General features: G+C 50.4%; 69 protein-coding genes (2 of these 69 running past the window's edge). 36 read left to right on the top strand and 33 right to left on the bottom strand.

The window, feature by feature from the left end:
- The 6 genes from H9X86_RS00630 to H9X86_RS00605 form a co-directional block, all read right to left on the bottom strand.
- A protein-coding gene (locus tag H9X86_RS00630; protein ID WP_204899668.1) for a bacteriocin-associated integral membrane family protein crosses the window boundary here: on the bottom strand, positions 1-841 show its start. The gene continues 1124 nt to the left of window position 1, outside the view; 841 of the gene's 1965 nt are visible here — the first part of the coding sequence; it begins with the start codon at positions 839-841; its stop codon lies beyond the left edge, outside the window.
- Positions 842-1386: 545 nt separating this feature from the next.
- Positions 1387-1728: a winged helix-turn-helix domain-containing protein gene (locus H9X86_RS12655; protein ID WP_204899743.1), complete on the bottom strand. Its 342-nt coding sequence runs from the start codon at positions 1726-1728 to the stop codon at positions 1387-1389.
- 73 nt (positions 1729-1801) lie between these two features.
- Positions 1802-2512 (bottom strand): ATP-binding cassette domain-containing protein, encoded by a 711-nt coding sequence (locus H9X86_RS00620; RefSeq protein ID WP_204899667.1) that lies wholly within the window; start codon positions 2510-2512, stop codon positions 1802-1804.
- On the bottom strand, positions 2505-3923 hold the full coding sequence (locus H9X86_RS00615) for a hypothetical protein (RefSeq protein ID WP_204899666.1): 1419 nt from the start codon (positions 3921-3923) through the stop codon (positions 2505-2507). Before H9X86_RS00615 ends, H9X86_RS00620 begins: the two co-directional genes overlap by 8 nt.
- Before the next feature lie 12 nt (positions 3924-3935).
- The gene (locus tag H9X86_RS00610; protein WP_087180074.1) at positions 3936-4262 is read right to left on the bottom strand and encodes a hypothetical protein; all 327 of its coding nucleotides are present in this window, start codon (positions 4260-4262) and stop codon (positions 3936-3938) included.
- A 27-nt stretch (positions 4263-4289) separates the two neighbouring features.
- The gene (locus H9X86_RS00605; RefSeq protein WP_204899665.1) at positions 4290-5408 is read right to left on the bottom strand and encodes a helix-turn-helix domain-containing protein; all 1119 of its coding nucleotides are present in this window, start codon (positions 5406-5408) and stop codon (positions 4290-4292) included.
- Positions 5409-5632: 224 nt separating this feature from the next.
- Here H9X86_RS00605 and H9X86_RS00600 point away from each other — a divergent pair, with 224 nt between their 5' ends.
- The 29 genes from H9X86_RS00600 to H9X86_RS00460 all read left to right on the top strand — a co-directional run bounded on the left by H9X86_RS00600 (position 5633) and on the right by H9X86_RS00460 (position 26253).
- Complete coding sequence (locus H9X86_RS00600; protein WP_204899664.1) at positions 5633-6238, top strand: hypothetical protein; 606 nt, start codon at positions 5633-5635, stop codon at positions 6236-6238.
- A 274-nt stretch (positions 6239-6512) separates the two neighbouring features.
- Entirely contained in the window at positions 6513-6920 is a 408-nt protein-coding gene (locus H9X86_RS00595) for a single-stranded DNA-binding protein (RefSeq protein ID WP_058963720.1), read from the top strand.
- Positions 6921-7029: 109 nt separating this feature from the next.
- Positions 7030-7845: a hypothetical protein gene (locus H9X86_RS00590; RefSeq protein ID WP_204899663.1), complete on the top strand. Its 816-nt coding sequence runs from the start codon at positions 7030-7032 to the stop codon at positions 7843-7845.
- A 33-nt stretch (positions 7846-7878) separates the two neighbouring features.
- Positions 7879-8952 (top strand): DUF932 domain-containing protein, encoded by a 1074-nt coding sequence (locus H9X86_RS00585; protein ID WP_204899662.1) that lies wholly within the window; start codon positions 7879-7881, stop codon positions 8950-8952.
- Between the two features lie 35 nt (positions 8953-8987).
- Positions 8988-9833, top strand: coding sequence for a hypothetical protein (locus H9X86_RS00580; protein ID WP_204899661.1), 846 nt, complete (start codon positions 8988-8990; stop codon positions 9831-9833).
- A gap of 101 nt (positions 9834-9934) precedes the next feature.
- Positions 9935-10474 (top strand): sigma-70 RNA polymerase sigma factor region 4 domain-containing protein, encoded by a 540-nt coding sequence (locus tag H9X86_RS00575; protein ID WP_204899660.1) that lies wholly within the window; start codon positions 9935-9937, stop codon positions 10472-10474.
- Positions 10475-10527: 53 nt separating this feature from the next.
- Positions 10528-10773, top strand: coding sequence for a hypothetical protein (locus H9X86_RS00570; protein WP_087235906.1), 246 nt, complete (start codon positions 10528-10530; stop codon positions 10771-10773).
- 89 nt (positions 10774-10862) lie between these two features.
- Positions 10863-11546, top strand: coding sequence for a YkgJ family cysteine cluster protein (locus H9X86_RS00565; protein ID WP_058963725.1), 684 nt, complete (start codon positions 10863-10865; stop codon positions 11544-11546).
- A gap of 195 nt (positions 11547-11741) precedes the next feature.
- A complete protein-coding gene (locus H9X86_RS00560) occupies positions 11742-12185 on the top strand; it encodes a DUF7659 family protein (RefSeq protein WP_204899659.1) in 444 nt (147 codons plus the stop codon).
- Between the two features lie 95 nt (positions 12186-12280).
- Positions 12281-12709, top strand: coding sequence for a DUF6809 family protein (locus tag H9X86_RS00555; RefSeq protein WP_058963727.1), 429 nt, complete (start codon positions 12281-12283; stop codon positions 12707-12709).
- Entirely contained in the window at positions 12702-13211 is a 510-nt protein-coding gene (locus tag H9X86_RS00550; protein WP_204899658.1) for a hypothetical protein, read from the top strand. Before H9X86_RS00555 ends, H9X86_RS00550 begins: the two co-directional genes overlap by 8 nt.
- Before the next feature lie 195 nt (positions 13212-13406).
- Positions 13407-14300 (top strand): hypothetical protein, encoded by an 894-nt coding sequence (locus tag H9X86_RS00545; protein ID WP_243416760.1) that lies wholly within the window; start codon positions 13407-13409, stop codon positions 14298-14300.
- A 27-nt stretch (positions 14301-14327) separates the two neighbouring features.
- Positions 14328-14885 carry a decarboxylase gene (locus H9X86_RS00540; RefSeq protein WP_204899656.1) on the top strand — a complete coding sequence of 186 codons (558 nt, stop codon included), beginning with the start codon at positions 14328-14330 and terminating at the stop codon, positions 14883-14885.
- Complete coding sequence (locus H9X86_RS00535; protein WP_204899655.1) at positions 14882-15391, top strand: adenylosuccinate lyase; 510 nt, start codon at positions 14882-14884, stop codon at positions 15389-15391. The genes H9X86_RS00540 and H9X86_RS00535 overlap by 4 nt, the downstream gene beginning before the upstream one ends.
- 114 nt (positions 15392-15505) lie before the next feature.
- A complete protein-coding gene (locus H9X86_RS00530; protein ID WP_204899654.1) occupies positions 15506-15736 on the top strand; it encodes a hypothetical protein in 231 nt (76 codons plus the stop codon).
- A gap of 94 nt (positions 15737-15830) precedes the next feature.
- On the top strand, positions 15831-16511 hold the full coding sequence (locus H9X86_RS00525; RefSeq protein WP_204899653.1) for a hypothetical protein: 681 nt from the start codon (positions 15831-15833) through the stop codon (positions 16509-16511).
- Positions 16508-16825 (top strand): hypothetical protein, encoded by a 318-nt coding sequence (locus tag H9X86_RS00520; protein WP_204899652.1) that lies wholly within the window; start codon positions 16508-16510, stop codon positions 16823-16825. Before H9X86_RS00525 ends, H9X86_RS00520 begins: the two co-directional genes overlap by 4 nt.
- Positions 16826-16994: 169 nt before the next feature.
- On the top strand, positions 16995-17801 hold the full coding sequence (locus H9X86_RS00515) for a DUF4313 domain-containing protein (RefSeq protein ID WP_204899651.1): 807 nt from the start codon (positions 16995-16997) through the stop codon (positions 17799-17801).
- Positions 17798-18382, top strand: coding sequence for a helix-turn-helix domain-containing protein (locus H9X86_RS12965; RefSeq protein ID WP_430736078.1), 585 nt, complete (start codon positions 17798-17800; stop codon positions 18380-18382). Before H9X86_RS00515 ends, H9X86_RS12965 begins: the two co-directional genes overlap by 4 nt.
- A gap of 146 nt (positions 18383-18528) precedes the next feature.
- Positions 18529-19023: a GNAT family N-acetyltransferase gene (locus tag H9X86_RS00505; RefSeq protein ID WP_204899650.1), complete on the top strand. Its 495-nt coding sequence runs from the start codon at positions 18529-18531 to the stop codon at positions 19021-19023.
- Positions 19024-19435: 412 nt separating this feature from the next.
- A complete protein-coding gene (locus tag H9X86_RS00500) occupies positions 19436-20296 on the top strand; it encodes an ATP-binding cassette domain-containing protein (protein ID WP_204899649.1) in 861 nt (286 codons plus the stop codon).
- Complete coding sequence (locus H9X86_RS00495; protein WP_204899648.1) at positions 20293-22476, top strand: hypothetical protein; 2184 nt, start codon at positions 20293-20295, stop codon at positions 22474-22476. The genes H9X86_RS00500 and H9X86_RS00495 overlap by 4 nt, the downstream gene beginning before the upstream one ends.
- Entirely contained in the window at positions 22469-23179 is a 711-nt protein-coding gene (locus tag H9X86_RS00490) for a hypothetical protein (RefSeq protein WP_204899647.1), read from the top strand. The genes H9X86_RS00495 and H9X86_RS00490 overlap by 8 nt, the downstream gene beginning before the upstream one ends.
- A gap of 132 nt (positions 23180-23311) precedes the next feature.
- Complete coding sequence (locus H9X86_RS00485; RefSeq protein ID WP_346011400.1) at positions 23312-23617, top strand: winged helix-turn-helix domain-containing protein; 306 nt, start codon at positions 23312-23314, stop codon at positions 23615-23617.
- 178 nt (positions 23618-23795) lie between these two features.
- Positions 23796-24011: an AbrB/MazE/SpoVT family DNA-binding domain-containing protein gene (locus H9X86_RS00480; protein ID WP_082669688.1), complete on the top strand. Its 216-nt coding sequence runs from the start codon at positions 23796-23798 to the stop codon at positions 24009-24011.
- 163 nt (positions 24012-24174) lie between these two features.
- A complete protein-coding gene (locus H9X86_RS00475) occupies positions 24175-24408 on the top strand; it encodes an AbrB/MazE/SpoVT family DNA-binding domain-containing protein (RefSeq protein ID WP_058966928.1) in 234 nt (77 codons plus the stop codon).
- 17 nt (positions 24409-24425) lie between these two features.
- Complete coding sequence (locus tag H9X86_RS00470; RefSeq protein WP_204899646.1) at positions 24426-25169, top strand: ABC transporter ATP-binding protein; 744 nt, start codon at positions 24426-24428, stop codon at positions 25167-25169.
- The gene (locus H9X86_RS00465) at positions 25162-25803 is read left to right on the top strand and encodes an ABC-2 transporter permease (RefSeq protein ID WP_204899645.1); all 642 of its coding nucleotides are present in this window, start codon (positions 25162-25164) and stop codon (positions 25801-25803) included. Before H9X86_RS00470 ends, H9X86_RS00465 begins: the two co-directional genes overlap by 8 nt.
- Before the next feature lie 93 nt (positions 25804-25896).
- The gene (locus H9X86_RS00460) at positions 25897-26253 is read left to right on the top strand and encodes a winged helix-turn-helix domain-containing protein (RefSeq protein WP_346011397.1); all 357 of its coding nucleotides are present in this window, start codon (positions 25897-25899) and stop codon (positions 26251-26253) included.
- Positions 26254-26293: 40 nt separating this feature from the next.
- Here H9X86_RS00460 and H9X86_RS00455 read toward each other — a convergent pair whose 3' ends face one another.
- The 10 genes from H9X86_RS00455 to H9X86_RS00410 form a co-directional block, all read right to left on the bottom strand.
- Complete coding sequence (locus H9X86_RS00455) at positions 26294-27010, bottom strand: Fic family protein (protein ID WP_204899644.1); 717 nt, start codon at positions 27008-27010, stop codon at positions 26294-26296.
- The gene (locus H9X86_RS00450; RefSeq protein WP_006573901.1) at positions 27003-27206 is read right to left on the bottom strand and encodes an antitoxin VbhA family protein; all 204 of its coding nucleotides are present in this window, start codon (positions 27204-27206) and stop codon (positions 27003-27005) included. The genes H9X86_RS00455 and H9X86_RS00450 overlap by 8 nt, the downstream gene beginning before the upstream one ends.
- 204 nt (positions 27207-27410) lie before the next feature.
- On the bottom strand, positions 27411-27890 hold the full coding sequence (locus H9X86_RS00445; RefSeq protein ID WP_204899643.1) for an MGMT family protein: 480 nt from the start codon (positions 27888-27890) through the stop codon (positions 27411-27413).
- A gap of 204 nt (positions 27891-28094) precedes the next feature.
- Positions 28095-28277: a helix-turn-helix domain-containing protein gene (locus H9X86_RS00440; RefSeq protein WP_006573903.1), complete on the bottom strand. Its 183-nt coding sequence runs from the start codon at positions 28275-28277 to the stop codon at positions 28095-28097.
- On the bottom strand, positions 28267-28680 hold the full coding sequence (locus tag H9X86_RS00435) for a sigma-70 family RNA polymerase sigma factor (RefSeq protein ID WP_243416757.1): 414 nt from the start codon (positions 28678-28680) through the stop codon (positions 28267-28269). The genes H9X86_RS00440 and H9X86_RS00435 overlap by 11 nt, the downstream gene beginning before the upstream one ends.
- Positions 28681-29436: 756 nt before the next feature.
- Positions 29437-29811: a metal-dependent transcriptional regulator gene (locus H9X86_RS00430; protein WP_204899641.1), complete on the bottom strand. Its 375-nt coding sequence runs from the start codon at positions 29809-29811 to the stop codon at positions 29437-29439.
- On the bottom strand, positions 29801-31303 hold the full coding sequence (locus H9X86_RS00425) for an ABC transporter ATP-binding protein (protein WP_204899640.1): 1503 nt from the start codon (positions 31301-31303) through the stop codon (positions 29801-29803). Before H9X86_RS00425 ends, H9X86_RS00430 begins: the two co-directional genes overlap by 11 nt.
- Before the next feature lie 12 nt (positions 31304-31315).
- A complete protein-coding gene (locus H9X86_RS00420) occupies positions 31316-32047 on the bottom strand; it encodes an energy-coupling factor transporter transmembrane component T (protein WP_204899639.1) in 732 nt (243 codons plus the stop codon).
- Positions 32047-32634 carry an MptD family putative ECF transporter S component gene (locus H9X86_RS00415; RefSeq protein ID WP_204899638.1) on the bottom strand — a complete coding sequence of 196 codons (588 nt, stop codon included), beginning with the start codon at positions 32632-32634 and terminating at the stop codon, positions 32047-32049. The genes H9X86_RS00420 and H9X86_RS00415 overlap by 1 nt, the downstream gene beginning before the upstream one ends.
- 137 nt (positions 32635-32771) lie before the next feature.
- Positions 32772-33389 (bottom strand): TetR/AcrR family transcriptional regulator, encoded by a 618-nt coding sequence (locus tag H9X86_RS00410; RefSeq protein ID WP_003500068.1) that lies wholly within the window; start codon positions 33387-33389, stop codon positions 32772-32774.
- 126 nt (positions 33390-33515) lie between these two features.
- On the opposite strand from H9X86_RS00410, the gene H9X86_RS00405 reads away from it, so the two are divergent.
- From H9X86_RS00405 to H9X86_RS00395, 3 genes are all read left to right on the top strand, one after another.
- A complete protein-coding gene (locus tag H9X86_RS00405; RefSeq protein ID WP_003509372.1) occupies positions 33516-35285 on the top strand; it encodes an ABC transporter ATP-binding protein in 1770 nt (589 codons plus the stop codon).
- Positions 35278-37002 (top strand): ABC transporter ATP-binding protein, encoded by a 1725-nt coding sequence (locus H9X86_RS00400; RefSeq protein ID WP_204899637.1) that lies wholly within the window; start codon positions 35278-35280, stop codon positions 37000-37002. Before H9X86_RS00405 ends, H9X86_RS00400 begins: the two co-directional genes overlap by 8 nt.
- Positions 37003-37114: 112 nt before the next feature.
- Positions 37115-37264 (top strand): AraC family transcriptional regulator, encoded by a 150-nt coding sequence (locus H9X86_RS00395; RefSeq protein WP_430736076.1) that lies wholly within the window; start codon positions 37115-37117, stop codon positions 37262-37264.
- 54 nt (positions 37265-37318) lie between these two features.
- On the opposite strand, the gene H9X86_RS00390 is transcribed toward H9X86_RS00395, so the two are convergent.
- A complete protein-coding gene (locus H9X86_RS00390) occupies positions 37319-37867 on the bottom strand; it encodes an SLOG family protein (protein WP_243416756.1) in 549 nt (182 codons plus the stop codon).
- A 131-nt stretch (positions 37868-37998) separates the two neighbouring features.
- Here H9X86_RS00390 and H9X86_RS00385 point away from each other — a divergent pair, with 131 nt between their 5' ends.
- The gene (locus H9X86_RS00385; protein WP_204899635.1) at positions 37999-38334 is read left to right on the top strand and encodes a helix-turn-helix domain-containing protein; all 336 of its coding nucleotides are present in this window, start codon (positions 37999-38001) and stop codon (positions 38332-38334) included.
- 38 nt (positions 38335-38372) lie between these two features.
- On the opposite strand, the gene H9X86_RS00380 is transcribed toward H9X86_RS00385, so the two are convergent.
- Positions 38373-38798, bottom strand: coding sequence for a hypothetical protein (locus tag H9X86_RS00380; protein WP_204899634.1), 426 nt, complete (start codon positions 38796-38798; stop codon positions 38373-38375).
- 5 nt (positions 38799-38803) lie between these two features.
- Positions 38804-39715, bottom strand: a complete 912-nt coding sequence (locus tag H9X86_RS00375) for a ParM/StbA family protein (RefSeq protein WP_204899633.1) — start codon at positions 39713-39715, stop codon at positions 38804-38806.
- Positions 39716-40089: 374 nt separating this feature from the next.
- On the opposite strand from H9X86_RS00375, the gene H9X86_RS00370 reads away from it, so the two are divergent.
- Together H9X86_RS00370 and H9X86_RS00365 are read left to right on the top strand one after the other, a co-directional pair.
- A complete protein-coding gene (locus tag H9X86_RS00370; protein WP_006573926.1) occupies positions 40090-40650 on the top strand; it encodes an RNA polymerase sigma factor in 561 nt (186 codons plus the stop codon).
- Complete coding sequence (locus H9X86_RS00365) at positions 40647-41414, top strand: hypothetical protein (RefSeq protein ID WP_006573928.1); 768 nt, start codon at positions 40647-40649, stop codon at positions 41412-41414. The genes H9X86_RS00370 and H9X86_RS00365 overlap by 4 nt, the downstream gene beginning before the upstream one ends.
- Positions 41415-41517: 103 nt before the next feature.
- Here H9X86_RS00365 and H9X86_RS00360 read toward each other — a convergent pair whose 3' ends face one another.
- Positions 41518-41850, bottom strand: coding sequence for a hypothetical protein (locus tag H9X86_RS00360; RefSeq protein ID WP_204899632.1), 333 nt, complete (start codon positions 41848-41850; stop codon positions 41518-41520).
- A gap of 314 nt (positions 41851-42164) precedes the next feature.
- On the opposite strand from H9X86_RS00360, the gene H9X86_RS00355 reads away from it, so the two are divergent.
- Entirely contained in the window at positions 42165-42581 is a 417-nt protein-coding gene (locus H9X86_RS00355; RefSeq protein ID WP_204899631.1) for a regulatory YrvL family protein, read from the top strand.
- Positions 42582-42839: 258 nt separating this feature from the next.
- Here the strand turns inward: H9X86_RS00355 and H9X86_RS00350 are convergent, their stop codons facing one another.
- The 13 genes from H9X86_RS00350 to H9X86_RS00290 all read right to left on the bottom strand — a co-directional run.
- Complete coding sequence (locus tag H9X86_RS00350; RefSeq protein ID WP_204899630.1) at positions 42840-43472, bottom strand: hypothetical protein; 633 nt, start codon at positions 43470-43472, stop codon at positions 42840-42842.
- Complete coding sequence (locus tag H9X86_RS00345; protein ID WP_204899629.1) at positions 43465-45939, bottom strand: hypothetical protein; 2475 nt, start codon at positions 45937-45939, stop codon at positions 43465-43467. The genes H9X86_RS00350 and H9X86_RS00345 overlap by 8 nt, the downstream gene beginning before the upstream one ends.
- On the bottom strand, positions 45936-48053 hold the full coding sequence (locus H9X86_RS00340; protein ID WP_204899628.1) for a hypothetical protein: 2118 nt from the start codon (positions 48051-48053) through the stop codon (positions 45936-45938). The genes H9X86_RS00345 and H9X86_RS00340 overlap by 4 nt, the downstream gene beginning before the upstream one ends.
- 16 nt (positions 48054-48069) lie before the next feature.
- Positions 48070-48294, bottom strand: a complete 225-nt coding sequence (locus H9X86_RS00335; RefSeq protein ID WP_204899627.1) for a hypothetical protein — start codon at positions 48292-48294, stop codon at positions 48070-48072.
- 81 nt (positions 48295-48375) lie between these two features.
- Positions 48376-50397, bottom strand: coding sequence for an NAD-dependent DNA ligase LigA (gene ligA, locus H9X86_RS00330; RefSeq protein WP_204899626.1), 2022 nt, complete (start codon positions 50395-50397; stop codon positions 48376-48378).
- Positions 50397-50717, bottom strand: coding sequence for a hypothetical protein (locus H9X86_RS00325; protein ID WP_204899625.1), 321 nt, complete (start codon positions 50715-50717; stop codon positions 50397-50399). The genes ligA and H9X86_RS00325 overlap by 1 nt, the downstream gene beginning before the upstream one ends.
- Positions 50714-50938: a hypothetical protein gene (locus H9X86_RS00320; RefSeq protein WP_204899624.1), complete on the bottom strand. Its 225-nt coding sequence runs from the start codon at positions 50936-50938 to the stop codon at positions 50714-50716. The genes H9X86_RS00325 and H9X86_RS00320 overlap by 4 nt, the downstream gene beginning before the upstream one ends.
- An 11-nt stretch (positions 50939-50949) precedes the next feature.
- A complete protein-coding gene (locus H9X86_RS00315) occupies positions 50950-51327 on the bottom strand; it encodes a hypothetical protein (protein ID WP_243416754.1) in 378 nt (125 codons plus the stop codon).
- 169 nt (positions 51328-51496) lie between these two features.
- Positions 51497-53689, bottom strand: a complete 2193-nt coding sequence (locus H9X86_RS00310) for a PcfJ domain-containing protein (RefSeq protein WP_243416753.1) — start codon at positions 53687-53689, stop codon at positions 51497-51499.
- A 1-nt stretch (position 53690) separates the two neighbouring features.
- On the bottom strand, positions 53691-54236 hold the full coding sequence (locus tag H9X86_RS00305) for a DUF7666 domain-containing protein (protein WP_204899622.1): 546 nt from the start codon (positions 54234-54236) through the stop codon (positions 53691-53693).
- Positions 54237-54247: 11 nt separating this feature from the next.
- A complete protein-coding gene (locus H9X86_RS00300; RefSeq protein ID WP_243416752.1) occupies positions 54248-55222 on the bottom strand; it encodes a Cas9 inhibitor AcrIIA9 family protein in 975 nt (324 codons plus the stop codon).
- Positions 55223-55295: 73 nt separating this feature from the next.
- Entirely contained in the window at positions 55296-55547 is a 252-nt protein-coding gene (locus tag H9X86_RS00295) for a hypothetical protein (RefSeq protein ID WP_204899620.1), read from the bottom strand.
- A 10-nt stretch (positions 55548-55557) separates the two neighbouring features.
- Positions 55558-55706 carry the 3' end of a YodL domain-containing protein gene (locus H9X86_RS00290; protein ID WP_204899619.1) on the bottom strand. Its footprint extends 1630 nt past the window's final position, so the window shows 149 of its 1779 coding nt (coding positions 1631-1779); the start codon falls outside the window, past its right edge — the gene reads right to left on this strand; the stop codon is at positions 55558-55560.

Below are 55706 nucleotides of genomic sequence, written 5' to 3'. Positions count from 1 at the left end.
TCACATTGGTGCTTTTGTTTAATGTTTTATTTTTTATCATTGCTTCCAAACGAACAAATTTTATTAAAACGCTTGTAAGAAGCAAACAAAGCACATTTACAACTAAGACAATTCCGAAGAAGAATATGCTCATAATCAAATAGGAAAAATCAAAGCGGTTTGTAAATGCGTAATACAGGTTCAGTAAAGCCAACAGAGCTAAACATACAATAGAGTAGTATTTTGCTATACTGAGGATTTGTTCTTTCAATATGCGCAAAGTGGAGAAACCCATACTCTTTTTTATACCTATCTTTTTCAGGCTATAAGAAGTATAGATGCCGTATATTATTAGAATGACAATGAACAAGATAATAAAATTAAAAAGGTTCAACTCTAATATCATGCTATACGGAATAGACGTATCTTCATATTCAATTATTTGTGTAGATAGCTGTGTTGCGAGTTGATCTATTTCCTCAACAGATAGATCCGTATAGAATATGCCTACGCTGTCTAAAAAATCTTCTATTGTTAATTCGTAATATTCAAATTCGATTGTACTGGACACAGGTTGTTTTTGTGAAAATTCATCCAGGGGATAGCAATATAAATCATAAGTAGATTTATCCGTCGTAGTTAGTGTGTTGTTGATGATTTCTAACTTATTGTTCGGATAATCCTCAATGAATGCAGTATAAAATTGATTGAGGATCTCCGGCGATGTTTCTTCAATCATATAACCACTTAAATTATCAGCGGCAATATTATTTTTCTCGTATATATTGTAAATTGAGCTATTGAAAATATATACGAATAACAATATCTCAAGGAAAACGAAAATCTTCAAAAAGTTTTTCATACACAATATCCCCCTCGAAAAATGATATCTTTTTTATATTATAGCAGTACATCTTAAATTTCTACTATCATAAATCTTATATATTTTTTCTATGGTATAGTTTTTACCCGGACTTTATTACATTTGAACCACTATCAGATTGATTTTGTAGAACCACTTTTTACCACCATTTCAAAGTTTCTTAATATGCCAAACTCAGAGCCCTGTAAAAATCACATTGTTCAGATACTGCTTTTGCACACAGATTTACCGTAGCAAATCGGTTGAATTTATTCAGCTATTGCATTTATTATATAACACATGGGGAACAGCCGTCAACGAATAACCCAGACATTCAAGGCATCATTTAAAAGTAAAAATTCTTGATACATTGCAAGATTTTCGTTGTTTTCTCATATTTAGTGAGCATCGCTATCCGAGGTTGGTACGAAGTGGTAGAAGGCCTCTGTGCCGGCGTCAGCACCCCTGATGGAAAGATAGCAAGCAGTCCATGAGCAAGAAATAGGGATACGGCACCAAAGCTATAGTTTCAGTGCCGTATCCCTCTATTTTGTTATTCTCATCCGGTAGCCGTGGCCTCGGACGGTTTCGATGATGTCAGCCCCCAGTTTGCGGCGGAGCTTGTAGACCATGCTGGAGATCCCTGTCCAGCTGGCGTCAAAGGAGTCCGCGGCAACGGCCTCATAGATCTGACGGGCGGAGAACACCTGTCCCGGTCGGCGGGCCAACAGGAGCAGAATATCAAACTCCATCGGCGTCAATTCTACCCTCACGCCTTTTTGATATACTAAACGCTGTTGCGGGACAATTTGTAAAGTCCCATGCAAAAGCGGTGTGTCATCCGAGGCTGCTAATGAGAAGAAATCTGAGACAGCGGAAAGAGTCATTACAGTGTTTGAGAAGATAGCTTCCTCGTTTTCATCGAAAGATAAGATTATAAACTTCCCATATAAATCACCTCTATTCTGCCCATTGGTCTGAAATACATTTATCAAAAAATGCGGCCTCCAATTCCTTGAAATCTCTCGGATTCTCTATTTGGAACACTTGCCTGTTCCTATCAATAAACACCACATCGTCACAGAAATTCGCAATCAAATCAAGGTTATGGGCTGAAAAGAACACAAGACCACCTGCGTCTCGATATTCAATTAGAAACTTTTTTAAGGTAAAAACGCTTTCTGGATCAAGGCCATTAAAAGGTTCATCCAGAATTAGATTTCCTGCACCCGAAAGAAACGACGCAATCAGATACACCTTTTGTTTCATGCCAAGCGAATAGTTTGCAATATATTCGTTCAGTGACCGCTCCAACTTGAAAGCCGCTGACAACCTTTCGAGCGTTTCTTTTGCTTTAACGGCATTTTGGCGATATAGCTGTATGATGCACTTCAAGTATTCATTTCCGGTCAAATTCAAAAACATCTCTTTGCTGTCTGGAACATAGAAAAACTGAAACTTAGACTTAAACTCCCGATTATCAATCTCATCAATTTCAACATTTCCGCTATCCATGCTGGCCGGTTGTGTGATGGCATTTAATAATGTGGATTTACCAATGCCATTGACGCCAACCAGTGCATAAATCCGTTGATTGTCCAAGGAGCAGGAGATGTTTTCAAAAATTATTCTATTTCCATACTTTTTCGATATGCCTTTTACTTTAATCACGAAAACTCCTCCTGCAAAACAACCAATATACGCACTCTATCGCAACAACACAACCACTCACACAAACAGCAAATGGCAGAAGAGAAATATAATCATTGATTTGCGTTATAAAATAGATTTCCCCAACAGTCAAAGTTATTGAAGCAAAAAGCACAATTACTTTGCTGATATTTCCGTGGAGCAGCTCATTTGTGCTATTTGGTGAGCGTGGCATCTTATAGTCTAAAAATACTCCAAACCATACACAGCCATAATTCATTACAGTTCCATAAATGAGAAGTAAGAAGGCATCCAGTACAGATATACCGTAAAAAAATGTTGCTCCCGCCCAGAACAGCAATACCGTAATTTCTCCCCAAAAGAAACCTTGCAGGGTTTTCCAAAAAAATAATCGGTGTGTGGATATGGGAAGAAATGAAATGTATGCTTTATTCGGATCGCTGGAATAGGCGGTGCTTGAAATGGTGTTCACAGCACAGCAGGACACCAGCAGAAACAATTCTAAAGTATATCGTTCGGACACTCCTATCCAATCAAAGTTTTGCACCAATAGCCCGCACAGAACAATCACTGTCAGGATATTCTTTATGTTTGAAAAGAAAATGAGTTCCTTGTTTCTTGATACCCGTTTCCATTCCAACAGGAAGTACGGATTTTTAATTTTTGTAGGCGCTATGGCTTTATTGGCTTTTTGATGCTGAAAGTTCTGGGTGTTCAGATACCCGCGAACATATCCGGCCTTTACGCAAAAGTAAGCACAAAGAGTTGACAAAGCTGCAACCAACATTGCAATCAGGAGCCACTTGTCAGGGCAAAATACTTTATTCAGGTTTTCTAAAAATCCCGGCCGAAATAAAATCTCCGACACAAGATTTCCTGCTGATAGCGCCAACAACAAAAATGCTCCATATTGTAAGAGGATAAATCCATATCCCACAATGGATGCCGGAAGCAAATTGGCGATAGCCATAGAAATCAGCAGAACAAGCAGATCAATCAAACAGCTACCTATCCAACAAAACAGCATGATTGTTACTGTCGAAAACCAATCTGAAATGACATACAAAAAGCAGGCCCAAAATGCAGAAATGGTGACGCCTAATTGTAAACAGGCAAGACGGCCAATAACTAATAGGACTAATCTGCCTGACGATAGTGGGAAGCACAGAACATCTTTTATCCGCCGGTTGGTAAAAAGCTGATCGGGTATTTTATATATTCCAATAAATGCACTGATCCAAATTGCAAGGATGGACACGAATACACGATAGTCAGATATTGATCCGGGCAGGTAGTGACCCAATACATACCATATCAAGTACCCCACATAAATACCGATCATGGAAAGTGAAAGCGTAATAATGGGGGTGCTTCTGCTTTTTAAGATTGCTTTATAGAGTGTGCGCTTCATAGTTCTTCCGGCTTATATCTGTGAAATATAGGATGCCATCATGATTACTAAAAGAACAGCAAACACAATGCTATTCATTTTTGAAAGCCGCTTCTGCTTGATAAAGCCGATGTTTATAACCAGCGCAATGATTGGAAGCAGCCAGACAGCTAAAACGCTGGGTAAGGGATAATAGGTATCACCCGTATGCAAAATAGAAATCTGCTCCGGCAGGAAGAACAGCATAATGCCGGACAGGAGAAACATCAAAAGAATAATCGCAAAATTGACGGTTGCCAGTTTTGCATTATTTTCGGTGAAATTCTCACCAAGAAGGTTTTTTAACAGTTTGCGAATCATTTTATTAGCCTCCGTTGCTAAACCGGCTCAACCATTTTCTTCAAGGGTTTTCAGCCGCTTTATGATATTTCGGAAATGAACATCGTCTTTCAACGGTTCAAAGGTCTTGCAGTTAATAATGGCTTCTACCGCGCTTTTCTTAATCGTCATCTCATTGCGCGGCATATCGCTTCCCATTGTGAGCGTGTTTTCCAGCCAGCCATCTAAAAGGTCAAAGTATTCATCGCCATGTAAGCTCAAGGGATAGATATTGCTGGTTGCCAGTTGTGTATAGCCTTCCAGCAGCTCCAACGCTTTTTCAGAGTTTCCCAGTTTCATATATCCTTGTGCAATCGTGAAATACAGTGGAAGTATAATTCCTGGGTGCAATTTAGTCAGATTAAAAGCCTCTATCATTGCATAAGATTTTCTTGCAGTTTCTTCAAAAGCATCTTTGTTCTCTAAGCAAAGGCCCAGATAAATGGACAGTAGATTGATAAGTACAACGGTATGTTGAAAAATACCCACTTGTAAAATACTCTTGGCCTCTTTTTTGTTGCCTAAAAAGTGGTAGGCCGAAGCCAGCAAAGGTTCTGTGGATGTCATAGAAAAATCTGGCTCGCCCAAAAGATTTAATACTTCTGATGGATTGCCCAGGGTTAATTGGCATAGAGCCTCCATATTGAGGGCCTGTTTTGCCAGATCCACATTGTCTGTTTCGGACTTTACCCGTTCAAATAACCTGCTGGCATCCTCTAACATTTCTTTTGCCGCAGTCTTATCCTCAACGAATGGGCTATAGTTTACATACAAGCTCCCAATCTGATACAAAAGAGGAAAACAGGAGAAATACTTTTTCGTGATCTCACGGCATTGCTCCCGTACCTGTGCTATCGGCTGCGTAGAAAAGTCAGTTGCTAATTTTCGATACAGGGCTCGAATCTGCTCCTTTGTCATTTGCGGCTCATAGCCAATCAGTTCGTCAATACTGATATTAAAATAGGTAGCAAGCTGCGGTAACAAGGTAATATCAGGATATGTCATTCCTGTCTCCCATTTTGAAACAGCGGCTTTAGATACCCCCATATATGCGGCCAATTCATCTTGGGTAATTCCACGCTTATGGCGGTTTTCAACCAAGACACGACCAAGATGGATTTCTTTCATTATCCTTACCTCCTGATAATAGTATAAAAACTTTATGTCCGAAAAACAATGGAGCATATTTTAACTTCTTGAAGACAAATCAACCTGCAGGAAACATTCAAATTATACCACTGCCCCTCCGATATATGAATTCAAATTTTATATTTCCGGAAATCAATTTTGTGCAGAACATTCCGCAGTTTTTACTATTTAATAGGCGGAATACTTAAAAGGAGGTTCCCCCAATGTATAAGCCCCACACCATTGAGCAATACAAGATCCAGCGTTTTCTGGACGAAACCTTTGCGATGGAGCATTTCCTGGTCTCACCGCTGTCCCGCGCCTCGCTCTTGCTGGAGGATGAGACCGGCGAGCAGCTTGCTTTCGGCTTTTTGGATGACGAAGTGCGTGAGATCCCGCTCCCGCCGCCGGCCGCCCCGGAAGAAATCAAAGCTTTCATCCGGCGCTTCCGGTCCCTCAATCCCAAACCGCGTCTGCGTACCTTTGAAGATATTACCCGCTGGTGGCTGGACCACCCCAATCCTCTGACCTACCAGCAGGCTCTTGGGCTGTCGGACGAGCTCTACCGCCATTTTCTTTCCTACCCCATGATCGATGAGGAAGACGCTTATCGTCTGGCTTCTTCCGGGCTTGTCAGTGAAGATGATTACCGGGATATTCAGCTCTGGTATCTCGATGGCAACACCATCTCCCACTGGCTCGGTCCCTTCGGCGTAGATGGGACAGGCAATCTCTATCGTCTGATATTCGGCTACGGGACGCCGGCAGCCCGAGCACTCAAATTCTATCTGCTGGATGATTACTACCGCGACATGAACCATATATTGTGATTCGCCTCGCTTAAATATCTATATATAGTATTATACCGCTTGACAAACACAAGATATAGTGTTACACTTATCTTGTAATTGATTTTTGTGCGTTTCCCCTTGTGGGATACAGACTTAGCTTCTGTACCGCAGATTAAAAATCTGCATTGCACACGCAGTCAAGGTTGTATGCTGTATCAAGTGTCAGTGGTATTGCCGCGCCCTTTCGGGGCTGGTATCTGCTGGCACTTTTTATATATAGATATTAACGCCAGAGGCGAAGAAAGGAAGTGTTATGGCACAAATCGTTGTATTTGGCCGAGTCATGCACGAGCTTGTCCCGAAAGAGGGCCAGTCAAAACAGCAATATGTCTGTTTCGACCTGATGGAGCGTTCCGGCAACACCCCGCCGGACTACTACCAGGTATGGGCCCGCGGTGACGATGTTACCCGACTCATGCGGCTCAAGGTCAAAAAGGGAAGCATGATCTGGCTCACCGGATCGCAAAAACTGGTGGATGTTCGCCAAAAGGACGGAACCACAGTCAAGAAGCTGAAGATATGGCTGACGGACTTTGGATTTCTCCCCGGGCAGTCCTCCAAAGCAAAATCCGAAAGTGAACAGCATGACCCTGACGAAGCGGCACCTGTTCCGTCACCTCCCGAGGTGATGAATGGCGACCGCGAACCCCTGCCGGAATAAAATCCGGCGCAGCAGAGGGACCGTATCAAGTTTTCAGAATGATCTGAAGCTTGGTGCGGTCCCTCTTTTTTTGTTTTCAGGCAAAATCTAAAGGAAGGGCGGTAAGAAAATGAGTAATGACAAGGGACTTTTGAGCGGCAGCATCACCATCTTGATCGGTGCTGTCATCGCCATCATGGCTCTGATACGCGGGCCGTGGCAGGCGTGGCTGCTGATTGGGGTATTCACCCTTTGGGGGCTTTGGGTCGTTTTGATCCTCCTGCTCCCGTATATGCAGCAAGCCAAACGCCGCCGGCAGCGCCAACAGAGAGAACGCCGGCTACACGCTGAAGGCATTGCCCAGAGCACATCCCAGGTCCCGGAACTGGAGGAACCTGTTTCAGACGACCTGCTGCTCCGCTATGCCAACCACCGGATTCTGACCTATCTGCGCTCGTCGTATTCTGACGCCTGCTTTGAGTGGTGTGAGAAACGGCCGGCAGAGCTGATCCGCACCAATGGCACTGGGCGCATCCGGCTTCACAATGTAGATGGATTCGACCATGCAGACATCACATTCGGCCAGGACGCAACCATCCAGTGTGACCTGCTCAAAATCGTGCCTCTGTCCAAGGCTGGCACAGAACAGGGCGATGAAGCCAATATCCCGCCCAACAAGCAGCCCATTGATCCGCGCATCTGGTATGAAAACTGCGGGCGCGAAGTCATGGAAACGCTGATTGCCGACCTGAATTCCCGTGGACACAGCAAGCTCACGCTGCGGGAAAACGGCGACATCTGCATCCAGCAGGACGATGAACTGGTGCCGCAGGAACATCTTGCGAACTTTCCCGCGAAGGTCTACTGGCCCCGCTTGGTGGAAGTGTTTGAAAGCAAGGGCCTGTCGGCTGAAACCACGGCGCAGGGCATCCAGGTCTCCTGGTGACCGCCATCACCCAGAGAGGGGAGTGAAATCACAATGAAATCAGGGATCAGTCTTGTAGACATGGCAAAGGAGATCCAGCGCCAGGCTGATTTGAAAGCCGACTATATGCTGGACACCCGCAGCCTTCGTCTGGAGCCTTTTGACTCGAAGCTGTACCTCAACGCCTATGACCAGTCCGGTGTCCCGGCGCTTGAACCGCTGGAGGTCAATTCCATTGCCCACCGGCAGATTGGCACACACCTGAAGATCCCGGCAGCCTACTATGACAAGATGCTGGAGGAATATCCCCAACTGCTGGCGCAGAATGTGAACGCCTGGTTCCAGCGGGAGCCCTCTGTCCGTATGATCCGCACCATTGAGGGTACGGCACGGGCATTTTTAAGCAACCGCTACCGGCGCATTGACAACCTTGATATTGCGAGCATCGTCCTTCCTGTCCTTCAGGATATGGAGGGAATGCACTTTGAGAGCTGCCAGCTCACGGAAAGCCGTATGTATATCAAGGTAGTCAACACCCGCCTGGAGGCCGAGGTCGTGCCGGGCGACATCGTTCAGTCCGGCATCATCATCAGCAACAGCGAGGTGGGCCTCGGTTCGGTGAACATCCAACCGCTGGTCTATCGGCTGGTGTGCAGTAACGGTATGGTAGTAAACGATGCCCAGACGCGCCGCAACCATGTGGGCCGCGTCAACGAGGCTTCGGAGAACTATCAGCTGTATTCGGAAAAGACGCTGGAGGCCGACGACAAAGCCTTTGCCATGAAGATCCAGGACACGGTGCGGGCCGTGGTAGACGAGGTGCGCTTTACCCGTGTAGTCAATATGATGCGGGAGGCCAAAGATGCCCGCATGAATACCACCGATGTCCCCGGCATTGTCAAGCTGGTCAGCAGAGACTTCCACATCACCGATGAGGAAAGCTCCGGTGTGCTGCAGCGGCTGATCGAGGGCAACGACCTGACGCTCTATGGTTTATCCAATGCGGTGACCCGTCACAGCCAGGATGTTCAGGACTATGACCGAGCAACCGCGCTTGAGGGCATCGGCTACAACATTCTCTCCATGCCGGCAAGGCAGTGGAGCCGTATCAATCAGCTGGCCGCCTGAGTGGCCAACCATCCAATTTTAAGGAGGAACGAACTATGTACGAACAGAACACTTCTATGATGAACACTCCTGAGCGGAACACTTTCCTGCTCCCTGCGATGGTGGAGGGTGATTTCAGCAGCGATGAGATCGCGGAGGATGCGGACGGCCTGCAGATGATGAGTTTCCAGCGGGTGAAAATTCCCGCCGGCGGCGCCCTGCAGTTCGAGATCCCCACGGAAGACCCCGACAATCCGGACTATGCCCGGACTCTGGAGGGTGTTGTGCTCTACAATCATTCTGCTTATACCCTGTGGCCGGAAGGCAGCGAATATGACGAGGACACCAAGCCTCTCTGCTCTTCTGTGGACGGCAAGACCGGCATCGGTGAGCCGGGTGGCGCCTGCGCCACCTGCCCGATGAACGCATACGGTTCGGCCAGAGACGGCGGCCGCGGCAAGGCCTGCAAGAATATGCGGGACATCTACCTGCTGCGCAGCGGCGAGTACATGCCTCTGCTGATTTCTCTGCCGCCTACCAGCATCAAGCCGTTCAAGGAGTTCCTGAACCGGGCCTTTGTCTACCGCCGGCGCGCCACCTATGGCAGCCTGATCCAGATCGGGCTCAAGAAGGAGAACAATGGCAGCAACGACTACAGCGTTGCCACCTTCCGCCTTGTGCGCGACTTCCAGGGCGAGGAACTGGCTCAAATCCGCGCCTATGCCAATGGCTTTAAGGAGCAGATCAAGGCCATCAACATCCAGCGGGCCCTGATCAACGAGGAGCAGCGTACCAACGACTGCGACTATGTGATCCCGGAGTCCGCTACGGCGCCCGGCAGCCCCGATGGAAGCTATGTGGTCGGTGAGATCAACGGCAACTACGAGAAGCTGCCTGCGTAATGAGTTTTGTTGCGGCCTCAGCCGCATGACATGTCATCAAGGGATACCTTCGGCTTACGCCGGGGGTATCCCTTTTTTGCTTTAGACTGGAGGAAATATATATGTTATGTGAAGTACCGTTAACAAAGGAGCAACAGGAGTTTGCCGCTGAACATCACGGCTTGGTCTACAAATTTTTGAACGACAACCACCTGCCGGAAGACGAGTTTTATGATGTCGTCATTTTCCCTTACCTGAAGGCCGTGCAGGATTATTTTTCAGATGAATCGGCCCAACGCTATTCATTCGCGGCGATTGCCCGGCACAGAATGCGTCTGTGTGTCTATGATTACTTTCGTTCGCAAGCTCGCCGCAAGCGTAACGCCGAAATCCTCAGCATTCACATCGGTCTGTACCCGGACGGCGTGCCCCTGGAGGAACTGCTGCCGGCGCAGGATGATCTGATGCAGGAATTTGAAATGAAGCAGTTGCTTCATGACCTGGCTGGCCGTGTTTCCAGGCAGCAAATGAACATCGTCCGCATGAAGGGCTGCGGCTACGGCATCCGTGAGATCGCCAGCCGTGAAAAGCTCCCCATGAAACGCATCAAGGAGCTTCTGGAAGAGGTTCGCGCGGTGTTTCTGGAGTTGTGCTATGAGTAAATGCCTGCCGTCCCTGGCAGGCCAATGTCAAAAATGAATGGAGGCTGACTATTATGACGAAATCGAAAAAATCCATTGTAATGCACGGAATGCTTTTGTGCCCGCTGGTTCTCGGCCACTGCGCCTTCCTGCGCGCCAACGGCTCCGACTACCGGACCTCGCCCGTTGTGGCGATCCATCAGCAGTCCGGGGATCTGGTGCATTTTGAAACGCTCAACTCCAACTACTTCCTTTCGATGGACCCTTTCCCGCTGGCGGCCGCCAGCCCGCTCCCGACGGTTCTGGCCGCGTGCGCGTAGAGAAGTCAAAACAATAAGGGGTAATGCCCCATAGGTCCCGGCCGTGGCAGGCGCACTTGTCTGCCGCGGCCTTTTTTATGGAGGAATGTATGGAACAATCCAAAACCCTTGCTGTTTCCGTAAGCGCCAAGGAGTTTGTCACATACCAGTGCAGCCAATGCGGCCATTGCTGCCGCCGCATCGAGGGTTGTGTCATGGTGGAAAGCCTGGATGCCTACCGGATGGCAAAACACCTTCGAGAGCAGCATTGCGGTGTCAGTAGTACGGATGATGTGCTTCTCCAATACTGCGAGCCCACACCGCTCACCGATGAAGGGTATCCCATTTACACACTCAAAACAGTTGGAGCAGAAGCATCCTGTGTTTTTCTTCAGGGCAACCAGTGTAATATCTATGCCGCCCGTCCACGGACCTGCCGCCTTTACCCGTTTTCGGCGGGACCCGGTGAGCGCGGCCGGGATTTTGAATACTGCCTCTGTTTTGATGATAACCAGCAGTATCACTTCAACAGCGGGAAGGTGCTTGTCAAAGACTGGCTGTACCACAACTTTCCCCGGGAAGACAAGGAATTCTTGAAGCAGCAGTACCGGGCCATCCCGGAAATCGGCAAGCTGATGCGCCGCATACCAGAGGAACTACGCCGGGCATCTGTGTTCAAGGTCCTGTTCTATCACTACTACAACTTCGATCTGGATCAGCCGTTCCTGCCCCAGTATGAACAAAATAACCGCAGCCTTCTGCATGATCTTCGTCAGCTGGCACTTCTGGACTGAGGCGGCGCCTATGATGTATGCACTGGAACACTTTTCAGCGCAGGGAACAGGCTGCCGTCCATGTCGATGCTGGGTACAGTACGCTATCTGCGGAAAACATGAAATTTTAGAAAAGGTCTGCCAAAACCAGCGCCGGCCGGAGGAATGGCGGGTAATTCCTCTGGCAACAGGCGCACCGGAAGAAAGGAGTGCCGCATGAGTACCAATCAATACCAGGAGATGCGCAACCGCCAGCAGGCGGAAGTAAACGCATTTCCCATGTTCTTCGCTTTTAATAAACAGCAGTTTGCTGAAGGAATGCGCAAGCTGGGTCTGTCCCCCTCGGACACCCGCCAGGTATGCAGCATTTTTGCAGGCGGCTACTGTCGTAAAAGCGATGTCGCAAAACTGAATGAAATGTTCACCCGACACCGAAAAGAGCTGGAAGATGCCATTGCCGGCGACAAAACCGGGCAAGGTTTTATCTGTGATATGTTCCTCCAGGAGTTGGAGAACCATGAGTACAGTTATACCGGCGATGTGCAGGAAACTCTTGATGCTTTGGGCATTACGGCCCAGTATATGGAGGCAGTCCCGCAGCTGCTGGATGGTCTGGCTCTGGCCTGTGAAAAGGCTATGCAGGACGATTGTTTCGACTGACCCAGAAAGAAACCATGCCCTATCGGGGCCTGAATCAACAGCCGCCGCAGCTCATATGCCGCCGGCGGGCTTTTCATTGACAGGAGGTGCAATCTTTGAATTTTCACGAAACGATATGCGGCCGCCGCTTTTTTGACGCCCAGCTGCCTCATCTCATCAAGGCTCTGGAACGCATTGCCGATGGCCTTACCCGACCCAAAATGTCTTTGCCGCATGGCATGACTATTGAGCCCAATTTCCTGCATGACCTCTATTACGGCGAGTACGAACCAAGTGTTTTTAAGGAGCAGGACAAAAAGCAGCAGGTACTTAACCACACAGTATCTGCGGCTGAGACCGCCCTGCGCGGGGAACTCTCCAAAACTCCTGCAGCTCTGGCAGCTTTCGAGGTGTACCAAACGGCCGCCGGTGAGCGCAACAGTGCTGTGATTGAACAGGCTTTTGAGTCTGGATACCGTACTGCCATGCAAATGCTTTTTGCTGGGCTGGTATCTGCTCCGCCGGAGGACCACGCCAATGGATGAACAGCAGCACAACGCTATAGAATTGCCAAAAGGATTATACGAGCCTATGCTCCGGCAGCCGATGGAGTTAGACTTCCTGCTGGGGCAGGAACTCTCCCTTTGCTTTCATGATTTGGACGGCTCCCATGTGTTCAAGACCTGCTATGGCGATATCTGCAAAGCAGTCAATGCCTTACGGGACTATGCACGGCTGCTGGAGATGGCCTGTGAACAATGGGACCTGACTGGTTTTCATCGTGCCCTTTATGAGTATCATGCGGAAAAAATGAGGGAAATTGCAGGCAAATTTCAGGCCGGCATCGGCTATGACTATGACGCGGCCATGGAAAAATGCCGCAGGAAAAAGAAACGCAAAAAGAAGGAAGACGATTTTGGTGAGGATGCTCTTGTTCTGGCCTTCAAGCGGACAAAGCAACCCGCCGAGCAGATGAAGGAGGCAGATATTTATGTTGATGACTCTCCCTGGGAAGAGGACGAAGACGAACAGGAAAGTGACGACTGATCACAACACGACCCGCCCCAGCGGGTATCGGGATCGCCAGTCTGGTAAGCTGCAAGCCTACCGCTCTTTTGCTGCCACTCATTTGCATGTGTATGAGCGGTGCCGCCATTTTCGTCGCGGATAACCGAACGATTTTTGATCTGCGGGGCTGGGGCATTGTACCCAGCCCCACCCCACAAAAAGGAGGGAGCAATGATGATTTATCATCAGCCTGGAGAAGAATTTTGGCATGAGGGTGTCTGCTACAAAGTCGGCGGACGCATTGTTGCCAATGAAGCGAGCGATTACGCAGGGCTCTTCGGAAATATCCTTGAAATTCGCACCGAGGATGACCGAGAGACGGACAACGACACGCCGGACATCTACTGCGCGTTTGACCCGCCGGTACTCTCTGCGGACCGCCTTGCGCTGGAGCAGACCTTTTCACAGCTTTACCATGAGCAGAAACACATCGAGGATCTGGGCCTGGATATGGTCATTATGGGGCCTGAAATGATTGTTCCCCTTGAGCATCCGGCCCAGGTATATCCCGCAGGGACGCTCTATATAGTCGTCGTCCACTGGGCTACCGATGGGGAGTATGGTTCCTATGAAGCGATCTTCACGGAGCGCACCGATGCCCTACATCAATTTCACAATGACCTTCGGGAAGAATTTCTGGTTGGAAGCATTCCGCGCTGGAAAGAAAGCAGCCAATTCGTCGAAGAAGAGTCTGACAACAGCTATGAGTGCTATCTGGACGGCGAATACTGTGAGAACCATTTTTCGATTGCGCTGGAACAGCGGGCGCTGCCTCTTTCCCCTGCATTTTGCCGCAGCACGGCAGAATTGTACCGTGCGGAATGCCTGCGGGATGATTTCAGGGAGCATATTGAGAACCGTGACGATTTTCAAGAGCTCTCTGACACCCAGAAAGAAACACTGCTGCGTTCTCCCGATTTGCCGCAGCGGATTGCCAACCAGCTGGAACACAGCTGCGCCTACGGTGAGGCTTACTGGCAGGCGGTGTCCGATGTGGCACGCACTCTGCTGAAAGAGTTGCGGCAGCAATCCGCAGAACAGAGCCCCTGCGGACGCTGTGACACATAAATCATAATAGAATGGAGGTTTCACTACATGGACGAAAAAGAAAAGAAACTGCGTGAAGACTTGGAATTCCATCTGGATACGCTCCGGCGCAACCTGGAGGCCGTTTCAATGGAGGATCTGAAAACAAAGTACGCAAAGCCCTTCAAGGATCTGAAGGACAGCATCTGTAAAGCCGCCACTGAATACACCAAGTACATCTCGCTCAACGGTATCCGCATCAAGAGCCACTACGGTGACAATGCCATAAAATATATAAACGAGGCAATCAAAGATACTCCGTATCTGAAAAAGATCTCCGAGGCTGCCTTTGAACGGCAGGATATGGAGGAGATCACGGCACTGGCAAAGCAGCTTCGTGAAGTAGTTTTGCAGAGCCTGTATGTATTCAGCCTGCCGCTTTTCTGCCTGTATGTTCCTACGGAGTGCATGAAGGACTACCACATTCTCCCGGAGATCTATAATGATGTCACTTCGCAGGTCTTGCGGAACGGGGAATGGCTGCTTGCGGAGCATATCCGCCCCGGCGAACTGATCCCTGTGCAGTTCATTTTCGAGGTATCTGCGCCATCTGAGGAAGCGGCATGAAGCGGACACAAAAATACTTGAGCAGCGAGGCTCACGGTTATTTGCGGGAGGCGGAGGCCTGTTCCCTGGTTCTCAAAGACCTAGAGCGCATATCCGCCAAACTACAGCGGCGAATCGATAAAGAGGCCGCCGCAAGGCAAGCTGACTTTGAAGCCGCCATGCAGTACCACAGCGAGGCGGAAATTCAGGATGCCTACGGCTGGGAGTTCATCACTGAGGCACAGTATCATGCTTATTTGGATCTGTTCCGGCGTGGCAGAAAAGCGATAGAGGACCACCCTCCCACCATCTCTGAAATGGCGTTCTCCATTGTGCGGAAGGTCATTCGTGATTTAGAGACGGACAAACGGGAATATGAGTTTTCCGCTCTCACACCGGAGCAGCAGGTCGTGGAACTGCAGCGTGCAGAACAGGCCCGGAAAGAATGGAAAGCACATATTGCCCAGCTGCGGGAGAAACAGGGCCGTGTACTCAAATCCGAGGATTTGGAGGCTTCACAGTCTTAGTTTTCCTGCGCCTGCCAAATGCTCTGCCAAATAGGCAGAGGGCATCATTACAAAGGGATCGACAAACCGTACCGCTATGGTCTGCCGGTCCCTTTCTTTATAAAGGAGTAGAATATGAAGAAAAAATCATCTCACCCAATGCTGAGGAAATACACCGTAACGATTGAAGAACAGATCGTTCAGGAGTTTCCCGTGGAGGCTTATGACCTTTCCCATGCGCTGGAAACAGCCGAAGCTGCCTACAAGCAAGGGGAATTGGTGGTACAGCCCTCAGCACCGACTACCCGCCTGATCATGGCACGGCACAACAAGACCGGAAAAACAACCGGATGGAGAGAATTTTAACCATTACCACAAGGGAGAGATAAATATGAACTTATGGCATGACAAGTCTTATATTTCGCCTTCAGCCCCGGAATGGGTCGAACGGGGCTACGCTATGTACGATGTTCATTCGGTGCGCTTTCAATTTGTCTATACGGAAGAACAGAAGAAAGCCAACCGCCGTGCGCATACAGCGGCTGATGAGGGCCAAGCCCTGGTTATGGCTGCTGAGGTACGAAATTCTATTATGGAGCCCGTTATGGACGCCATCGCCCAAAATTTCGTCTGCTATCAGTATGAGGATACCGAGCCGGCGCCTTTCGGGAGCTGTCAGTGGGATCTCTTCTTCTGGTGCAATGATTTCAGCAATACGCTCCACGGCTGTGGCCTGTCCGGACGGGATTATTCCTACTTTACATTGAACTTCAACGAGAACCAGACTGTGGAAAAGCGTGCCGAGGTCTGCTGGCGGCTGCTGCAATTTCTGGAACACCGCTGCCGGAAAAACCGCAATCTGGATGTTGCCGTCCAGTACAGCATCTGGTACGACCATGAGAAGATCGAAAAAGATGCTGACCGGATGAAATGTCTGCTGGCGGGCTGCAGCTGCACCTATGGCAGTAAGGACGGGAAATTCCTGTTTGATGATGGCATTTTCTGCTTCCGTCCCAAGTACGCCAAGCGGCAGCTCTATCGTGTTTCTGATTCCGAGGTTCTTGCCCTGTGCTGGAAACTAGGCCTGACAGACGATGCTGCTGATGGCAGCCCTCTCGCAACGGGGAGGCACAGCGCATGAAGTACAGAGAAATCTATGCCGCATTGGCAAAGCAAAGGATGGATGTCCCGGGGTTCCGCTTTTTTGATTACAGCGGATGGCGGTCCCCCTGGCAGTCTTACATGACGCTCCAGCGGCCGCTGTGGATTGTGGCGGAAGACCCTGCATCAAGCCGGCGTCTCTGGATCACACAGGATGGAAGGGATCTGAGCATCACTGTTGGAAAAATGGATCAGAACGGCGGAAACTGCGGCACAGTAAAGCGCATATCGTGCCGGAACCGCACAGCTCTGGCCGCTGAATTGCGCCGTCTGTTTGACAGCGATGCGGCCTAATTGCATCAAGGGGCCGGTAGGCAACGCCCCAAAATCAGTTTATAGTTCAAAGAAAACGGGGGGCGTTTTGTTTTGAATGCCTCCTCCACCCTGCCCTTACCGGCAGGCTTATCACGAGGACCGGCAGGCTGCTCTTTGCGGCCTGCTGGTCTTCGTTCCGGGGGAAATCATGAAACCAATACCATTTAACATGAAAGGAACGGAATATGCCCTGACCATCAAGATTGCCACCTATCCGGAGGGCAATCTCGCCATCAAACTCTATCAGGAAAGCTTCGGCCAGTTGGTATTCTGGGACAGCCTCACGGTCAATCTGGGCGGCCTGTGTCCCAAGGATTGTGGATTTATCAATACCAAGTCCACCGGCAAACGCTTTTATGCCTGGATCAAGCGCAATGGCCTGGGGGAACGCACCGGCCAGGTCCGGCTGGAAGACGGCGTGGAATATGTGGAATACCTCTTCAATGCCAAAAAGTTGAAAAAGCTGGACCCAGACGGCTATACCTACTATGAACGGCGCTTGAAGGGAGAACTCGGCCGAAAATATGAGCGGCTCTATCAGGCGCTTCGGCGGCTGGCAAACCACATTCCGGATTTCCACTACACAGATTATAGCGGGTGGCGCAGGCTGCAAAATTCCTTTGACACACCCCCGCTGCGGGTCGAGGCCGAAGATCCGGCACATCACCGGCGCTTCACCTTTGAGCACCGCGGGATCATCCTGCGGACTACGATCACAGACTGTGACACCAATATTGCGCTAAGCAGTCTGTATCGCCGCCGGGAAGATATGGCCGCCGATCTGCTGGCGCTGTTCCAGGACGAGCTGCCTGCTTTTATGCCCTGGTCTGAAACACGCCGCAGAGAAAGCGACGCAAGGCATGACCCGCCCCTTGCTCAGACATTCAAAGAAACAAGCGAAGTCCGCCAAAAGGCGTCAAAAAAGAAATCCAGAAAAAGGAGCACAAAATCATGAAGATCAAATTATATCCCAAGGACTTGTTAGAAGCGGCCTGGCGCAAGGATAAAAAGCTGTACGCAGACGGCGATGCCGCAGAGCCGCCCCAATGCCTACGGTGCGGCGCCCCTCTGGCGGCCCACCTGATGGTCAACGCCCTCAGCCGCTATGCGGATGTGCAGATCTGTGAAGCCTGCGGCATGGACGAGGCCCTTCGGGATGCCGTCCATACTCCTTTGCCCCTCGCAGAATGGGACGCGGTGAAGCGCGGCAGACTTCCGGCCTCAGAAAAAGGGCGCATATGCTATTTGGATACCACCTGCACCTTTGAGGAAGTATTCCGGCACACCGATACACCGCCTATGCAGCTCCCCGGCCAGCCGGTCAGCGAGGTCGTTTACTCCCGCTCGGATTATGACGGCTATGAAACAATCGTCAAAGCCCATGAGGGCGACCCGGACGCAATCGACACTGTTCTTTCCCACTACGCCGGATATATCCGCTACTGTTCCAAAGTACACGGGAAAGTCAACGCCGAGGTTGAGGAATATGTGAAGCAGCGGCTAATTGCCGCATTGTTTAAGTTTCGCTTTGACTGATAGATTGAAAAAATGAATACCGACTGTCATTGGCGGTGCTACTCAGCAAGTTTACAATTCATACAAAATTCTGCTATGCTTACCTTGATGAATGAGGTATAATCAATCTGGCAATAAATTAGAAGTCAAGTTGGAGGAACAAATTTATGATACGTCCTTTATCAGAAAAAGATTATAATATAGCGATTGATATAGTAAATACGAATTGGAAAAGGACATATTCAAATTATGTAAATCCTTCTTTGCTAAATGAAATTGGCTGTAAAGAACGTGCAGAAGAACTAAGGCATGACTTTCAATCAAAACGGTTGTCGGAATATGTTTGGGAAGAACAAGGGCAGATATTAGCTCTATTATCAATAGGTGATACAGCAGATATAGATAAAAAAGGAGCTTTTGAGATTTGGCGTATTTATGTAAGGCCAGAAGCACAAGGACATAATATCGGTAGCAAATGTATTTTATTTGCTGAACAAGAAGCTAAAAGACAAGGTTATCAAGAAATTGTTATATGGGCATTTCAGGAAAATACGACCGCCATCTCATTTTATCAAAAGAATGGTTATGTGATCGATAAAAACGAATATTTGGGTGAGCCGTATTTAACATTTGGAATACGCTTAATAAAAACTCTGATGTAACTCTTTTGTTATCAAGAAATGGACGCAACAGAAATCCGAATTTCTCACTACTTCATTCAACAAAGCAGAATTTCTCGAGCTAACCTGGCCCGAACTTTCAAAACTAAATACCAGCCGCCCACCGGCGGCCAGCGAAAGCAGTAAGTCTGAAAAAGATTTGCTGCTTTTTTGTTGTCCATTTGGCAAAATCGCAAATCACCCGTAGTAGATAGGTGAAACCAGAAAAAGCCGCCTGCCCCGTTTGGCAAATTTCAAAACGCGGTGGTGTAGGGAGTGAAAGGAAAATTTCTCTGCCCCGTCGGTTGCCAAAATCCTGTTGCCCGGATTACTAAGGCAAAAGAAATTTTGAAAAATCCCCGTCCAGCGGGTAGTTGGCGGCCTTTGAAATGTATCTTTAAAGGAATCCGACAATATGGAAATCAAGATTCAAAATGTCAGTATGACCTACCCCAGCGGGAAGCAGGCCTTAAAGGGGCTGAACTTGGAGTTGAAATCCCCCAGCCTCATCGGCCTGCTGGGCCCCAACGGGGCGGGCAAATCCACCCTGATGAAGCTGCTGGTGGCAGCCCTGCAGCCCACCGGGGGGAACATCCTGGTGGACAGGATGCCGTTAAGCAAGGCCGAGAACCAGTTGAAGGCCAGTCTCGGCTATCTCCCCCAGGACTTCGGTTTGTTCGATGAGCTGACGGTCACCCAGTTTTTAGACTACATGGCCGCACTCAAGGGGATTGCGAATCCCAAGGCCGCAATTCAAAAGACAATACAGGCGGTCAATCTGGAAGAAAAGGCAAAATCCAAAATCCGCACCCTCTCCGGCGGCCAGCGCCAGCGGGTGGGCATCGCCCAGGCTCTGTTAGGGAATCCCCCCTTCCTGATCTTTGACGAACCAACCGTGGGGCTGGACCCGGAGGAGCGCATCCATTTCCGCAACCTGTTCTCCCGCACCGCCGAGGAGCATCTGGTGCTTCTCTCCACCCACATCATTGAGGATGTGCAGTCGGTCTGCGACCAGATCGTGGTCATTCACCACGGAACCATCCTGTTCACCGGCACACCGGAGCAGCTGATCCAGTCGGCTGCCGGCCATGTGGGCGTCTTTTGGGAGAAGGACGAGACGCTGGAGCAGGGGCTGCACATCACCGCCCGGGTAAACACCAGCCAGGGCATCCGCTGTCGGGCCGTGGCGGACAAGCTGCCGCCCTATGCCCAGGCGGAGGAGCCCTCTTTGGAGGATGCTTACCTCTATCTGATCTCCAGGGAGGCGGTACAATGAAGACAATGCGGCTCTTTCCCCTGGAACTAAAGCGGCTGCTGCAAAGCCGCCTGACCTGGCTGATGATGGCTTTGACGGTCCTCTCCCCGGTGCTGGGGCTGGTGCTCTACAAGCCCGCCACCTCCACCACCATGCTCTCCATGTATCTGGCAAACCCCGCGATTGCCGGCGGTGTGGCCGGTGCCATCCTCTTCGGCCTGCTGACCATCTTTGAACTGGACCGGGCCTGCCGCAGCCGGGTGGACATTCTCACCGACGCGGTGGTGTCCCCTCTGACCACGGCCCTGACCCGCCTGCTGGCCCTGCTGACGGCCGCGGTGCTGACGGTGGGCCTCACGATGCTGGTCTGGCTGCCCATCAGCACGGGGCTGATCGGCTCCGTGTTCACCGGAGCAAACTATGTGCTGGCCTATCTGCTGTTCATGGGGCTGGCGCTGCCCCTGGGCATCCTGACGGCGGCCGCAGCCTACCAGTTCACCCGCCGGGCGGATCTGTCCATCGTCCTGTTTATCGCCTTCTGCGCCCTGAGCCTGACGGTGTGGGCAGCGGAATGGCAGTTATGCTGGTTCAACCCCTGCGTGTGGGCTTTGTCCGATGACTTCTCCAACCTCCGTGTATTTCGGTCGGTGGCCTGGATGCGTTTCACCTGGCTCCTTACACTGGCCGGGGTTTGGACAGTCTCCTATCTCTGCATCCGGCAGTATGGGAAGGACGTGTTCGGCTCCCTGGCCCGGAGCGTCCGGCGGCTCTACCGCCCGGTGATCGCCCTGGCGCTGCTGGCCTGTTCCGGCGCCGCCTATGCCGCTCAGCCCTTTATCGACCACAGCAACCCGGATTTAACGGTGATGTCCTTCTATGAGATCCCCTATGCCGAGGGCGTCACCTTTGTCCGCCGCACCGCCCAGGTGTTTCCGGACACCGATGCCGGCACTGTGACGGGCCGGGCCTCCTACCAGTTCCAGAACACCTCCGGCCAGGAGCAGAGCGTCTCCTTCGGCATCAACCCGGGCTACGCCATCTCCAATGTGAAAGCCAATGGCGCTGATGTTCCCTTCACGGTGAGCGACTACCAGGAGTACAACGAGGCTCTGCTGGAAGTCACTATTCCCGCAGAGGAGGACGTGGAGCTGACCATGGAGTACAGCGGCTTCCCCCAGGAGAGCCTGCCCACCATGCAGGGCGGCAAGGAGCTGAGCGGCGAATACCTCTGCCTGGAAAACTCGGCCCTCTCGCCCCGTGTGATGAATGTCATGCCCGGGGATGCCGGCTATCCCGCTGAAATTGAGATCACCCTGCCGGAAAATATGCTGGCGATCCCCTTCGGCTCCAGCGAGGCCAAGGTCGTCGCGAAACACGAGGACGGCACCAGAACATGGCGGTATGAACAAAACGGCGCCGGCGGCATTCTCTACGCCGGGGACTATATCCGGGAGGACATCGAGGCCGGCGGCATGACCATCCAGTTCTACTACGGCCGCAAGCATCAGGCCGTCATGGAGGCTGCCAAAGCTGTAGACGCGGTGAAGGAAGTGGTGGACTACTGTACCGAGCATTATGGTTCCCTCTCCTTCGGAACCGGGGAGACCCTGAAGCTCATCCAGAGCCGGGTAGCCGGCGGCGGCTACGCCACCACAGGGGCCAGCCTGCTGGATGAGGCGGACTTTACCGCCGCCAACCTGGGGAACACCGAAAAGGGCGGCGGCACCGGTGAGGTCATGATCCACGAGCTGGTCCATCAGTGGTGGGGCCTGGGCAACATGTTTGATACCTCCGATTCCACCAGCCCCTGGTCCGCCGAGGGCCTGACTGTCTACACCACCTACCGTATCGTCAGGGAGCTGTACGGCGAGGAATATGCCCAAAAGCATTATGTGGATCAGTGGCAGGAAGCGGTAGATGACTACTACCTGAACTTCTATGTGCGCAATCCTGAATATCTGGAGATGCTGCCGGAGCAGGTGCAGCTTGCCATCTCCAATAGTCTGTCTCAGGTTCGGCAGTACAATGAGATGCCCCTGAAAATTTGGAAAGCGGAGCAGTTGGTGGGCGGCGAGGAGGCCATGGATCAGATCCTCCATGATCTGTTCAACCGGGAACTGGACCCCATGTATCCCTATCTGACCTACCAGGAATTTTTAGATGCCTGCGGGCTGACGGAGGAGGATTTGAACCTTGAGTAAGATTTTTCGATATGAATGCCGCAGGCTGCTGTGGAACAAGTTTTTTATCGGGCTGGCGGTTGTGCTGCTTCTCTACGGGGCGCTGGTGCTCCATGCCGTAACTATCCTGGGGGTATCCCACACCGCCCCCTTTTCCCCCTGGAGCTTTGGGGATTATCTCTCCCGCATGCTGCCTTTGCTGTGGATCGGGATGCTGTTCTTTCTGACCTTTTATACCTCGCCCAAGGCCCGGCGGGCGGCAGTTCTCATGGACGCTACGCCGATGCCGCCCAAGCAATATGCTTTGGTCCGGTGCGCCGCGGCCCTGACGGGCGGCGTTCTGCTGAGTCTGCTGTGCATGGGAGAGGCGGCGGTGTTCTACGGCCGTATGTTCCACCGGTACGGCTGGGGGAGTCTTCTGCTCCCGGCTCTGGCGACCCTTCTTCCCGCCATGGTGTTCGCACTGGGGAGCGGCTGGCTGCTGGGGCAGATCCGGCCCTGGCTGGTGTATGTGTGGATGGCGGTACCCTTCCTGTGTATGGCCTTGCCGTTGCCCGACGCCCTGGGAATCTGGAACGGACATTTTTTCAGCAAGTACCCTCTAGCACTTGGTACTTTAGACCCCGCCTTCTCTATGCCGGCCGCAGTTCTGATCGTTCAGTGCATACTGTTGGCCGCGGGCATCGTCCTGTTGATGGTTCGCCCCGCACGATCCAAACGATAAGAAACGGGGAGAAATTGAACGATTGGAGGTGAGCTGCATGGGAAGTTTATAATTCTATCGTTTAGGGACGATGAAGAAGCCCTTTTTAGCAAAGCAATATCGGCCTTTGCTTCAGTCGCAGACTTGTCCACAGTGGCCGCCTCCGCAGACGCACTGCTGCTCTTTGGCTCGTTGCAAATCGACCCGCATCGCAGGCTGGTATGGAAGTCCGGCCAGGCGGTGGAGCTGACGCCGATGGAGTTTGATATTCTGCTTCTGCTGGCCCGCCGACCAGGGCAGGTACTCACTGCCCGTCAAATTTATGAGGCTGTTGCAGCGGACTCCTTTGACGCCAGCTGGACGGGGATATCCAGCATGGTCTACAAGCTCCGCCGCAAGCTGGGCGCCGGTATCATCGAAACCGTCCGAGGCCACGGCTACCGCTTCGCACCTAAATAGCAGAACATAGCAGAACAGCGCCGTCCCGGCTCTACCGGGGCGGCGCTGCTGTAATATTAGATAAATTAGGTTCTTTTATACCTTGTTAAATAATCCGGGATTAGTTGACTTCACTCCATCTTTATGGTAAGCTTTTTTCTACAAGTAAAACTATGCTCTCTGGGAAGGAAGTGAAACAATGGGAAAGGAAAAGCCAGTAGAGGGAAAGTTTGTTACTTCGGTCAAAGTCGGGCCGAAAGGACAGATCATTGTCCCGAAAGAGGTTCGGGATATGTTTAATATCCAGCCGGGCGATATGCTGTTGATGTTGGCCGATGTCGAACAGGGTATTGCTATCCAAACATTCAATACCACGAATGAAATGTTTGAAAATCTGTTTCCGGGAAAGAAATAATTTATGGAGAATATATTGCCGCGCTTCATTTCGAGGCGCGGTGTTTTTTTGCCGTAAAAGTAAAACTTGTAAAACTTGTATTGACTTTCACCGCCTCACGCGCTATAATGCAAATATGGTGTTACAAGTAAAACTTGTAACACCATAAAAAGGAGGAAACCGGATGACAGAAGAAAAAAAGAATAGTACATCTGTCGGGAAAAACCGTTACATGGCTACCGTCAAAGTCGGTTCAAAAGGTCAGATTGTCATACCGCAAAAGGCACGACAGCTTTTGCACCTTAAACCGGGTGATATGCTCCTGATGCGAGCTGATAGCTCCCTCGGTATCGCCATTCAACCGCTTGATATGGTTGGTGATTTGTTTGACGATCTTTTCCGCACATCACCTAACTAATTTTTAAGGAGGATTTTATGAGATTGCTTGAAGTAGAGGGATTGACGAAAAAGTACCCCAAATTCACATTGAAGAATGTTTCGTTCTCTTTGGAGCAAGGGAGAATTATGGGCCTGATCGGTAAAAACGGTGCTGGCAAAAGTACAACGCTTAAATCCATGCTCAACATGGTTTGCCCGGACAAAGGGTGTATTAAAATGCTCGGTCACGATTTCCGGCAGGATGAAGAAAGCTGCAAACAAAATGTCGGTGTTGTTTTAGGGAGTATTCAGTTTTACCAAGACAAAAAACTGCAAACGATTACCGGCGTGACGAAGCGTTTTTACCAAAACTGGGACGATACCGCATACCGAAAATATATGTCTATGTTTGAACTCGACGAACAAAAACAGGTAAAGCAGCTTTCAGAAGGCATGAAGGTGAAATATTTAATTGCCCTTGCGCTTTCGCACGACGCCAAACTGCTTATTTTCGATGAACCGACCAGCGGCCTTGACCCTGTGGCCCGTGAGGATTTGTTGGAGCTTTTTCAGCAGTTGGTAAAGGACGGGAAAAGAAGCATTTTATTTTCTACGCATATCACTTCGGATTTGGACAAATGCGCTGACGATATAACCTATATCAAAAATGGTGAAATCATCGCCAGTGCGGATAAGGCTTCCTTTATTCAGGCTTTCCAATCCCTGAAAGCTCCCGGCGAAGATAACCTGAATTTGGAGGAAATCATGGTGAGAAATGAAAGGGGGACTTATAATGTCTAATTTACTCTATAAAGAGTGGCACCTTGCCGTACATTCCGTTGTCTATCTGTTCCTGCTGATCGGGGCACTGCTTCTGGTTCCCGCATATCCGTATGGCATGATCTTTTTCTTTGGTTGCCTCGGACTATATTTTACCTCCCAATTTGCCAGAGAAAATTCCGACGCCTTTTACACAGCTACGCTTCCCATCAAAAAGCGCCATGTGGTAAAAAGTAAATGCCTGCTGTTCGTTAGCATCGAGATTGCACAACTTATTATCTGCATACCGTTTTCAATCATCCGCTTGTGGACGCTCCCTGACGGCAATCCTGTTGGCATTGAGGCGAATGTGGCATACTTTGGCTTTGGCCTGATTGTCTATGCCATATTTAACTTTCTGTACCTAACTGTGCTTTTTCAGTCTGCATACCAAGTAGGCAAAGCGTTTGTAATTGCCATTATCCCGGCAACTGCGGTAATCGCGTTGATGGAATACAGCGTACATCTGCCGTCCTTTACATGGCTTGACAGTTTACAGACAGGCGATTTGATAAGGCAGCTTCCCATATTGGGCATCGGTATCTTGATCTATATTATCAGCAACATTTTGACCTATCGCGTTGCATCGAAGCGTTTTGAACTTGTTGACCTGTAACTAAAGTGCCTTGTTATACTTGGAGGTGATCCACTTGGGAAGTTTATAATTTTATCCTTCAGTGACGGCGAGGACACCATCTTTGCAAACACCGTGACGGCCCTTGCTTCTGTCGCAGATTTCTCCACGGTGGCCACCTCCGCAGACACGCCGCTGCTCTTTGGCTCCCTGCAGATCGACCCGCAGCGCAGGCTGGTATGGCAGGTCGGCCAAACGGTGGAGTTGACACCAATGGAGTTTGATATTCTGCTCCTGCTGGCCTGCCGGCCGGGGCAGGTGTTCACCGCCCGCCAAATCTATGAGGCCGTCGCCGCAGACTCCTTTGACGCCAGTTGGACGGGGATCTCCAGCATGGTCTACAAGCTCCGCCGCAAGCTGGGGGCTGGCATCATCGAAACAGTGCGGGGGCACGGTTACAAATTCGTTGCCCCAGGCATCTCACCAAAATGAAGCAAGCGCACAACGGATCTTCTTCCGCTGTGCGCTCCTTTTATTCCTCACGCCGGTAATGCGGCTCCGGTACACAAGGCTCCTTCTGGTATTTGCGATATTTTTCCGGTACTTCGGCAGGCTCCTCCAGGCTTTCCTCGCTGTAATCAATCGGTTCATCACAAACAGCGTCCAGCAAAATGCGCTCCAAATGCTCAAATTCTGAAAACTGATCCAGGGAGGCCATCACAAAAGAGTCGCGGACATAGGCGGCACTGGCAGCCATCAGCTCCTGATCCATAGAGTATCCATGATGCTCCACAAAAAAGGTCATCATCATTACAACCGTTCGGGTATTGCCCTCCCGGAAGGGATGCACCTGCCAGATCGGCGGGAAAAGGCTGGTAAGCTGGTGAACAAATTGCTCCCGGCTGATGCCGTTCCAGTGAGCATTTCTCAGCCGTCCAAACGCCTCGTCGAGATCTTCCTCTATCCGGTCCTCATTGCTGTACCAAACGCTTCGGCCTGCCAGCAGCTTCTCCCGCTTCTCGATATTGATGATGCGGTACTGGCCGGCCCATTCGTAAATGTCGCCAAACAGGCATCGGTGGATCTCCCGTAGGCCATTTGGAGAAAAGTCCTGAAAGCCCTGTTCGTATAACAACATCATATTTGCTCTGGATTGCTCGGCCTCGATGCGATCCAGTGTTTGCTCATTTTTGATGCCCAGCTTATTTTTCAAGACAGGCACATCTTCATACAGGTACGGGTCAGACACGGCTCTGGCGCTCCTGCTCCGCAATCCGGCGATGATGTGCCAGCAATGCCTGCTTCATCTGTTCGCCCGTCAGCTCACCGCGGGCCCAGCTGGCAGACAGCGACCGTGCATAGCTGGAAATCGGCGCGCCCTCAATGGCGTTGATGGCGTCGGCCGTCTTGACCGCTGCAATCCGTTTCTTTTCCAATGGACTCATAGCGCCTTCACCTCCTATTGATTTTAGTATAACACAGAGCAGGCCCTGTTGCCAATAGGACAGGCCAATGCGAATCTTGCTGAATTAGCAGCGGGTCTCAATGGTTTCCTGCTCGGTGGTGCCGCCGATGGCCGGCTGGTATTCAGTTTCGATAATTTAGGGCTGGCCGGTCTGATAATAATACGTTTAGCAAATTAAAACTTCTTATTTCAAGTCAAAAAGAACACTTTCATAGTCCTTTACGAAATATTTTATATTTGTGCGTCCTTTCTGAATAATTGTGTGACCTTCTGCTTCCAGCTTTTCCTTTTGTGCTTCTATACCGCCGGGATATTTTGCGTTCAATTCCCCATTTGCCTTTAAGGTTCGCCAATACGGGGTTTCATCCTCGGAACGCTGGTAACTCGCCCATGCTGCAATAGATACAAAAATCCCGGCTGTGATAGGCTCTGTGAAATCTGCCCCGTTCAGTTCAGCAAAATATTCACGGATTTTTCCGACAGTGATTACTTTACCGTAAGGAATTTGTTTCATCACCTTGTCATAGTCAATCGGTGGGGCAAAGTACATTCTGTTTCCGCCATATTTCTCAATGCTTTTCTGATCAGTAATGGTCTGAACTTTAGGCATATCCTTGCTATCGTGTAGCATTGCATTAAAATCTTTTTTATCTTCATTTGCCATCTCTCAACACCTCCTGTCTTAATTATAGTGGAGTAAACTTTTCCATGCAATGAGGCAGTTTGAGAATAATTTAAAAAGTATTGCTGCATCTGAATAAACCTGCTGGGCGGAACAGCTTACAGCGTAAGGAGTTTGAGCGTCAAGTCCATTTTAAGCCCACGGGAAAGACCCTGAGACGGTGATCTCAGGGCCTTTCTCATAGACTTAAATCCGGAACAGGTCAATCGCCCGCATCAGCGTGATGCACAACTCCTGGTACAGATCCTCGTCCAGTCTGCCGTTGATCACGGCATACTTGAGCAGCAGGGGCCGATACATGAGCAAAATGCTTGTGATGGCCTCATGGTCACCGTCCTTGGCTCGCCGCAGCATCTGTTCAAATGTCATATCCGTTCACCCCCTCGATGCTCTTCTTCAACTTCCGAATGGCCCGGTAATACACCGCAGCCGCACCCTTATACGACAATCCCAGTTGCACACCGATCACATCGAATGGGCGCTTGTCCAGCACGCGGGCCAGGAACACATACCGTTCCCGCTCGTCCAGCTGTTTCAAGGCATACAGGAGCGCGCTGCTCTCGATTTTCTCCCAGAGGGGCAGCCGCTCCATCACTTCCTGCTCCAGCGTCTGGCTCACAGCAAAGATCGTATCCGTCAAGGTCTCCTGATTGCTGTACGCATAAAGGACCTTCAGATAATCCCGCTGGGTTCGCCTGACCGCCTGGATTAAGTAACCTGTAAACTTGATTTGCAGTTCTTCCTCTGCTCGTCCATTATTTCGTTGCCACATGGCCTTATCCTCCAAATAGTTCAAGAATTTTTAGGGAATTCTTGAACCTTTGGCGGAGACCGGCACCGAACTAACGGGCGTCTTTTCTTGCCATATAAAGAAACGCGGCCAGCCGCACACCGCAAAGGTGAGCTGCCGGCCGTGTGATACACATAAAGAAGTCCGTCATTACTTCCAGCGCCCGCAGGAGGAGGCTTATCGCTCGATTTGCGATGTTCCCGCCTGCTCCCGTGAAAAGGGCGACGGAAGAACCGTATTGTAAAGTAAGCTGTGTGTCGAAATGTAAGCAGATGGACGGACCTCTTTATGTGCATGATCCATCTTTCCATCATGCACTTCTGGCTCCCTGCCATCTGAACCACACTTTGCACACGAGCCCGATGCCGCTGCTACAAGCAGGCGGCGGGCCTGCCAATCATCTTAGGTGCAGTGTTGTTCCGAAAACTTTGTTGATTTTTGTCGGATTATAAAAGAAAAGGCGGCCTCATTCTCTCTGGAATAAGACCGCCTGTTGTAACTTAAAATTACCTCTGCTATTTTGATTTCTCCGTCTCATAGACATCCCTCCCGTCCTTTCTACCCGTATATGGCTTCAAAATGCCACATTAAGTGTAAATGGCAAAGATCACTGGATTTTGACTGAACGGTAATTTTTCCCATCAGCCAGTTGTTTCCGTCAAAAATCTCGCAGCTTTGACACAGAGAAAAGGGGCGGACAAAGATCTATTTTCTCTGCCCGCCCTTTCTAAATAAGATTTATCCCTGGCGCTTGACCTTCAGGTGCTGAAAACTGTTCTCGCTGATGGCGTGTTCCATCCGGCAGGCATCGGCCTCAGCCGTTTCTTGATCCACGCCGGCCTCTATGAGCATTTCCGTGAAAAAGCAGTGCTTCTCATAGGTGCGCTCGGCCACCTCGCGGCCCACATCGGTCAAGCGAATGAAGCCTTCCTCGTCCCGCTCGACAAATCCGCCGGTCTGCAGTGTTGTAATGGCGTGGGTGATGCTCGGCTTGGTGAATCCCATGTGCCGGGCAACATCCACGGAGCGCACCATACCGCGTTTCTTTTGGAGAACAAGGATGGTTTCCAGGTAGTCCTCCCCGGACGCATGAAGCGTTTTGCTAAGACGCATTGGTTATATCTGCTCCTTTTTCATGTGAGAAAAATGCCCGTAAGAGTTTGATTGCTTCATCATCCATTGGCCGATGCCATAGCACCTTATTCTCTTGAATAAACAGAAGATAAGTACAACACTTATAAATCAATTCAGGATCATGGGTAATCAGGAATAGGTTTTTCCCCATGTCTTTTAAGCGGTTCAAATTATCAGACACCTCTACCATATGGAAATAGTCTAAGCCACTGGTCGGTTCGTCAAAAACAAGGATTTCCTTATTTGAGGCGATAGCACTTCCAATCGCTACCCGTTGCTTTTCCCCGCCAGATAAAGACATGGGATGCAGTTTGATTTTATCTGCTAAATCAAGGCTGGATAAAATCTGGTTTGCCCGTTCTGTATTTTCTTTTTCGTCCTCACCGTCCATACTAAGAAGCAATTCATCCAACACATCCTCGGTAAACAGTTGGTGGTTTACATCTTGCATAACCATGTAAGATATGTGGCACCGCTGCTTTGCACGATAAGAATGTCCATTAAGTTCTAACTCACCCAAAGCCCGTTTGTCCAATCCACACAGGCAGCGAGCAAATGTGGATTTTCCCGCGCCGTTATTCCCAATAATTCCAATGATTTCTCCTTGTGGCAGCGTCAAATCGGGAATGTCCACAATAAGGGGGCCGTGTTTATCATAAGAAAATCGAAAGTCCTTGATATGTAAAGTCGGTGGTTTCGTTTTTGGTTTGGCCTCCGGTGGAAGGTTGAATGGATCAAGGGCGCGTAGTCCCATTTCCTGTAAAGTTTCGGGGGACAGTGATTGAAATTGCTGCCTTGTAAATTCCTTGCTGATTTCTCCATGTTTCATGTAGATAATGCGATCAGCTAAAGGAACAAGATAATAAAGCCGATGTTCCGCTACCAAAATAGTTTTTTGCTCGGATTGCCAATGGCGAATGGCTTGCATTAAATCTTCAATCGTTGCAATGTCCAAATTTGAGGAAGGCTCATCCAACACAAAAATATCTGGATGGATCGCATCCGCCGAGGCACAGGCAATTTTTTGTTTTTCGCCACCTGACAATGCAAACAGGCTTCGGTTTAACAGCTTTTCCAGTTTCAAGCTCTTTGTAGTATCTTCAAGGCGCCTTGTCATTTCAGGAACCGGCAATCCCATATTCTCGCACCCGAACACAATCTCGCTGGTTGTATCTACGTTGTAAAACTGTGTTCGCGGATTCTGAAACACCGAACCCACCCTCTGTCCGATTTGGTACAGAGGGTAGTCTTTTAATTCCTTACCGTCCAGCAACACTTTCCCATCCAACTTGCCCGTGTAATAATGCGGAATCAGACCGTTAATCAAGCGGGTCAAGGTTGTTTTGCCGCATCCCGATTCCCCACAGAACAAAATTGTTTCTCCGTCATGGATTGTGAGATCAATGTGTTTTAGGCTATTCTCCGTTTCTCCACTCTCATAAGTGAAAGAAACATCCTTTAACTCTATCATTCCTACACCCCCTTACCACGGACTAAAAAAGTATGTAATTATCAGCGCGGTTCCGGCAATCAGCACCGTTATCAAGTCCCAGCCGGTAAAACCGACTTTGGTAATATTGGTTCGGCGGACAGGATTATCCAATCCGCGTGTCAGGGCAGCCGCAGAGAGGTCGTCCCCAATCTTGACTACCGAAATCATCAAAGGGATAAAACGGTATTCAATGAGAGCGGCTGGATTCTGCCAAAACTTTTTCGTTCCAAATTGCACCTCACGCATCCGCATGGCATCCTTTATAGCGGCGGATTCTTCCTGCATAGTGGGAATGAAACGGAACAGGACAGAGAGCGGTATTGTGATCTGCCGTCCAATGTGCATTCGTCCTAGCGCAGTAATGCACTCGCTGGCCGTAGTAGATTTAATGATATATGCACCCATAACAAAGGCAGGAAATAATCGCAGCACTAAACCCACCAGCAGAACCACCAGCATATTGATAACCATAGGAAATTGAATGGAGTTTTGAACTGCTTGCACGAACAGTCCTGCTGTAAATAAGCAGAAAAAGATAATGGCCGTTTTATATTGCCTGTTCGTTAAAAGCAACACAAATGGGATTAAGGCTACCGCAATCATAAATGCGGTGTGGCTATATAGAAATTCCGCAGTAGCAACAACAGCCATCAGCAGCAACTTTGTCCGGGGGTCTAAACGAAAGCCACTTCGTGTTTCTACAACGGCCTGCAACTGTTCCATTACACAATGCCCGCTCTTTCAAAATGTTTTTTCAGCATCTTATGTCCCAGAAGTGCGCCCAGAATACCCCCTACAAACAGCAGCACAAAGCCCACATACAGCATCCACGATGGCATCAGGGATTGCAGCGTATTAGCGTATTGATCCCCCATAGAAGTATGAATGTTTTCCCAATAGGCTTCTCCCGCAAACCAAAGGTTGGCTGGGCACCCCATAATGCCGAGGCAGAAGCAAGCATAACTCAAAACAGTTACCTTGAACTTTTGATAGCCACCAATTTTAAGCACTACATCACCTAAAAGGCCGCCGAGAAACCAGCCGAGTAGACCAATCCACCCATAACCAATGAGGTAGAAGAAAATACCACCAATAATGCCGGTAATGGTAAGCATTCCAAATTTCCTGATTTTTGTGTAATACAGCATCATGGGAATACCGCAAACAATCGGCCAGATCAGGAACAAAAACGGGTACACTACCGGCAATGAGGTCAGCAATCCGACAACAAAGAAAATAACAAGGGTCATGGCAGAATAAATGCCGACGTTAATAAGGTCTTTACCTGTGAGCTTATTCGTATTTTCCATTTTCAAAAAGTCCTTTCTACATAATTTATCTGATACTCGTAAGAAACAAAAGCTATTTTATACAGAAGTTGTTTATACAGGCCACCTCCTATTCAATCAGTTAGATTCTGCTAACTACCAGTCAAAAATTTTGGGGATCAAATCCCCAAAACAGTTTGCCAGCCGGAACTGAAAAAAGCGGCCAATGTATGAGCATATTTTATCGCGGCATCTTTCGGATAATTATGCAAGACAATTTCTGCGATAGATGAATAGTAAGAATGAACAAGCATATGCCACTCGTCATCCTCCAAATCATGTACGGGAACACCGCGTTCTTTCAGTTCTGCAATTAGTTTTTGTGTCTCCCGAACATCGGAACGCACCACATCATCCAGGAAAGAAGCGTATTTTGTCCCCGCAGACTGCATCAGCAGCAGTTTGAATACATCGAAATGTTCGTAAATGTATTCGATAATCTGGCGGATCGTGTCCTCCGACAGTTTCCAGAGTTGCTTTAATTCATCCGTCCGAGCTAATTCAAAATGCTTGATGACAGAATCGGAATACATCTCAGATACCGCCTGAACCACTGGTTCGACAAGTGCGCCGAACAAAGCCTCTTTGTCCTCGAAATGATTGTAAAATGCCCCGTTTGTCACATGGGCGGCCTTACAGATTTCACGGATACTGGCACGTTCAAAACCATTTTCCAGAAAATGCTTTTTTGCACAGGCCAAAAGATTTTCATGGGTCTGCTGAAAATCCCTTGACATTTCCATCCCTCCATCCTATACTTGAATTACACTGTAATATTACACCGTAATTCAGATTATATCACGATGCCATCGAAAATGCAATACCCTCCTTGTATTTTCAGTTGCTCGAAAGGAGGCTTTCTTATGCCAAATAAAGAACCGGGTGCAATCCGCCAACTCTTTGCTTTTGTGGGCGAGAGAAACAGCAAAATGCGTATTTCCATTCTTCTTGCTGTGTTAGGGGAAATGTTTGGTATCGTACCATTCCTAATGGTGGCGCTGTTGGCGGATGAACTCTACCGCGGTACAGCCACCATACAGCGTGTTTTGTTCTTTAGTGGAATAGCCGCCATATGTCAGCTTATAAAAATGCTTCTCACATGGCGATCTTCTCTTATGTCCCACAAAATTTCCTTCACGATTTTGAAAAATATCCGTGAAGCAATTACAGATCGGATGGCAAAAGTCCCAATGGGCGTTATGCTGGAAACGCCTACGGGAACTTTCAAAAACCTAATTGTAGATAATGTTGCAAAGTTAGAGGATTCTATGGCTCATTTTATGCCAGAGCTGCCATCGAATATTGCAGCGCCGTTGTGCAGTATTCTCCTGATTTTCATTCTGGACTGGCGCATGGGGCTTGCATCCCTAATCACAATTCCACTGGGCATTCTCTTTTTCGCTGCTATGATGCGCGGTTATGGCCCTCGAATGGAAAACTATATGCGCTCTGCCAATGATATGAACAGCTCCTTAGTAGAATATGTCAGCGGCATTCAAGTCATTAAAGCGTTTAACCGTTCTGCATCCTCTTATGGAAAATACTCAAAGTCTGTCAACTATTTTCACGATTCTACAATGGAGTGGTGGAGTCAATGCTGGTTTTGGAATGCAGCGGCACGAGCCGTCCTGCCTTCTACTCTTTTGGGTACATTGCCAGTAGGCGCATGGCTTTACATGGAAGGAACGCTTTCACTTCCCGTATTTTTAATATCTTTAGTAGTTCCGCTGGGGTTCGTTGCTCCATTGATGAAAGTGTCCGAGGCGATGGAGCAAGTCAGCATGATAAAAGGTAATTTGGAGCAAGTAACCGCTTTCCTAAAAACCCCGGAACTTGTCCGACCCTCTGAACCTGTATCTTTGGGAGAACGTACTTACCAATTTGAGGACGTACATTTCGGCTATAAAGAAACCGAAGTTCTCCACGGTATTTCTTTTCAAACCAGACCCGGCACTATGACGGCTATTGTTGGGCCTTCCGGTTCTGGTAAATCCACGATTGCAAAACTGATGGCTGGTTTTTGGGATGTGACTTCTGGCTCTGTGCGTTTCGGCGGCCAGGATATTCGTCAAATCCCTTTTGAGCAGTTGATGGGTGAAATCAGTTATGTGGCACAAGACAATTTCCTATTCGACAAATCCATTCGGGAAAATATCCGCATGGGTAATCCGGCAGCAACAGATGAAGAAGTAGAAGATGCCGCAAAAGCTGCTAACTGTCATGACTTTATTATGCAGTTAGAGCAGGGATATGACACACTGGCCGGTGATGCCGGAGACCGACTTTCTGGCGGGGAGCGCCAACGTATTACGATTGCGAGGGCCATGCTAAAACCGTCATCCGTAGTCATTTTAGACGAGGCCACTGCCTATGCTGATCCAGAAAATGAGGCGCTAATTCAACAGGCAATCAGCAAATTAGTGGCCGGAAAGACATTGATTGTTGTAGCGCACCGTTTGAATACGATTCGCAATGCCGATCAAATTCTGGTTGTGGCAAACGGAAATATTGCAGGCCGTGGGACACAAGAAGAACTTCTCCGGGAATGCCCCATCTATCAAAAGATGTGGCAAGATTATGCCGGAACCATAGAAGAAGCAGACTTGAAAGGAGGAGTGGAAAACCATGCTTGAAATGATACGCCGGATTTTTAAGATTGCGGGTAGAAGCCGAAAGAAAATCATCGTTGGCATCACATTTAATATTCTCAAATCCTTTTTCAATGGTTTTATGATGTTCGGTGTTTTTTGGATTTTATTACATTTAGAAAATCTTACACCTACTATTATCCTACAAGCCTTTGGTGTTGAATTAGGAAGTGTTATCGGACGCTTTTTCTTCCAATGGATGTATGACCGTACCATGAGTGGAACGGGATATGATATTTTCCGTGATTATCGTCTGGAAATAGGAGAAAAATTGAAACAGGCTCCTATGGGCTACTTTTCAGAGCAAAATTTAGGAACTATTCAGACAATACTTACTACGACGATTGCTGATTTAGAGGGTTACTCCATGCTTGCAATCGAGCAGATGACAAGCGGTGTTGCTATGGCAGCTCTCATGTCAATTATGATGTTCTTTTTCAACCCAATTATTGCCATTTTGAGTCTGATCGGACTATTATTAGGTTTACTTGTTCTTCGTTGGGTTCGCAGTAGAGCCGCGCAGTATGCTCCCATTTATCAAGAAGCACAGGAAAATCTGGTGAGCAAATCAATGGAATATATCCGAGGGATTTCTGTTCTACGCTCTTTCTCCAAAGGTGAGGAAGGACAACGAGAAGTACGCAGCGCATTTCAAAAAAAGTGGGATGCAGATTATGGGCAGGAAAAGGCTACGGCCGGGGTTCTCCGTTTTTATATTCTGGTCTATAAGCTCATGAGCTGTGTACTGATTGCTGCGGCGGGTTTGCTTTTTATGGCTGGAAAAATAAGTTTGCCCTACTGCTTGACTTTCCTGTTTTGCGCGTTTACTGTGTACTCTGACTTAGAAACAATGGGAAACAGCGCCTTTTTGAGCAAGAAAATCAACACAGAACTGGATCGGTTAGAAGAAGTCACCAATATACCGCAAATGGACACCAGCACAGACAAATTAGAAACTTCCCACTACGATATAACACTGGATCATGTATCATTTGGCTATGACAAGCGGCAGATCATCCATGACATCTCTCTGAACATTCCAGAACATACCACCTGTGCTATTGTTGGCCCATCTGGAAGTGGAAAAACAACTTTGTGTAATTTAATTGCCCGGTTTTGGGATGTGCAGGATGGCGCTGTACGAATTGGCGGAAAGGATGTAAAAAACTATACTGCGGATAGTATTTTGGAGCATATCAGCATGGTCTTTCAGAATGTATATCTTTTCCACGATTCTATCGAAAACAACATCAAATTCGGAAAGCCTGATGCTACCCACGAGGAAGTAGAAGCTGCCGCAAAACGTGCTTGCTGCCATGATTTTATTTCAGCGTTGCCAGATGGGTACAATACAATCATCGGCGAGGGAGGCTCTACACTTTCCGGCGGAGAGAAGCAACGAATTTCTATTGCCAGAGCGATTCTTAAAGATGCACCTATTATTATTTTGGATGAGGCCACTTCCAGCGTTGATCCGGAAAATGAGCAGGCACTTTTATCTGCGATTGCAGAACTGACGAAAAACAAAACCTTGATTTCGATTGCCCATCGTTTAAGTACAGTGAAAAACGCAGATCAAATCATTGTAATAGATCAAGGTAGAATTGCTCAACAGGGAACTCATCAATCTTTGATTTCACAAGAAGGAATTTATAGAAACTTCTTAAATCTAAAACTTGAATCTGCTGGATGGCAGCTTTAATTACATAGCGTGATAAAGGCCGGGATTTATCGCCATATGGCGACAAATTCCGGCCTTTCTTATACTATGCTTATCCGGTTGCACTATCACCGAATACATCCAGCAACGGCGAATGAGCCAGGCGGAGTATTTTCACGGAAACACCAATCTAACAATAAGCCAAATTGCTCAAACTGCAGGATATTCCACATCCAGTCATTTTGCAGAGTTATTTAGAAATAGCACAGGATTTTACCAGGAGAATTTAGAAAAATCGACATAAAGAAATGAAAGTGAGGGCTGCCATGTAATTTGTAGTAGTCCTCACTATATATATCTATTTCATGGTATGAAGATATTCTATCTTTCCGCTGTTCGGATTGATCAACACCATCGGCAGTTTCCTCACCTCTGCCATCCGCAGCGCCGCCTCCACGCCGCTCGGGCCAGCAAGTTCATCATCACACACGGCAACCAGACAATCAGCGTGTTCTACCATGTAGGCAGTGCGCTCCCGATACCCCTGGGCGCCCACGATCTTGCTGCCCATTACAAACTGGTCGCAGTTTTCCTTCAGATGGCACAGCCGTTCCCGGCTCTTCGGGTCCCATCGCTCATCATGGCCCGGGAACGGGTAGACCAGCACGATCTCCAGCCCCTGGTACTCTTCCTGCCTGCGCATTTCCAGCAGGATCTCGCCGGCCCATAGATCGACACCAAGGGCCCCACCAACATAGAACCGGCGCACACCACGCCGGTACAATTCCGCAAAAACATCATGCAGCCGCTTCTTTAGGCGCTTGCACGAAGTCATATATTCCTGGTACTTAAATTTGAACCGAGTAGGCCGTTGACTGGTAATCGCGCACGAGTAAAGCTTGGACATCTCATCTCCTCCAGAAACTTTTTTCTCAATATAGCCCATTATACTTGCTATGGCTGAGTAAGTTCAACTATGGCCGCTTAATTTTTTATGTTATAGCGGATAAAATATAGCTATAGCATGGAGGGTTGCGAATGGGCGAACTTTTGAAAGAAATGGGCCAGCGGATACTGGACCGGCGCAAACAACTAAAACTGACACAAGAGGCTCTGGCCAAGATGGCGCATGTCACGCCCCAGACCGTTTCGACTGCGGAGCTGGGCACAAAAGCCATGCGGCCTGAAACGATGCTGAAGATCTGTGATGCGCTTGATATCAGCACAGACTATCTCCTGCGCGGTCAAGTCATGGAAGGCGACACACGCCTGCTCAATCAAAAGGTCTCGTCGTTGACTCCCTGCCAATACCGACACCTGGAAAATATTATCGACAACTTCATCGCGGCTATACAGGAAGAAAAAGAGGTATGAGCGCCAGCGGCAATGCAGCCCTCATACCTCTTTTTATATCATCTCCCCTGGCGAAAAGCTTCCATTGTGCTGGAGATCAGGCCGAGGATCGCATCATCTGCCTCCGGTTCCTCTCCCAGCTCCGGCACATATTCCGGCTCCGGCGTCCGCTCCTGCGGCACCGGGGCCGTTGTTGTTTCTGCATCCGGGCAGGCGGCGGCAGGCTTTTCAGAGTGCCTCGTCTCCTGGAGCAGAATCTCACGCACGATGGCTTCAATGGCGGCCCGGTCTATGGCCGGTGCCGCTGCTCTTAACGGTTGTGGATCATCCGCGAAGTGAGTATCGTAGAAAACGACTGCATTGGCGATATACTGTGCTTTCCCGTGGTCAGGCTGTTTTTCCAGCAGTTCGACCGTTGCCAGATGGATTGGGTCGCTGATATTGAACCGCAGGGAAAAACGCCCTCGTTCTTTCTTGGCCGCCATAGCTGTCACCTGCCCGCAGCTTCAAGGCGGTACAGATACTCATATCCGGCTGCATTGGCGTTGATATTGGAGACGAACAACGGCTTACCCACTTTTCCGGATGCCTCAATCTGCCGGCGCAAAAGAATGGCGCCGCCGCCCACAAAGACCACCGTGCAGTAGCGCAAGTCCAGCATCCGCTCCCGCAGGGTGCTGAACAGGTCGTTGACGAACTCCTGTGCCAGCTGCTCCACCAATCGGACTACCGACGGCGGGTACTGCGTCTGCTTGCCGGTGAGGATGGCGTCCACATCCCCCTCATCCAGCAGCAGATCCAATTCTGCGTTGCCCCTGGACCTGATCTTATTGTAAAGCAGGATCACGCCGTTTTCCAGCGAATCACAGGAGCTGAGGTCAGCTTTTCCGTTTTTCATCAGCAGATAGTCTGCCGTGAAGCCGCCAATGTCCACCACTACCGCCTTGGCCTCATTCATCAGTGTGTGGAGCATGGTGGCCGCCGCCGCGTAGGCCTGGGGATAGCAGGCCACATCATCAATGCTGATGGCGTAGTGCTTGTCCCGGTACTGGAATTCTACGATCCCTTTCTTCTGGAAATAGGCAGTGAACTTTTCCGCCTGGGCGCCGAAGTGGGCCGGCGGCAGCCCCACCGGCAGCTGGATACGGTACAGTTCTTTCTCGTCAACGCCGCGGGCCGTCAATTCCTCCGCAATCGCAATCAGGGTGAGGATAAAGAAGCGGTCATCCCCAGTCTTGTCCTTGCGGTAAGGAATGCGCTCGTTGGAGAGCGTATAGTAGTTGCCGCCGTATTGCAGGCTCGGCCCGAACGGCCGGGTCAAGCTCTGCTGCAGGCCAGAAACGAACGGGGCGCAGTGAACCGTCTTGATTTGTTTATTGCCATGATCGACACCAATTAACATAGGTGAATGCCTCCTTTTTTTGCTTTATACATATCCTTTACGCCTGGATGACGCCTTTCTCAACAGGCGAAGGCATATTTTTTGAAACCCATGTTTATCATGCGGGACCACGGCTACTGCTTCGTACTAAAATAGAAGAACAGTGCCGCCTCGACTCTACCGGGGCGGCGCTGCTTTTCACAGTTCAGTACAGATTTCCGAAGCACTGTGGTATAATTTTTTGAAAAGCTAAATTGCACTGAGAGTTCGCGGTTGAAATTATACTTTTGAGTCCCCCAAATTTTTTAACCTTTTTTCATTTTTCATGCAATGAATAACAAATTTTGTTGTGTATATAGGTGAAAGGCCTTTACGCAACAGGAAAGGAGGACGCAATGAAGGACAATGAAATCATCGGATTGTATTGGGAGCGGAACGAAGCTGCCATAACTGCAAGTGCAGATAAATACGGCGACTATTGTCATTCCATTTCTTACAATATCCTGCATAACAACGAGGACGCAGAGGAATGTGTCAACGATACTTGGTTAGGTGCTTGGAAGTCCATGCCGCCGCAACGCCCAGAACGCTTATCAACCTATTTGGGAAAAATCACCCGAAACCTCTCGATCAATCGTTTCAAGAAATATACCGCAGAGAAGCGAGGCCTGGGGCAAACCGTCCTTGTGTTATCCGAATTGGAAGATTGCATCCCAGATCAAGCAAATGTTGAGCAGATGATAGATGAACAGATCTTAGTAAAAGCAATCAATGATTTTTTATACGCCCAGCCAGAGCAAAAACGGAATATCTTTATTCGGCGTTATTGGCATCTATTTTCGATAAAAGATATTGCTGTAGCTTATGGTATGAGTGAGAGCAAAGTTGCGTCCTTGCTGTTCCGTATGCGAAATGATCTGAAGACATATTTTGAAAAGGAGGGGATCAATTTATGAAAAGTGAAAAACTATTAGATGCGATTGGTAAAATTGACGACAATCTTATCTATAATGCGGTTCATGACACCCCAAAAAAGAAAAAAGGTAGTTGGTTTAAGTGGGGAGCCATAGCGGCGTGCTTGTGCTTGATGATACCATTAACTGCATTTGCTATTGATACAATCCAATATAATGCGGCAGTTAATTATCTGAATTCCCTCGGTATTCCTGTTGAAGATTTAAGTGATTATTCTCGCAAAGAAATAAAAGAAGCGGCAAAAACCATTGATGCCGGGGAAAGCAGTCCATTGACCGAAGAAATCCTTAACCTATCGCCAGATAACGAAAAGCCGATTGATACACCGACACAGGTAACATCTGAGCAAATACGAGAATTGACCCCAACCATGACAAGGGAGGAAGTTCTTTCATTTTTAGGTGACACACAGGATATCGGTTCAGGCATCTATATCTATGTTTATGAAGTAGACCAACAATATTTGCTTCGTATTCCCTTTGCAAGTGATGATGCACAATTAGGTGTAGCAGGAAATGAGCTGCTAAAGGCATTGACGCCTATTTCTGATGATATAAGTTCTGATGGCACCGTTGAATTTAATGGGCAATTATTCAGCAAGTCCGACTTGACCGAAGAAACTCTTGAATGGCTTGAATGGTATAATTCCTTATCGCCAGAAGAACAACTTTCCGTCAGTTCAATTCCTGCTGATCTATATACTAATGATGATGCAAGGACAGTTGATTCAAACGCAGAAGAATGAAAATAAGGTCTCTCATGTACTGAGAATATAAAAATTTTCTCACTAAAAGAACAGCGCCGCCCCGGTAGAGTCGGGGCGGCGCTGCTGTTATATTGCAAAGGATTTAGTCCTCAACTTCTACATGGAGCTGGCCGGCGATCGCTTCCACCGACATTCCGTTTTTCATTGCCAGCTTAACGATTTCCTGGATCTTCTGCTTTTTCGTCTTCCGAGGTTTGCGGGGCGGCTTGGGAGCCAGAATTTCCTGCTTCTTGGCCTCCAGAGATTTGATGCGGTCCCTGGCTGCGGTGATCTTCGCATCATACTCTGCCACAACAGATTCCTTTTTCGACTCCAGCTCTTTGATGGCCTGGTCTATCTTTGCGATTTTTTCGTCCACCTCAGCTGCTCTCTCCTGCGGGGTACGGCGCGTGCGCTTGTTCTCGGACTCTGCCATTTTAAGATCACCTTTCCTTTGTGTATAAACTGGGTTGGCTTATGATGAAAGAGTACCATATAGAATGTCAAAACGCAAGAGCAGGAAGTCGAAACGGACAGAGCTTGGCAACAACTTTGTTTTACCTGTCTACAAGAACCCTTCTGATATTTCTCCCACAAAGAGTATAGGCAACATGCCACCTCTTGGATAGCCGTATTAGATAGGTCGTTAAGGTTTTGATAATTGTTTTAATTCCAATGGAAAAGTTCATATTCCTGTGATATACTCATATCAGTTTCAAAATCAAATCACGACATAAGGGAGCGAAACTCTTGGATAATAACAGCAACAAAGAGCGGGAAAAAATAATCACATTCATTTTGGGGGCGCTTCTAATCATCGTCGTCCTGGCCATAATCGCCATATTCAGCGGTGCAATTATGCGTCTGCTCGGCTTTGAATATGAGAGCGTCGGCGGCTTTATCCTCTATTTTATAATCGCATCAGTTGTTTCGTATCCCATAAATTTAATAGCGGGTGCACTACCAAAAGCTTTGCTTAATCTCGACAGAATAACAAGGGAAATCGCTGTCTGTATGTATGTGTTGTTAGATACTATCGCTACATTTTATGGCTTCTATATCGTCGATTATTTCATGCCCTCTGTATCTGCAAATACTATTTCACTGACTGTTTTGGCTCTGGTGTTTGCACTCTTTGGAATTAGCGATATCAAGAAAAAAGAGTGATAAGTTCACTTTTTTCACATTTTCCATTATGATACTTTATATTTCCGCCAAATAGCAATGCCAGCCATATCGCTTAAATGCTGTTTCTTGTCATCATTGGCAGTCCTGCCTGCTTTTGCTTGCAGACAATCAAGAGGTAACAGCAAGGAGTGCTGCCACTCCGTACTATTGTTTGAGAAACAAAAAAATACCGCCGGGCAGAAGGAAAATCCCTCTGTCCGGCGGCGTTGCGTTTGTTACACGAAGTCAGCGCGTAATTTAGGTATTAACGCTGTACTTGGCCTTTGCCAAATTCTCGGCGCTATCCAGGATGATGCCGCCGCAGATCCCTCTGCCATAAGACGTGTATTCTTCAAAAAAGAAGCTGTAAGGCTGGCTGTCATCATAAATGACGATCTTTTCTGTGCCACGCCACTGGAAATGCCGCTCCAGGACCCTTCCCAGCTTGCGCCGCAGAATGGGCCGCCGGGCAACCTCATGCAGATTTTTCCGGCTGTGGAACTCATAACGGGGCGTGACCATCTCCGGGACGGAGAGATGGCGCCATTCTGCACCATCCATATCCTCTCCAATTTCCACGAAGACATGGAACGGCTCATAGGGCAGCCGAATACTCTCCTGCCAGCCGTGTACTTTGCCGGCACCGATCTCCTGGAGCCAGGTGAACCGGATCTCCAGCATCTTCACGCCATCCGGTCCTTGCGTCAGCCGCAGGACGGCAAAGGAACCGCAGTCACTGGAAATCAGCCGGTTTTTGGGCCGCTGCTCCAACTGCTGGAGTTCGCTGCGCAGAATGGAAAAGCTGCGGGGAGATTTTCGGGTCCAGGATACGGTCCGAATATCCAAAATTTCCTTATTGCATCGTAATTTTACCAGTGTACGGTCATTCATAAGATTTATCCTCCTTTTGCGGCGCTGCCGTGCGCATCGCCGCCTGTTCTACGAGGAAAACAGTCCCCGTATATTGCTCTTTATGGGAAGTCACTGCGGCGCCTCCCATAGAATCCAGATACTGCTGTCCATTCTTGGACTTGGAGATATACACATAGAACTGGCTGCCGATATACTGATCGCGGTCATAGCAATCCTGATAACGCCTCGCCAGCACGGCGACGGCGCCGATGGCCGCCGCTTTCTGCGTCACCAGGGAAACGGCCATCTTCATTGCGGTTTCCGCTTCTTCATCGTTTAAGCCGGAAGTGTAGATGCGCTCCAAAAACAGGATCAACATTTCATCGCTGGCTCCCATTTTGCCCGCCGACTGCTCCTGTGCCAGATCGGCAAAGGAAAAATCAAAGTCCGCGGGCCTTTGGAACGCCCCTTTCGTCAGCCGGATGCAGGCGCGGGCCACAATGTCTTCGCCTTTCCGAATCAAAATCATCTTCTTGTTGGAGTCGAAGGCCGCCAGCAGACAGTCCCTCTGGTTCCCGGTCCAGCAGGAAAGGCAGGTGCTGTGGGGCAGTTCGCCCAACCGCATCGTAAAGTAGAAATCGTCCGCTTCTTCCGCAGAGAACGACCCCCGCTCCAGCGTGAGATTGCGTTTCCATGCTGCCTCCTGCACCTCGCTGATGGGATAGCGGATCTCCCGCTGCAAGTCGTCGGCAAAGTATTTCAACGCATAGAATTGGCCCATCAGTTCGGCCTGTACGATCCTTCTCAGGGCCTCGATAGTCTTGTCGTTGCCTTGCAGGTAGCCGTACAGAGAGCGCACCATCGCACTGCCGCCGCGCAGCAGGAAATTGGTGACCGACTCCCTGTGCTGCTCCACAAATTCATCGGTAAAAGAAAACCTCTGTTTCAGGTCGAGCCAGTCCTGGTCCATCGTCAAAACGGCGGCGCGAACCTGCGTCCAGTTCTTCTGTCCGGCAATCACCGCCCCATTGTTGAGTACAAAGATCGCATCCGCCTCGGATTGAAGTTCCGGGATGAATGCCTGCAGCTGCTCATACTTCTGCATCAGCCGCATGGCCGTCCGCCGGGTCAGGCCGCGGATGTGACCAAAAGAACCTCGATACCACTCACTGAACGGCTGTTCCAGCAGACACCGGGCAAGCTGTTCCAGCTCCTGATCTTCCATGTGGCGGCTGAGCAGACCATACTTCAATAGCTGGCGGAGGGTAAGCAGCCGCCTGTCCACGGAAAGGGGCGTCAGCATGGCGTAAAGCCGGACATAGATTTCATCCTGCCGCCACAGCAGCCACATTTCCTCAAAGGTGTACTGCCTGCCATCTTCCAACAGGTCGAAGTAGCTGCTGCCGCGCTCTACGGTGTCACACGCCTGCAGGTTCTTGGCCGTGAGGCTGTTGAGGTTGCAGTGTTCACAGAACTTGTCCTCAAACAGCAGCGCATACCGTCCCAGCGAAAGGAACAGCTCGCTGTGCTCGCTCACCAGATCCAGAAAATGCTTCTTTCCATGCTGCACCGCATAAGTGAGGATGGGGAATTGATGGCGCCGGATGGCACTGAAATCCAGATGGAGCCTGCCGGAATACAGGGCATTGAGATAGCTCAGGTCATTCCGCAGGATCTCCTGCCGCTGTTTTTTGTCCAACGGCGCTGTGCGTGAGATGAACCAGTTGAGGTCATACTGCCCCGCATGATTTTCCAGCCACTGCTCAAAGAAGGCGTCAAGGTCTTCGGTGTCGTATTCAAAGGCAGCCAGCAGGCGGCGGAATTTCATCACATCGGCCTTCTCTACCCAATGAAGGTCTTTGATCCGTTCCGCGTCCAGAGCCAGTGTCACCCCCTGCCGGTAGAGCAGCGTGAGGACCCGCTGGAGCGGCCGGTTCTGTTCCAGCAGTACCAGCGCCGCGTGTTCATTGTCGTGCCAGTTGAACAGGTACGGGCCGAGAAATGGCTGCCGCATCATGTCCCTCTGTGCGTCTGTTAATGTGGGCAGTTTCTCCCGTTCTGCGGCCGGGAAGGCATTGAGGTTGTCGATGATGGCCTGTTCTTCTTCCTCATACTTGATAAACGGCAGATAGTATTTCATGTAATAGAGCCGCAGGGACGGAGGAAGATCTGTGACCGCCGCTGCCAGCACCCACTCTTGGGGATACTGCGTCAGCTGCTCCCCGCAGGCCGCAGCCGACTGAAGCATACTGGTGATCGCTTCATCATTTGCCGCATGGTCGCACAACGCCCGGTAGAGCATGGCAAATTCCGGCGTCCGAACAAGCTCCTTCTGAATCTGCGCATTGTCGTCTCCGGCACGGAGCCTGTCCTGTAATTGAAAAGTTTCCACCCGCTCGCAGGTCTGATCCAGGGCGTCCTCCGGGAATTTTCCCGTCAGTCTCGGTTTCAGGCCGCTGTTTTCCATGCGGCTGAGCAGGGATAAATGCTTCAATGTGTTGGTCATGCCGCTTCACCTCCTACGATGGTTTGCACCATTGCCAATATCTCTCTGCGCGGCCGGGGCTCGTATATCACAAGGCCACCGCACAGCTCAAAGAATTTCTGCATTTCCTGCGCCGCAAGGGTCTGGGCGCAGCCTGCCGGCCATTCCAGCAGTTTCTCATAAACCATATCCAGCGCCGCTTTTTTGGCCGCACCATAGTAATATCCGCGCATGAACTGGAGCAGGGATTCCGCGCTGCCGTCATAACGCTGCTTTAATTTCTCCTGACGCTCTCTAACCTCCCGCTGCCGCTGGAGTTCCTTTTCCTGTTCTTCCTGTTCGGCAGCGGCTTTTCGGTCGGCCTCCAATTCCTCCTTGGAGTAGAGCCGTTCCTTTAACTGCTCCGCCTCGTAGCCATTGCAGGCATCACGGGCCAGAAGCTGCCGCAGTACAGCCGCCAGCAACGGTTTGTCATAGATGCGCTGCACTTCCGGGGCCTTCAGGGCACAGAGGACAAACGAATCATAGTATTCCGGCTCCGTCTGAAAGAAGGAAGCATCGATCCAGTCATAAAGCTGCCGGTGCTGCTCCACCGTCAGGAACGGCCGGACCATAGATAATCTGTATGACTTTCTGCTGTAATAGCCCTCCTCCCGGATAAAACCTTTGTGGAAATAAAAGTCCTTTCCGAAAATCTTCCGCAGCTGAGGGAAGGTGTACTGGCTGAACAGTCTTTTCGCGAACCGATAACACCGCCAGCTGGAGATTTTCAGCGCATATTCCTGTAAAAGCTCCAGCGGATGGGCACGAGTCCCGTCCTCCTTGTGCTGCTCAAAAAACTGCCACAAATCGATTTCCTTCCGCTCCACCAGCAAAGCGAAGCTGCGAAGCGTATGCCAATGGCGCTCGTTAAAATACTCAATATACTCCGCACCAGTCAATGCCTGATACCGCGTAAGCCAGCGCCGCAGCGGGATCGCCGCACGGGAGCGGAGCATCTGCTCGGTAAACAGTTCCGCATACTCTCCCTTACTCAGCCCGCTTGCCAAAATGTCGTATCGCGGATCGAATACATCAAAGCGATAGGGAAACTGTTTTTTGATCTCCTGATTCATCCAGAGGATGGTGCGGGGCGCTGTGGGTGCAAGTCCCGTCTGGATGGCTGCCCAGAGATCCTGATACCCCTCGTACTTGACCTCAAATTTCTGGTAAACCAGGAACAGCCAGCCGATGTACGCATAGATCTCTTCCGGCTGTCCATCCGGACAGTTCAGCAGCATACGGACACAGGCCGCTGCAATTTTTTCCGCTGTGATCCCTTTGGACGAAAGCCGGCCTGGTATCCGGTCGGCCCACACCGCCAGAGAATTTGCCAGCGTGATCTCTTCCATGCTGTACCCGGCGGTATGGAGAACGGAAAATTCCCGGCTGTCCAGCTTCATATTCATGTGGGGCAGTTTCATCAGTGTCCGCAGCACCAGGTCGCTCTTGCCGCGATAGCGTTTTGCCTCTTCGGCATAAAAACGGATGAACCATTCCAGTACGCCAAAATTCCATTCCAGAGGGAGCGTCCGGTCTGGCCCAAGCAGCCGCGTCAACTGCGGCCGCATGGCCTGATAGCCGGCCTCTGTGTCATCAAACAGGGAGAGTACAAACAGCACCTCCTCCGTCCTGGCGTATTCTCTGGCGGCCAATTCCTCCAGCCGCGCGCGGCGCTGGGGAGCGTCGCTTTCCAGCAGATAGAGCGCACCTTGCAGGTAAACATCCGTCCCGGCAGTCCTGCGAAGTTTCTGAAGAAAATCATTCCGCTGATTGCCCACAAACATCGTGTCGGCCTGACACTGGCGGGTGTAGCCCAGGGCCAGTGCAAGCGCGCGGAGAATGCGCATATCTGCGCCCAGCTTTTCCTCGAACCGCTCCAATACTTCACCGGGGTAACGCAGGCTGTAAGTTTCAAAATAGCCGGAAACATTCTGATCTCTCTGCCAGATCTGTCTCACTTCCTGCTGACGGTAAAGGATTCTCTCCTCATCGTCCTGCGCCATCTGTACGATCAGCTCCGCAAAGGCATGATACAGCGTAAGGTCAATGACCTTCTGGTAGGCACTGTATGTCGGTATGATTTCTTGGTTCACAACATTTCCCTCCTTTTTACTGCGGCCAATGCCCGCCGGTAGAATAGTTCCATTCAATCGTCCCGTCTTCATAGATTTGGGGGCCGTGTGCGGCCAGGCTCCAGCCGTCGGACAGCCTTGTAAAATAGGCTACCGTTTCCCACGGGCAGCTGCCCTCCACAAAGCCGGTGCAGCGGTATTGCTTGTCATTGCGGTTGGTGTAAATGCGATTGATAACAGGAACAAAATAGTGTTTCTCCATTTGCATATCCTCCATAAAAATCATAAGGGGAGGGCCTCAGACAGCCCTCTCCCCATTGTCAAACTTTGATGACCCGGCGTGTTAAGCCACACCAGCCATACGGAAAAATTCTTTCGGCGTCAGCACCGGGATACCCAGTTCCCGCGCTTTGGACAGCTTACTGCCGGCTTTCTCGCCGCAGACCAGATAGTTGGTCTTGCGGGTCACCGAACTGCCGGCCACCGCCCTCAGCGAGGCGATCAGGCTGTTCATCTCGTCGCGGGTGTAGGGCTCAACCTTTCCAGTTACCACAACGGTCATGCCGGAAAAAGGATTGTCCTGTTTGGCGGTCTGGTTACCGGCCTCCGCCGGTTTCTGAATGTTCATCATCATCTGCAATTCCTCCCAAATACAGAAATTTTCTTCCTCGTTGAACCATTCCTGAATGTTGTTGTGCAGCGTCTCCCCAAAGTCCGGGAGCTGCCGGAAGTCATAGCCTCCATAGACGGCATCCCGGAATTCATCCAGGCTGCCGTGAAATTCCCGGCAAAGGGCTCTGCTGGCGGTATTGCCGACCATCGGGATGTCCATAGCGATGACATACCGCTCGAAAGTGGTGTTGCGGCTCTGCTGGATGGCGTCCCAGAGACGCTGCCAGGATTTTTCGCCAAAGCCGTCCATCCGGATGATCTCGTCCCTATGCTGGTCCAGACGGTAGATGTCCAGATAGCTGTGAATCCAGCCGCGGCCGATCAGCTTTTCCAGCGTTCCCTCTGACAGTCCCTCAATGTTCATGGCCTTTTTGCTCACAAAATGGACGAACTGCTTGAGGCGCCGGGTCTCGCAGGCGGCATTGTCGCAGAACAGGGTCCTGATGATCCGTTCCTCGCCGTCTTCGCCGCGACCTTTGGTTTCGTGGATTCTGGTCGGCTCCCCGCAGCAGGGGCACTGGTGCGGGATCACGGCATCCAGGGAAAAATTGCCCCGGTCCAGGTTTTCCTCCACATGGGGAATGATCATGTTCCGCTTGCTCACCAGGATACGGCAGCCCGGTGCCAATTCCAGATCCTCGATAAAGGACAGGTTGTGCAGGCTGGCTCTGGACACCTCGCAGCCATCGATCTCCACCGGCTCAAAAATGGCAACCGGGGCGATCTCACCGGTGCGGCCAGGCGTCCATTCGATCACCTGGAGTTTTGTCTGGAACAAGTCATCCTCAAATTTGAAGGCAAGGCCGTCCTTGTAGTGATGGCCTGTGCGCCCGCAGCTTTTGGACAGGGCGATGTCGTTGTAGGTGATAACGATACCGTCGATGGGAATGTCAGCGTCTGCCGCATACTGCTTGAGCTGCCGGATACCTTCCTCGGTTTCCTCCTGCGTCAGAGGGCGCTTGGTGACCATGTACTTGCAGGGCAGAAAGCCCAGCGGCCGCAGCGCCTTGAGGCGCTCCGATTTGCGGGGCACTTCCTCCATACCCTCCAGCACATTGAACGGCATGAACATCAGGCGCCGTCCCAGGCAGGCCCCGGCGTCAAACAGGCGCACCGAGCCGGCCGCCAGGTTACGGCCGTTTTTATAGGGTTTCCCGTCGCCGTCCACCAGAGTGGTTTTCAGCTGCTCAAAGTCGCTGGGGCGGATGAACGCCTCGCCGGTGACCACCAGACGGTCTTCGTATTGGATATGTGCCGGAATTCCGCTGATGGCGCGGGTGTTGTGGGTCACGATCTCGCCCACATCGCCGTCGCCCCGGGTGGCCGCCTCCACCAGCTTGCCGCCCTCATAGGTCAGCTTGATGGTCAGACCGTCCAGTTTAAGCATGAACATCACCTGATGCTCACCCATAAAGCGGCACAATTCCTCCGTATTCTTCACTTTGTCCAGGGACAGCAGAGGGATCGGGTGATTCGTTTTTTCCAGCTTGCTGACCGCCGGGTAGCCCACGGTGCTGGTGGGCGAGTTCGCCATCTGGATACCCGTTTGTTTTTCCAGGGCCTGCAGTTCCTCAAACAGCCGGTCATAGACAGCATCGCTGACGCTGGGGCTGTTGAGGTTGTAATACTCATTGCGGTAGCGGTTGAGCCGGTCGGTCAGTTCCCGCTGCCTTTTCATCAAATTCTGATCCATCAGACCGCCTCCTCTTCTAAAACACGGAACGCCATAATCAGCGTCTCCGCCGTATGTTCACCATAGGTGTACGACTTGCACACCCCATCTTCAAATTCCCAGGTACGCGCGGCCCCCCACCAGAGGATGGCGCCGCGTCCGTCATTTCCCGCATTGATTCGGGGATCAGGCGGGTTCAGCGTTTTAGTGTAAAATCCCTGGGTGTTGACCCATGTGACCTCCCGCAGCTGCCCGATACAGGAAGGGCGGCAATGGCCGGTGACTTCCAGACGCACGCCTGGCCGCAGTGTGCGCTTGAGCTGATTGAGATTTTTGATCATGCGGCACCCTCCTTCCTGCGCTGCTGGCTGCCAGAAGCATACCGCCCAAAATTCAGTTCCCGGATGATGCTCTGGATCGTCTCATCATCATCCCATTTTGTGGAGAGGACGGCCCGTTCCGGTCCTTCTCCCACATGAACGCTTACCTCGCTGCCATAAATCTGCATCAACACATCAGGGCGCTGGGCACAGACCACGGCCAAATTGCCAAGCTGTTTCATTTTTTCTCCTTTCACGCCACATAGAGCCAGACCACAACCGGCCGGCTCAAGTCGGCAACCACATAATTTTTCCGCACATGAACCGGGCGGAAATTTCCGTCAAACTCACATTCGGTACTCTGTTCAATACGCCCGTCGTTCTGGGCCAGATGTTCCCGGTAGAGGCGCAGGATACGCAGGCGCTCTTTGGGCGTGTCACACTCTCTACACCGAAGATTGGAGCAATACACATACCGATGCGGCTCGTCTTTGAGAAGAAAGCCATAGGTCATGTACCGCCGGCACTTGTGTTCCCGCTCCCGCTCGATGTGCTTTACATAGGCTACACCAGCCTTGCCGCCTTGGGTCATACAGAGATAGCCCATTTTCCGACGCTGTTCACCCGACAACGAGATCTGCTCCATTTTCTGCCCCGGCAATCCTTTAAAAGCCCGGAAACTCTCAGGCGCATACCTGTAACCGCGTATCTCGTACTCAAATCGTTTTCTCCCCATCTAAGACCTCCATTCTATAAAGTGGGCCGGACGCCCCGAAAGACGCCCGGCCGTTGAACCTGTCTCACGCGGCAGCAGGGAGTGCCTGCGGCTGCATGACTTCCGTATTTTCCATCAAATCGGCCAGCAGCACCTCTGCCAGCAGACGGCCGGCAAGATGCCCGGTGTGAATGATCACACGGTCTTTCTGCATCTGGATGAATTCCTCCTTCCGCAGCTCACGGCTCCGCTCAGCCAGCTTCAGGTCGCGGCCGGTAAGGCGGGCCGCTATGACCTTCTGCCATTTGAGCAGAAATTCCGTCGCCTGTTCGATGTCCTCATGTTGACGGTCAAACAGGGTGCGCTTCTGCCGCACGGTACCATCCGGCTCGATTTCCAGCGTGTAATAGGGGTCTTCCGGTTCCTCCGTCCGGCGTAGGAACATGATGAAGCTTTCCCGGCGTTCCATGCGGTCATAGTACCGCTCGCCGGCGCCATCATTGCCGACACAGTGATGAAGCATCCGCCCCTCTTTGATGATCTCGAAGATGTTTTGGGGCGCGATCACCGTGTATTCTTCATCGGTGTAGGCATATTTTTTCTGCAGCTCCATGCAGATAGCATCGACATGGGGATATTTCGCCGCCATTTTCTCTGCCTGTTCCTCCAGACTCCCAGCTTCACTCTGGAGAACCAGCTCATCGTGCCGCTGACGCAGTTTGCGTACGCGGTAGACGATCTCATCACTGGTGTCATAGTGCAGCCGTTCTGCCATAGCAAAATAGTCCTGCCAGGTGGTCAGCGCCTGCTGGCAGCTGCCATCAAAATACTGTTTTTGCCGCTGCAAATAATTTTTGATTTGAACCAGGCTCATGCGGTCTGCAATAAACAGCAGATCTTTTGCGCTGATCCGTTCCTTTTGGAACCAATGCAGCATTTCATCAGGTATGCGCTGGCCCGTCTTTTTTTCAAGCTGCAGCCAGGCCAAGGTCTCTGTGTCTCCGTCCAACTGGCGCAGGCGGCGGAATTTCTGGGCGTCCAGGCCCAAAGCGCGGATCAATCCCGGCTCGTCCGGATGCAGCACCAATTTCCGCACATTATCGCAGAAACGGAAGCACTCCGCTGCCAGCCGGGGAAGTCCAGCTTTCCAAATCTGCTCCATCTGGGGAAGCCGTTTCCAAACCGCCAGATATTTTTCGGGGTCGGTGTCCGGATGGCTGCGTATCCACTCGGCCAAGCCGGTATGGCGAAGTTCATTTTTCTCCAGACTGGGCAAAGTTTTCCCGTACACCCGGCCGGCCTGATCGCCAGCATAGGAGTAATAGCAAGGGCTCCCTGCGATCCACCGCGTTTCCCGCTGGCAGTACATTCCCCAGTAATAGGAACGGACCTCGCCGCTGTGGTCATAAATCGAACGCCGGAACTCATGCCAATAAGGCTCGCTGTGTGGCAGCCTGTCCTTTCGGTAGGTCCTGTTCGCCCAGAATTCCCGGATAACAAAACCATCCTTGCACCGCTGGATCAGATAGGCATAATACTTATCTGTTTGGAAATAGCCTGCGCGTCCCAATGCCTTGAACACCACAGGATGCCGACAGCGGGTACAGCGTCCCTCTTTGTTGTGGTAGGGGTGCCCGGAAATGGGCACCTCCTTCCCGCAGAAGGTGCAGTAGCCGGTTTTTGCGCCGCCGCGCTTGTAGTGGTAAAATATAAAATTTTCCCGCACGGCCACCTTGTCGGCCCAACGCCTCCAATCTTTCGGCAATTCCGGAACCTGCGCCAGATCCTGGTCCCACGGGTCGGTAATCCGTTTGTGGTGCCGATCCAGCTGCTCATCCCGCACATTCCGTTGAAAATCGAGAATGCCGAGGGCGCCACCGCGCTCGCCGGAAAAATATGCCTGCACCAGATCCTCGTCCTCTTTGCCAGCCCAGCATGTGGTGTAGTAAGCATCACCAGGCCATTCCAGCCGATCCAGTTTCGCGTCACGCCATTTCTTTTCTAAATGGTCATAGGTGAGAAACTGGCGATTTTCTTTGTCAAGGAACACCTCATAGGCGGGCTTGTCCCCATCCAGGCGCAAGTGATCAGGCAAGTAGAAAGCCGCTTTGAGGATGCCGTCCTGGATCACGCAGTTCATATACAAACGATACTTGCGGATCATGCGCGTATGGCCCCAGTAAGTTTTTTCCTTCTTGGGCTCGTCCGCTATCGCCACTTCTTTCATCTCCGGCGATGCCGTCAGCATCGGCATCGCCAGAAGCATAGATTTCTTCAATTTAGTTCACCGTCCTTCTTTCAAGATTCGCACCATACCAGACATTCGGCAGGAGCGTCTTTCCATCAATGGTAGCCACCACGATCTGCTGGATGCTGCCGGTGGCTGGGTCCTCCTTGGCAAAGGCCAATACATCACCCTTCCGGCTGCCCTTGGCTACGGGGTCGGTGCCGCGGACTGCCGCATAGCCGCTCCATGCTTCAGCTCTGTCCTTCCGTACATGTTTGTTCCACTTTCGCTTAGGGTGGTCTGCCATGAAGGCGAGACCGTGGAGAAACAGTTCTTCTTTCGTCAGCTTTTTAAGGACAGTCAGCTCGGTACAGGAGATCTTGGAATCCACTTCGTCTTCGTCGATGTCCCCGCCGGCGTTGACGATGTAGTATTCTGAATGGTCTACATCGCTGTAATAGCTCAGGCAGTCCAGCGGGTCCTCCGCACAATGGAATCCATTTTGGCGGCAGTTGGCCTTTTCAGTCACATTAAGACCCATCTGAAACTGATAGCCAATGCAGATCATGCCGGGCCGAAAACCTTTATACGCAATCATACTCTGCCTCCTCAGCCGGCCTTTGCCATACCAAAATCCATCAGCGACATCTGCCCGTCGGCAGCAGGCTTCTTTTCCGGCGCCGGCTTGGGCTCCGGCTTTTTCTTCTCGGCAGGCTTTTTCTCGGTCTTCTTTTTCTTGGAGGATTTCACGGAAGACTTGCCATAGTAGGGATGGGGGACAAACTTTTCTTCCTGCTCCTGATCCTCTTTGGCGTCTACGTCACGGAAGTAATCCTCCGACCACTGATAGCACAGGTCATCCGGAATATCGCAGCCATACCCTTGGCTGCCCTGTCCCGGCTGGATGCCGTTTGCTTTCAATTCGTCCTGGATGTACTCCCACGCCTTGCGGCTGATGTACTGGAAGCAGCGGACCATCGTTTTCTTCGGGTGCATGGTGAGACGGGCAAATGCCGGGTCTTCCAGGCACTTGGTCTGGATATACTCCGACACGCACTCCTTCATATTGCGCCGGGTCAGCTTTTCCACATCGCCGCTGACCCGCTGCATGGAGGCAGCCACCACCTCATCGTCGCTCATGGCGGCCAAGCGGTCCATCTGCTCCTGCAGGGCCTTCTTCTTTTCCGCCTGTTTCGCCTCCCACTCAGCCTTCCGTTTGGCTTCGGCGGCCTCATGCTCGGCACGTCGCTGTTCCTCGTCAGCGTCCGCATTGGAGGCATCGGCCTTGGCAGGCTCCGCCTGACCCTCATCGGCATTGTCCTCCTCATCGGTTTTTTCTGCGGGTGACTCAGCCTCGTCAGGCTGTTCCAGCTCGTCCGGGGCCTCATCCAAATCTCCGTCGTCTTCAAAAGCAGGCTGCGGCGCCGGCTCTGCGGCAGGCGGTACCGGCTGACGGTCAGCCGGCGGAACCGGCAGCTCGTCAAAGCTCTCCCCGTCCTCAAAAGCGCACTCGCGGGTGAGCGAGGCGGCAGACGGTTTGCGGCCTTCCTGCATATCCAGCGACATTTCCGAAAAATATCCCATAATAAACTCCTTTCCGTTGACAAAAATGGCATGGATCAGGATAAAACCTGTTCCATGCCATCGTTTACCTGTGTCACAGCACATAGAGTAGTGTGCTGAAGCTGTCGAAACAGTAACATATCACATTGGGATACTGCTCCGACCATTTTTTGATCCTGTCCTGCACCTCCTGGGCTTTCCGCTGGGCCGGTCCATTCCACGGCGGCGGAACCGTCACCGTAAAATATCCCTTATCCGTGCGGGGCCGCACATCAGCGTTCAGATGGGCGCATTGTTCCAGAAGCGCCAGAAGCTGCCCTCTCTTCGTCCCATTTACAACAACCATTGAAGCCTCTTTATGTCCCTTCTTTGATGTCCTTTTTGGCAAGCATGGGTGAAAACTTGACCTGCGGAAATTCATGCTCCCCATTGACATAGTAGTAGACCCTTCGTGGAGAATGGTCCAGTTCTACTACATCAGAGAGCGCCATTGGCCGCCCGTGGC

It is taken from the genome of Pseudoflavonifractor capillosus, from assembly GCF_016902575.1.
GTDB lineage: Bacteria > Bacillota > Clostridia > Oscillospirales > Oscillospiraceae > Enterenecus > Enterenecus capillosus_A.
Note: the sequence above shows the minus strand (reverse complement) of the source record. Positions and strands in the feature narration are given on the sequence as shown.

Coding starts and splice junctions, on each gene's coding strand:
- H9X86_RS12655 (WP_204899743.1), bottom strand. CDS start 1,728: ATGACTCTTTCCGCTGTCTCAGATTTCTTCTCATTAGCAGCCTCGGAT.
- H9X86_RS00615 (WP_204899666.1), bottom strand. CDS start 3,923: ATGAAGCGCACACTCTATAAAGCAATCTTAAAAAGCAGAAGCACCCCC.
- H9X86_RS00610 (WP_087180074.1), bottom strand. CDS start 4,262: ATGATTCGCAAACTGTTAAAAAACCTTCTTGGTGAGAATTTCACCGAA.
- H9X86_RS00605 (WP_204899665.1), bottom strand. CDS start 5,408: ATGAAAGAAATCCATCTTGGTCGTGTCTTGGTTGAAAACCGCCATAAG.
- H9X86_RS00600 (WP_204899664.1), top strand. CDS start 5,633: ATGTATAAGCCCCACACCATTGAGCAATACAAGATCCAGCGTTTTCTG.
- H9X86_RS00595 (WP_058963720.1), top strand. CDS start 6,513: ATGGCACAAATCGTTGTATTTGGCCGAGTCATGCACGAGCTTGTCCCG.
- H9X86_RS00590 (WP_204899663.1), top strand. CDS start 7,030: ATGAGTAATGACAAGGGACTTTTGAGCGGCAGCATCACCATCTTGATC.
- H9X86_RS00585 (WP_204899662.1), top strand. CDS start 7,879: ATGAAATCAGGGATCAGTCTTGTAGACATGGCAAAGGAGATCCAGCGC.
- H9X86_RS00580 (WP_204899661.1), top strand. CDS start 8,988: ATGTACGAACAGAACACTTCTATGATGAACACTCCTGAGCGGAACACT.
- H9X86_RS00575 (WP_204899660.1), top strand. CDS start 9,935: ATGTTATGTGAAGTACCGTTAACAAAGGAGCAACAGGAGTTTGCCGCT.
- H9X86_RS00570 (WP_087235906.1), top strand. CDS start 10,528: ATGACGAAATCGAAAAAATCCATTGTAATGCACGGAATGCTTTTGTGC.
- H9X86_RS00565 (WP_058963725.1), top strand. CDS start 10,863: ATGGAACAATCCAAAACCCTTGCTGTTTCCGTAAGCGCCAAGGAGTTT.
- H9X86_RS00560 (WP_204899659.1), top strand. CDS start 11,742: ATGAGTACCAATCAATACCAGGAGATGCGCAACCGCCAGCAGGCGGAA.
- H9X86_RS00550 (WP_204899658.1), top strand. CDS start 12,702: ATGGATGAACAGCAGCACAACGCTATAGAATTGCCAAAAGGATTATAC.
- H9X86_RS00545 (WP_243416760.1), top strand. CDS start 13,407: ATGATTTATCATCAGCCTGGAGAAGAATTTTGGCATGAGGGTGTCTGC.
- H9X86_RS00540 (WP_204899656.1), top strand. CDS start 14,328: ATGGACGAAAAAGAAAAGAAACTGCGTGAAGACTTGGAATTCCATCTG.
- H9X86_RS00535 (WP_204899655.1), top strand. CDS start 14,882: ATGAAGCGGACACAAAAATACTTGAGCAGCGAGGCTCACGGTTATTTG.
- H9X86_RS00530 (WP_204899654.1), top strand. CDS start 15,506: ATGAAGAAAAAATCATCTCACCCAATGCTGAGGAAATACACCGTAACG.
- H9X86_RS00525 (WP_204899653.1), top strand. CDS start 15,831: ATGTACGATGTTCATTCGGTGCGCTTTCAATTTGTCTATACGGAAGAA.
- H9X86_RS00520 (WP_204899652.1), top strand. CDS start 16,508: ATGAAGTACAGAGAAATCTATGCCGCATTGGCAAAGCAAAGGATGGAT.
- H9X86_RS00515 (WP_204899651.1), top strand. CDS start 16,995: ATGAAACCAATACCATTTAACATGAAAGGAACGGAATATGCCCTGACC.
- H9X86_RS12965 (WP_430736078.1), top strand. CDS start 17,798: ATGAAGATCAAATTATATCCCAAGGACTTGTTAGAAGCGGCCTGGCGC.
- H9X86_RS00505 (WP_204899650.1), top strand. CDS start 18,529: ATGATACGTCCTTTATCAGAAAAAGATTATAATATAGCGATTGATATA.
- H9X86_RS00500 (WP_204899649.1), top strand. CDS start 19,436: ATGGAAATCAAGATTCAAAATGTCAGTATGACCTACCCCAGCGGGAAG.
- H9X86_RS00495 (WP_204899648.1), top strand. CDS start 20,293: ATGAAGACAATGCGGCTCTTTCCCCTGGAACTAAAGCGGCTGCTGCAA.
- H9X86_RS00480 (WP_082669688.1), top strand. CDS start 23,796: ATGGGAAAGGAAAAGCCAGTAGAGGGAAAGTTTGTTACTTCGGTCAAA.
- H9X86_RS00475 (WP_058966928.1), top strand. CDS start 24,175: ATGACAGAAGAAAAAAAGAATAGTACATCTGTCGGGAAAAACCGTTAC.
- H9X86_RS00470 (WP_204899646.1), top strand. CDS start 24,426: ATGAGATTGCTTGAAGTAGAGGGATTGACGAAAAAGTACCCCAAATTC.
- H9X86_RS00465 (WP_204899645.1), top strand. CDS start 25,162: ATGTCTAATTTACTCTATAAAGAGTGGCACCTTGCCGTACATTCCGTT.
- H9X86_RS00450 (WP_006573901.1), bottom strand. CDS start 27,206: ATGAGTCCATTGGAAAAGAAACGGATTGCAGCGGTCAAGACGGCCGAC.
- H9X86_RS00445 (WP_204899643.1), bottom strand. CDS start 27,890: ATGGCAAATGAAGATAAAAAAGATTTTAATGCAATGCTACACGATAGC.
- H9X86_RS00440 (WP_006573903.1), bottom strand. CDS start 28,277: ATGACATTTGAACAGATGCTGCGGCGAGCCAAGGACGGTGACCATGAG.
- H9X86_RS00435 (WP_243416757.1), bottom strand. CDS start 28,680: ATGTGGCAACGAAATAATGGACGAGCAGAGGAAGAACTGCAAATCAAG.
- H9X86_RS00430 (WP_204899641.1), bottom strand. CDS start 29,811: ATGCGTCTTAGCAAAACGCTTCATGCGTCCGGGGAGGACTACCTGGAA.
- H9X86_RS00425 (WP_204899640.1), bottom strand. CDS start 31,303: ATGATAGAGTTAAAGGATGTTTCTTTCACTTATGAGAGTGGAGAAACG.
- H9X86_RS00420 (WP_204899639.1), bottom strand. CDS start 32,047: ATGGAACAGTTGCAGGCCGTTGTAGAAACACGAAGTGGCTTTCGTTTA.
- H9X86_RS00415 (WP_204899638.1), bottom strand. CDS start 32,634: ATGGAAAATACGAATAAGCTCACAGGTAAAGACCTTATTAACGTCGGC.
- H9X86_RS00410 (WP_003500068.1), bottom strand. CDS start 33,389: ATGTCAAGGGATTTTCAGCAGACCCATGAAAATCTTTTGGCCTGTGCA.
- H9X86_RS00405 (WP_003509372.1), top strand. CDS start 33,516: ATGCCAAATAAAGAACCGGGTGCAATCCGCCAACTCTTTGCTTTTGTG.
- H9X86_RS00400 (WP_204899637.1), top strand. CDS start 35,278: ATGCTTGAAATGATACGCCGGATTTTTAAGATTGCGGGTAGAAGCCGA.
- H9X86_RS00395 (WP_430736076.1), top strand. CDS start 37,115: ATGAGCCAGGCGGAGTATTTTCACGGAAACACCAATCTAACAATAAGC.
- H9X86_RS00390 (WP_243416756.1), bottom strand. CDS start 37,867: ATGTCCAAGCTTTACTCGTGCGCGATTACCAGTCAACGGCCTACTCGG.
- H9X86_RS00385 (WP_204899635.1), top strand. CDS start 37,999: ATGGGCGAACTTTTGAAAGAAATGGGCCAGCGGATACTGGACCGGCGC.
- H9X86_RS00380 (WP_204899634.1), bottom strand. CDS start 38,798: ATGGCGGCCAAGAAAGAACGAGGGCGTTTTTCCCTGCGGTTCAATATC.
- H9X86_RS00375 (WP_204899633.1), bottom strand. CDS start 39,715: ATGTTAATTGGTGTCGATCATGGCAATAAACAAATCAAGACGGTTCAC.
- H9X86_RS00370 (WP_006573926.1), top strand. CDS start 40,090: ATGAAGGACAATGAAATCATCGGATTGTATTGGGAGCGGAACGAAGCT.
- H9X86_RS00365 (WP_006573928.1), top strand. CDS start 40,647: ATGAAAAGTGAAAAACTATTAGATGCGATTGGTAAAATTGACGACAAT.
- H9X86_RS00360 (WP_204899632.1), bottom strand. CDS start 41,850: ATGGCAGAGTCCGAGAACAAGCGCACGCGCCGTACCCCGCAGGAGAGA.
- H9X86_RS00350 (WP_204899630.1), bottom strand. CDS start 43,472: ATGAATGACCGTACACTGGTAAAATTACGATGCAATAAGGAAATTTTG.
- H9X86_RS00345 (WP_204899629.1), bottom strand. CDS start 45,939: ATGACCAACACATTGAAGCATTTATCCCTGCTCAGCCGCATGGAAAAC.
- H9X86_RS00335 (WP_204899627.1), bottom strand. CDS start 48,294: ATGGAGAAACACTATTTTGTTCCTGTTATCAATCGCATTTACACCAAC.
- ligA (WP_204899626.1), bottom strand. CDS start 50,397: ATGGATCAGAATTTGATGAAAAGGCAGCGGGAACTGACCGACCGGCTC.
- H9X86_RS00325 (WP_204899625.1), bottom strand. CDS start 50,717: ATGATCAAAAATCTCAATCAGCTCAAGCGCACACTGCGGCCAGGCGTG.
- H9X86_RS00320 (WP_204899624.1), bottom strand. CDS start 50,938: ATGAAACAGCTTGGCAATTTGGCCGTGGTCTGTGCCCAGCGCCCTGAT.
- H9X86_RS00305 (WP_204899622.1), bottom strand. CDS start 54,236: ATGATTGCGTATAAAGGTTTTCGGCCCGGCATGATCTGCATTGGCTAT.
- H9X86_RS00300 (WP_243416752.1), bottom strand. CDS start 55,222: ATGGGATATTTTTCGGAAATGTCGCTGGATATGCAGGAAGGCCGCAAA.
- H9X86_RS00295 (WP_204899620.1), bottom strand. CDS start 55,547: ATGGTTGTTGTAAATGGGACGAAGAGAGGGCAGCTTCTGGCGCTTCTG.